The sequence below is a fragment of the Methylobacterium sp. WL8 genome, from assembly GCF_008040045.1.
Classification (GTDB): domain Bacteria; phylum Pseudomonadota; class Alphaproteobacteria; order Rhizobiales; family Beijerinckiaceae; genus Methylobacterium; species Methylobacterium cerastii.
This window is the reverse complement of sequence record NZ_VRVF01000028.1, coordinates 1-56021: the sequence shown is the minus strand read 5'-3', so window position 1 is coordinate 56021 and position 56021 is coordinate 1. Positions and strand designations below refer to the sequence as shown.

Here is a 56021-nt window from a genome sequence, read left to right as displayed (position 1 = left end):
GGTCGCGGGCGGCCGCCAGCAGGGCGGCCTGCCGCCCGGCATGGAGCTTTCGCGTGCGGCGCAGGTGGCGGCCGAGATGGCCCTCGTCGATGAAGCGGGCGAGCGCCCCCTGGCCGAGGCCGGAGGGCGCCGGGCCGGTCTCCGCCAGCGCCCGCTGGACCGGTCCGGCGAGCCCCTGCGGCAGCACGAGGTAGCTCAGCTGCAGCGCCGGCAGCAGCACCTTGGAGAAGCTGCCGGCGTAGATCACCCGTCCGGTCCGGTCGAGGGCGCGCAGCGGCGGCAGCGGCCGGCCGGCATAGCGGTACTCGCCGCCGTAATCGTCCTCGACGATCCAGGCGTTCGCCGCCTCGGCCCAGGCGAGCAGCGCCAGCCGGTTCTCCAGGCTCATGGCGTGGCCCAGCGGATAGTGATGCGCCGGCGTCACCACGGCGAGGCGCGCGCCCAGTGCGGCCCCGGCCCGGTCGATCGCGAGGCCGCCGGGTCCGACCGGCACGGGCACAGGGCGCAGGCCCGCTTCCGCCAGCGCCAGGGCGATGCCGGGAAACCCCGGATCTTCGACCAGCGCCGTCTCGCCCGGATCGAGCAGCAGTTGCGCCAGCAGCCGCAAGCTCTGGCGGATGCCGGCGGTGACGATCACCGCGTCGGCCGTGCAGGCGACGCCGCGGGTGGCGGCGAGGTAGGCGGCGGTGGCGGCGCGCAGCCGCGGATCGCCGAGGGGATAAGGCGGCGGGGCGCCGTCGCGCCACTCGGTCTGGAGCAGGCGCCCGAAGGTCGCGTAGGGGAACGCGTCGGCGGCCGGGCGCCCGAGGGCGAAGGCGTTCGGCGCCACCGGCGCCGAGAACCAAACCCGCGCCGACGACGCCATCAGGGCCGTCCCGCGTCGCGACAGGGCCGGCGGAGGCGGAGAGGGCGCCGAAGCTGTAGGCGCGGCGTCGGGGGCTTTCGCGACGGCCAGCGTGTCGTCGGGCAGGGTGGCGGCCACGCGGGTGCCGGAGCCGCGATGTGCCGTGAGATAGCCCTCGGCGACCAGTTGCTCCAAGGCGGTCAACACCGTGCCGCGGGCGCAGCCGAGGTCCTCGGCCAACGCCCGCGAGCCGGGGAGGCGGGCGCCGCGGGCGATGCGACGCTCCAGGATCGCGCGGCGCAGCGCGTCGCCGATCCGCACGTGCAGGGGCGTCGCCGCCCCGTGGGCGAGATCGAGGACGAGGGGCAGGCCGCCCTCTCCGCGTGGGTGGGTCTCGACGGGCCTGGCACCGTGGGCTTCGGGCACGAAGTGGTCCAGTCGTTTGCGTGAAACCGGATCTTTTGCCTGGACCGGCGATCGGTCAAGCCCAGGCCTCCACTGGTCGGGAGCGCCGCGATGTACCAGCCGCCGCATTTCAGGGAGGACGACCTCGGGGCGCAGCACGCCCTGATCCGCGCCCACCCCCTCGGGCTCCTCGTCACCGCCGGGCCGGGGGGCCTGATGGCGAACCCGATCCCGTTCCTGATCGACGGGCAGGCCTCCGAGCGGGGGACGCTGCGCGCGCACCTGGCGCGGGCCAACCCGCACTGGCGCGAGCTGGCGCAGGTCGCGGAATGCCTCGTGGTGTTCCAGGGTCCGCAGGGCTACGTCACACCGTCCTGGTACGCGACCAAGCGCGAGACCGGGAAGGTGGTGCCGACCTGGAACTACGCCACGGTCCACGCTCGGGGGCGACCGCGGGTGATCGAGGATGCGGCCTGGCTCCGGCGCCAGATCGCCGACCTCACGGACCTGCGCGAGGCGGGACGGCCCGAACCCTGGGCGGTCGACGACGCACCGCGGGCCTTCACCGACGCGCAGCTCAAGGGCATCGTCGGGATCGAGATTCCCGTGGCGCAGATCGTGGGCAAGTGGAAGGTCAGCCAGAACCGGCCGGCGGCCGACCGCGATGGCGTGGTCGCGGGATTTCGCGCCGCGGGCGACGGGGACGGCATGGCTGAAGAGATGGCGGCCCTGGTGCAGGCACGGAGCGGACGATGAGCGCGCGCGAGAACGACTTCGGCCAGCCGATCGGGCCGGCCCTGCCGGATTGGCGCCCGCGCCCGCTTCCGCCGCGCACGGCGATGCAGGGACGCACCTGCCGTGTCGAGCCGCTGGATGCGGAGCGCCATGCGGCCGACCTGTTTTCCGCCTTCTCGGCGGCCCCCGACCGGCGGAGCTGGACCTATCTCGGCGGCACCCTGCCGGAGACGGAAGGCGCCTACCGGGCCGAGCTGGCGGCGATGGCGGCCGGCGCCGACCCGCTGTTCCAAGCGATCGTCGACGGGCAGACCGGCCGGGCGGTCGGCCTCGCATCGTACCTGCGCATCGATCCGGCCAACGGCGTCATCGAGGTCGGGCACCTGCACTTCTCGCCCGCCCTGGCGCGGCGGCCGGCCGCGACCGAGGCGATGGCCCTGATGATGGCCCGCGCCTTCGACGAGCTCGGCTACCGCCGCTACGAGTGGAAGTGCGACGCCCTCAACGCGCCCTCGCGCGCGGCGGCCCTGCGCTACGGCTTCACCTTCGAGGGCGTCTTCCGCAACGCCGTCGTGGTGAAGGGGCGCTCCCGCGACACCGCCTGGTTCTCGGTCACCGAGGCCGAATGGCCGCGGGTGAGGGCGGCGTTCCGGGCCTGGCTCGCCCCGGAGAACTTCTTCGAAGACGGGCGGCAGCGGCGAGCCCTCGCCGACCTGCGACCGGGCTGACCCGGCCTCCGCTTGCTCAAAGCGGAGGCCGGGTCAGGCAAGCCCGCGCGGCGCCTGAGCGAAGCCCAAATCCGCCATCCCGAAGGGATCGACCGGATTTGGTATGACCCGGCTCAGCCGGCGGCGCGGGCCGCCCTGACGAAGGCGGCGATGCGGTCCGGGTCCTTCACGCCCGGCGCCGACTCGACGCCCGAGGAGACGTCGACCGCGGTCGCCCCGGTGCGGGCGAGCGCCGCGGCGACGCTCAACGGGTCGAGGCCGCCCGACAGCATCCAGCCGGAGGGGAGGTCCGCGCCGTCGAGCAGGGTCCAGTCGAAGGGGCGGCCGTTGCCGCCGGGAAGCACGGCGCCGGAGGGCGGCTTGGCGTCGAGGAGCAGGCGGTCGGCGGCGGCGAAGGCCGAAATCCGGTCGAGGTCGGCCCGGCTCGCGACGCCCAGCGCCTTCATCACCGGGCGGCCGGCGCGCCGGCGGATCGCGGCGACGCGCTCCGGCGTCTCGACGCCGTGCAGCTGGATCAGGTCGGGATCGATCGCCTCCAGCGCGGCGTCGAGCGCGGCGTCGTCGGGGTCGACCAGCAGGACGACCCGCTCGGCCCGGCCGCGCGCCTGAGCGGACAGGGTGCGGGCCGCGTCGAGGTCGACATGGCGCGGACTTTTGGGAAACCGCACGAGGCCGATCCAGTCGGCGCCGGCCTCCAGGGCGGCGGCCATGGTCTCGGGCGTGCTCAGGCCGCAAATCTTGACGCGAATCGACATGGCTGGCGCTTCGAGACCCGGTCGCGTCAGCGCGGGGCCGGCAGCGCGGTCCGTCCCGGCAGCGTCAGGCCGGTGCCGGGCTCCGGCGGGGCGTAGGCCTTGAGCCGCTCGGTCTCGCCTTCGAGGCGGCGGATCTCGCGGCCGCGGTGGCGGACCTGGCGGCGGGCCTTGCCCTGCCCGAGCCAGGTGAAGATGCCGCCGACGACGATGCCGAGCGCCACCGCCCCGAACAGGATGGCGTAGAGCGGCAGCATCACGCTGAACACCGGATCGGGCGAGAACGGGTCCAGGGAGAGCCGCACGGGATCACGGTTGGCGACCGCGACCAAGATCACCAGGATCGCGATGGGCAGCAGCACCAAACTCTTGAGGAAGCGGACCATCGATCTCTCCGAACCGTTCTTACTGTGCCGCGGATGGTCCGGGAGGACATCCGCGATCCGCCCCACCGGCGGCGACGCGCCGTCGCGCTTGGCCCGCTTCGCGGAAGACGAACCGGCCGATCCGCCGCGATGTCTCGCGAAGGACCCTACTCGGCCGCGGACTGGCTCTCGCCGATCCCGGCCGCGTTGAGGCGCAGGCGCATCTCCTTGCCGGTCTTGAACACGGGGATGGCCTTTTCCGACACGGCAACGGCCGCACCCGTGCGCGGGTTGCGCCCGCGGCGCGCATCCCGGCGCTTCACCGAGAACGCACCGAAGCCGCGCAGCTCGACCCGGTCGCCCCGTGCCAGCGCGTCGGCGATCGTGTCGAGGATCGCGTTGACCAGCGTCTCGACGTCCCGCTGGTAGAGGTGCGGGTTCTGCTCGGCGATCTTGATGACGAGCTCCGACTTGATCATGGCGTCTGGTCTTCTCGAAGTTCCGGGGTGCGAATCCTGGTGGATCGCACCGAATCAGGGCGCGGCGGACGGGCTCGGGCGCCACAGCACGAGCATGCCGCCCTGGGTGACGGCCCCCGCCTCGGCGCCGGCCTCGGCCAGCCGCGCGGACAGGCCCTCGAACCCGAGGAGGTCGGCCCCGAATCCAAGCGCCGAGAACAGGCCGAAGCCCTGGTTGGAGGCGGGCTTCCAGTCGGTCACCGGCAGGTCCTTGGGCACCTTGCGCGCGGTCTCGAGCCACGCGATCGCCTGCCGCTCGCTACCGAGCTCGTCCACGAGCTTCAGCGGCACGCTCTGGCGGCCGCTGAACACCCGGCCGTCGGAGACCGTGGCGACCTGGGCACCGTCCATCCCGCGCCGCTCGGCCACGAGGTTCTTGAACCAGGCATAGGTGTCGCCGACCACCGCCGCGAGGGCGGCCCGCGCCTCGGGCGAGGTCGGGGTGAAGCCCGACGGCTCGGCCTTGAGCGGCGAGGACTTCACCGACTCGACCTTCACGCCGACCTTGTCGAGCAGCCCCGACACGTCCGGATACTGGAACAGCACGCCGATCGAGCCGACGAGCGACGTCTCGCGCGCGACGATGTGGTCGGCGGCGATCGCGGTGATGTAGGCGCCCGAAGCCGCGGTGCCGTCGACGAAGGCGACGATCGGCTTCTTCTCGGCGAGCGCCCGCAGGTTGCGGAACAGCTCCTCGGAGCCGGTGGTGGTGCCCCCGGGCGAGTTGATCGAGACCACCACGCCCTCGACGGCGGCGGATTCGCCGACCCGCTTCATCAGCTTGGCGGTGGCCTCGCTGCCGGAGATGAAGCCCGAGATCGAGATCCGGGCGATCTGCGGCTTCACCGCGCCGAACAGGCCGCCCTCGGTGCCGGCGCGGACCCGCAGGCCGACCGCGCCGACGGCGACGACGAGGCCGCCGATGCCGACCACGCGCCACACGGACAGCTTGCGGCGCAACCGCCGCCGGTCGATCAGGAGTTCGGCGTCGGCTGCCATGCGCTGGTCTGCTCCCTGGCGGTCCCGGCCTCGCGGCCGGCCGGTTCTCAGCCCACCCGCAGACCGATGTCCGGGGCAGGGCGCACGAGGCCCGCGTGCCGCGGCACGATCCGCACCGCACGCGTCGGTACAGACCAAGTCCTTGGCAGGCTTGAACTCGTGGGCGCCGGGCCGTTGCCCGCGAGCGGTGTTCTAGCCCTGCCGGACACGGACCGGCAAGGGGCGCGGGGAACCAAAACCGCATCGCCTTAAGGTTGCGCTGCACCCGTCATGGCCGACCGAATCCGTGCAGGCCCTGAAAACGGTCACGCTGCCGAGGGCACGAGACCGCCAAAAAGAAAGGCCCGCGCCGGACGGGTGTCCGGCGCGGGCCTCGGATCGAATGGGCCCGCCGGCCGCCCGGGCGGAACCCGGGCGGCCGGCGAGGACCGGACTACTTCTCTTCGACGTCGTCGCTGGTGCGGGCCTTCTTGAAGGCCGCGCCGAGGATGTCGCCGAGCGAGGCACCCGAATCGGCCGAGCCGAACTGGGCCATCGCCTCCTTCTCCTCGGCGACTTCCAGCGCCTTGATCGATAGCTGGACGCGGCGCGCCTTGCGGTCGAACTGGATGACGCGGGCGTCGAACTTCTCGCCGGCGGCGAAGCGCTCGGGGCGCTGGTCGCCGCGGTCGCGGGCGAGCTCGGCGCGACGGATGAAGCTCTGCATGTCGGTGTCGACGATCTTCACCTCGATGCCCGAATCTTTCACCTCGACGACCTCGCAGGTGACGATCTGGCCCTTTTTGACGTCGCCGGCCTCGGCGAAGGGGTCCCCGCCGATCTGCTTGATGCCGAGCGAGATGCGCTCCTTCTCGACGTCGACGTCGAGAACCTGCGCCTTGACCATGTCGCCCTTCTTGAACTCCTCGATCACCTGCTCGCCGGGACGGTTCCAGTCGAGGTCCGACAGGTGGACCATGCCGTCGACGTCGCCTTCCAGGCCGATGAACAGGCCGAACTCGGTCTTGTTCTTGACCTCGCCCTCGACCTCGGAGCCGACGGGGTGCTTCTCGTTGAAGGCCTCCCACGGGTTCTGCAGGGTCTGCTTGAGGCCGAGCGAGATGCGGCGCTTGACGGGGTCGACCTCGAGGATCTGCACTTCCACTTCCTGCGAGGTGGAGACGATCTTGCCGGGGTGGACGTTCTTCTTGGTCCAGCTCATCTCGGAGACGTGGATCAGGCCCTCGATCCCCGGCTCCAGCTCCACGAAGGCGCCGTAGTCGGTGATGTTGGTGACGCGGCCCTTGAGCTTGGCGTCGACCGGGTAGCGCTGGGCGATGCCCTCCCACGGATCGGCGAGCAGCTGCTTGATGCCGAGCGAGATGCGGTGGGTCTCGTGGTTGATCTTGATGATCTTGACCTTGACCGTCTGGCCGATGGTCACGACCTCGGACGGGTGGTTCACGCGGCGCCACGCCATGTCGGTGACGTGGAGCAGGCCGTCGATGCCGCCCAGATCCACGAAGGCGCCGTACTCGGTGATGTTCTTGACGACGCCGTCGATGACCTGACCCTCTTCGAGGTTGGCCACGAGCTCGGAGCGCTGCTCGGCGCGGCTCTCCTCCAGCACCGTGCGGCGCGAGACGACGATGTTGCCGCGGCGGCGATCCATCTTGAGGATCTGGAACGGCTGCGGGGTGCCGAGCAGGGGCGTCACGTCGCGCACCGGGCGGATGTCGACCTGGGAGCGCGGCAGGAACGCCACGGCGCCGTCGAGGTCGACGGTGTAGCCACCCTTGACCTGGTTGAAGATCGTGCCGGAGACGCGCTCGTTGGCCTCGAAGGCCTTCTCGAGCTTGACCCACGACTCCTCGCGGCGCGCCTTGTCGCGCGAGATGACGGCTTCGCCGAGCGCGTTCTCGATGCGGTCGACGTAGACCTCGACCTCGTCGCCGACGGCGAGCTCGCCCTCGCGGCCGGGGCCGTTGAATTCCTTGAGGGCGACGCGACCCTCGGTCTTGGCGCCGATGTCGATGACCGCGACGTCCTTCTCGATCGCGACGACGCGACCCTTGACGACGGAGCCTTCGGTGATCTCGTGTTGGAGGAACGATTCCTCGAGCAGCGCCGCGAAGTCGTCGCGGTAGGTGTCGCGCTGCAGAGCGGTACCAGCAGTCATTCTGTCTCCTGAACGGGCTCCCTCGGGGATGCCCTCACGTCGGCGGCTCGTGTTGCGAACGCCCCCGTTGCCGCTGCCGCTCCGGATCGAGGAGCGACCGATCCGAAAATGGGATCGGCTTGCCGACGCGTTCGTACGGTGTCCGAGGGCGGTCGTCCCGGGGCGGCGCCGCGCAACACTGAAACACGCGCGTGCGGTCGGCCTGGAAGGACGCCGGCTCTCTACAGCAACGGGCCCGGAAGTTCAACAGAAACGGGTGTCGACGCAGAACGGGCCCGCTTCCTTCGAAGCAGGCCCGCAGCGTCGGTCCGAAGACTTGGGAGACCGCGAAGACATCAGTCCTCGTCGTCGTCCGCCGGGCGGACGCCCTTGAGCTTGGCGAACACCGAATCGGCGTTGATCCGCTCCTCGCGACCGCCGTGGCGGTGCTCGTCGGCCTCGGGCGCCTCCTCGCGGGTGGAGACCTCGGTCGGCAGCAGCGAGGCGCCCGAATCGGCGGCCAGCGCCGCGGGACGGTCCTTGGCGGCGCGCTGGACCTCGAAGTCGAGGTCGATCTGGGTGCAGAGCCCCAGCGTCACCGGGTCCATCGGCTGCAGCGAGCCGGAGTTCCAGTGCGAGCGCTCGCGGATCTGCTGGATCGTCGACTTGGTGGTGCCGACGAGCCGGATCACCTGCGCGTCCTTCAGCTCGGGGTGGTTGCGCAGCAGCCAGAGGATCGCGTTCGGTCGGTCCTGGCGGCGCGACAGCGGGGTGTAGCGCGGACCCTTGGTGGTGCGCTTGACCTCGGGCAGCTTCACCTTCGAGACCGCGACCTTGAGCTTGTAGGCCGGCGACTTCTGCGCCTTCTCGATCTCGTCGCGGGTGAGCTGGCCGGCGGTGATCGGGTCGAAGCCCTTGATCCCGGCGGCGACCTCGCCGTCGGCGATGCCCTTCACCTCGAGCGGGTGCAGCTTGCAGAAATCGGCGATCTGCTCGAAGGCGAGCGAGGTGTTCTCGACCAGCCAGACGGCGGTCGCCTTGGGCATCAGCGGACCCTGGGTCATGTTTCGCACGGGCTCCAAAACCGACGCGGGGACGGACGGAGCCGGGCATCGGTCCGCAGGCTCCGGACCGCTCGATCCGAAAGTCCCGTCTCACGCGTTCAAAAGGGGAATGACCTCGTATACGCGGGGGCGCCGGAGGGCGCAATCGACTCGACGGCCTGCGGTGGGCCGATCATCGAACACGCGGCGTCGGAGAATCGACCCTCGGCGCTTCATCCGGCACAGCCATTCGTCCTGTCCGGGGCGCGCGAAGGGTTCCGAGGCTTTCGATCGCCGCGGCCCGAGAAACACAAGTCGATGCTCTTTCGAATTGTAATAAATTAGATTCCACAACTCAGGACTTCTACCGAAAGACTTGACCGCACGCCGTTTCCGTGACGTACCGCCTGCGATGTTTGTCTCCCTCCGCACCGTCCTGTTTCGCCTGCACTGGGCGCTCGGCCTCACCGCCGGGCTCGTCCTCGCCCTGGTCGGCGTCACCGGTGCGATGATGAGCTACGAGGAGGCGATCCTCGACCTCGCCAACGCCGACCGCGCGCAGGTCGCGGTCCAGGATCGGCCGGTTCTCGGGCCGGAGGCGCTGGTGGCGCGGCTTTCCGCGGAGCGGCCGGGCCTGAGGGTCGGCGCGCTGACGTTCTTCGGCGACCCCGCGCTGGCCCCGCGGGCGCGCTTCGCCGACGACGCCAAAGCCGGCGACGTCAAGCCCGGCGGGCGGGCGCCGTCGGTCTACCTCGACCCCTACGACGGCACCCTGCGCGGCGAGGTCCGGGGCGAGGCGACCTTCGCCACGATTCGCGGCCTGCACCGGTGGCTGCTGCTGCCCGGAGAGGGCAGGGGCTGGGGCCGCACCATCACCGGCGCCGCGGCTTTGGCGCTCCTCGTGTTCCTCGCCACCGGCCTGGTTCTGCGCTGGCCCAAGGTCCACGCCTGGCGGATCTGGCTGAAGCCGAGCCTGCGCCGGCCCGGGCGGCCGCGCTACTGGTCGCTGCACGCCGTCGCCGGCACCTGGCTGCTGCCGGTCTACGCGGTGATCGCGCTGACGGGGCTGTGGTGGTCCTACGACGCGTACAAGTCGGCCGCGACGTGGCTCCTCACGGGGGAGGTCGCCGTCAAGGGCGCGAACAAGCCGGCGGAGGCGCGCGCGGACCGGGTGGGCGGGCGCAAGAGCGCGGAGCGGACGGACAAGAGCGCGGAGCGGACGGACAAGAGCGCGGAGCGGACGGACAAGGGCGCGGAGCGGACGGACAAGGGCGCGGACGCCCCGCCGGCCCTCGACAAGGCCTGGGCTGCGTTCCGGGCGCAGGAGGGGGCGTCGGCGGCGCTGGCCACCGTGACGCCGCCGGGGCCGGACGCGGCGCGGATCCGCATCCGTTGGATCGCCGAGGCCGACGCCCCGAAGGCGCGCAACGAATCGATCTTCGACGCCGCGACCGGCGCCCGCCTCTCGCTGTCGCGCTTCTCAGACAAGCCGCTCGGCCGACAGATCGCCGATTCCATGCTGGAGGTGCATCGCGGGCGCTTCTTCGGCGCGGCCTTCGCCCTCGTCTTCTGCCTCGCCGCCCTGGCGATGCCGCTGCTCGCGGTCACCGGACTGGTGCTGTACGTCCTGCGGCGCCGCGCCGGCGCCGCACGGGGATCGGCCTTGAGGCGGGCCGGCGGAGGGAGTAGGCCTGACGGCACCGGAGCCATGCCCGGCAACGCGCCGACTTAGCCTTCGCGATCATGCCTTCGGGGGCTGCCCTGGTTTCCGTGAGACCGCCGACCCAGTTGCCGCCCGAGCCGGACGCCGCCGGCCCCCGTCCCCGCGTCAGCGCGCGCGGACGGCTGCGGACCTACTTCCTCACCGGCATCATCGTCGCGGGGCCGCTGGCGATCACCGCCTACATCACGTGGTGGATCATCACGCTGATCGACGGGTTCGTGAAGCCGCTGGTGCCGGCGAGCTACCTGCCCGACCATTACCTGCCGTTCTCGATCCCAGGGCTCGGCATGCTCATCGCCTTCGTCGCGGTGACCCTGCTCGGGTTCCTCACGGCGAACCTCGTGGGGCGCAGCGTGATCGAGTTCGGCGAGGTGCTGCTGGCGCGCACCCCCGTGATCTCGGGGCTGTACAAGGGCCTGCGGCAGATCTTCGAGACGCTGTTCTCCGCCAACGGAACCTCGTTCCGCACGGTCGGCCTCGTCGAGTTCCCGGTGAAGGGAACGTGGTCGGTGGTGTTCCTGTCGGCGCCGGCCGCACCCGACGTCCAGGCGGCGCTGCCCGGCGGCAAGGGAGAGCCAACGGGAAATGGAGGGGGCGAAGCGCGCAACGACTACGTCGGCGTGTTCCTGCCCTGCGCGCCGAACCCGACCACGGGGTTCTTCTTCTACCTGCCGCGCGCCGACATCATCGAGGTCGGGATGAGCGTGGACGACGCGGCCAAGCTGGTGATGTCGGCCGGCGTCATCCAGCCCGACGACCCGCAGGCCCGGCTCCAGGCCATGGCCGCGTCCCTGCGGACGGCACAGGGCGCACCGTCGGCAGGCGCCGCGCCGGTGCGGGAGGAAGCCTGACGGATCAGGACGCGCTGGCGACGACGGTCTTTACCGGGGCGACGGCTTGACCGCCGTTCATCCAGCCCGTCGAGGTCTCGGCGGCGAGGAGCAGCGCCAGGGCGAGGGCGAGGCCGTTGGCGGCGATCCAGAAGGGGCGGGCGGCCCGACGCACGGCGAGCGCCACGTCGGAGGCCTGTGCGGAGGCCGCGTCGGAGATCGGCAGGAGCCAGGGCTCGTGAGCGAGGGACTGCCATCCCTCGGAAGAACCCGGCAGGCGTTGGAACGGTCCGGTCAGCATCGCTGTCCTCCATCTTTCCCGTGACGGCCTGAACGAATCAGCCTTTCGTTCAGGTTCAGTTAAGATTGAAACATGGCCACTGCAAGGCACGCTCGACTACGTGGGGCTCTCAACGGCGGTCGGACCGTTCGCGTTCCGTACCGGATCGACGATTCCTCCAGGACCCGAAACCCTCGCGTCGCGGCCCGTGCGCCGAGACGCCGACAGTCTTTCCCGCCAGGGTGCGAAGCGCCCCCCGCGGAGCGGGCCGTTCAGGACCTTGGTCCTGTACGGCGTCGAGCGAAGCGAAAGCCCACGCCCAAGCCCGCGGACGCGGGCGTCGGCGATTGAGGCCGTCGGAAAAATAGGGCCGGCGCTGTCAAGCGATGGCCCTGCCTGTCCCACGTAGGCCATTGCGCCAAGCGTCCGATCCCTTATCTCGCCGTGAACGATCTCACGCGAGGACGAGACGATGCCGAAGGCGATACGCGTTCAGGATTACGGCGGCCCCGAAGTGATGGCCTACGAGGACGTGCCGACGCCTCAGCCCGGCCCCGGCCAGATCCGCATCCGCGCCGGCGCGATCGGCGTCAACTTCATCGACATCTACTTCCGCTCCGGCGCCTACAAGGCGGCGCAGCTGCCGTTCACGCCGGGCAAGGAGGTCGCCGGGACGGTGACCGCGGTCGGCGAGGGCGTGACCGGGTTCTCGGTCGGCGACCGGGTCGCCACCGGATCGGGGGAGGGCACCTATGCCGAGGAGCCGCTGATCGCGGCCTCGGCCGCCGTGCACGTGCCGGACGGGATCGACGACTCGACCGCCGCCGGCATGATGCTGAAGGGGCTCACCGCCGAGTACCTGCTGCACCGGACCTACGCGGTGAAGCCCGGCGACACGATCCTGTGGCACGCGGCCGCCGGCGGCGTCGGCCTGATCGCCTGCCAGTGGGCGAAGCACCTCGGCGCCACCGTGATCGGCACCGCCGGCTCGGCCGAGAAGGCGGACCTCGCCCGCGCCCACGGCTGCGACCACGTCATCCTCTACCGCGAGGAGGACGTGGCGGCCCGCGTCCGCGAGATCACCGGCGGCAAGGGCGTTCCGGTGGTCTACGACGGCGTCGGCCAGGACACCCTGGCGGGCTCGCTCGATTCGCTGGCGCCGCTCGGCCTGCTCGCGAGCTTCGGCTCGGCCTCCGGTCCGATCAAGGCCCTCGACCTCGGGCTGCTCGCGGCCAAGGGCTCGCTCTACGTCACGCGTCCGACGCTGTTCACCTACGCGAGCCGGCCGGAGATCCTGGCGGAGATGGCCAAGAACCTGTTCTCGGTGGTGCAGAGCGGCGCGGTGAAGATCCCGGTCAACCGCACCTACAAGCTCGCGGAAGCCCAGCAGGTCCACCGGGATCTGGCCGGCCGCGAGACCACGGGCTCGACGGTGATGGTGCCGTGATCCGAGGATCGGCAACGATCCGGGGATCATCGGATCGGAGGATCGCGGTCTCGATCGTTCGTCCCTCGCGCTCCGAAGGCCGCCCGTGAGGGTCGGCGCGGCCGACGCCCTGCTCGTCGTCGACGTGCAGGGCGACTTCCTGCCCGGCGGCGCGCTGGCGGTGCCCGACGGCGACGCCGTCGTGGCGCCGATCCGGGCGCTGGCCGCGCGCTTCGCGACCCTGGTGCTGACGCAGGACTGGCACCCGCCCGGGCACGCCTCGTTCGCGAGCGCGCATCCGGGCCGGGCGCCGTTCGAGACGGTGCGGCTCGCCTACGGCGAGCAGGTGCTGTGGCCGGACCATTGCGTGCAGGGACGCGCCGGCGCGTCGCTCGCCCCCGGCCTCGACCTGCCCGGCGCCGCCCTCGTCCTGCGAAAGGGCCTGAACCCGGGCGTCGACAGCTATTCGGCCTTCGTCGAGGCCGACGGGACGCGGACGGGGCTCGCCGGCTACCTGCGCGAGCGCGGCGTCGGGCGCGTGGTGCTGTGCGGGCTCGCCACCGACTATTGCGTCGCCTGGAGCGCGCTCGACGCGCGCGCGGCGGGGTTCGAGGCCGTGGTGGTCGCGGACGCGACGCGGGCGATCGACCGGGACGGCTCGCTCGCCGCCGCCTGGGCGCGGATGGAGGCGGCCGGAATCGGGCGGAGCCTGAGCGCCGACGTCACCGGCGCGTAGTCGGCGCGGCCGCCGGAGCAGTCGCAACGCCAAGTGGCAAAGGATCAGTTCGCGGTGCGGTCGCGCATCCGGTAGGTGCCGCCGGGGTCGCGCTCGAACATCTCGGGGATGCCGGCGTGGCGCAGGCTCTCCCCCGAGGTGTCGGGCACCAGGTTCTGCTCGGACACGTAGGCGACGTACTCGGTCTCGGCGTTCTCGGCGAGCAGGTGGTAGAACGGCTGGTCCTTGCGCGGACGCGCCTCCTCGGGAATCGCCAGCCACCAATCCTCGGTGTTGTCGAACACCGGGTCGACATCGAAGACGATGCCGCGGAACGGGTAGATCCGGTGGCGCACCACGGCGCCGATCCCGAATTTCGCGATGCGCAGTCTCGTTTCGGTCGGTCGCGCGTCGGTCATGGCCTGATCCATCATGACGGACCAGATAGGCGCGGATGACGGGCTTGTCACCGGGTTCCGGCGCGCGAGCGAAGCGTCCGCGTCCGGCTCCTAGCCGGCGGGCAAAGCGATCCCGAGGTCGGCGGCGATCCCGCGCGCGGTGGCCTCCCGCCGCGCGGTGATCTCGGCGACGGCGGAGCGCGCCCGCTCCAGGATCGCGGCCGGGGCGGTCCGCGGCGTGCCGCTGTCGAAGGGCGGCTCGGGGGCGTATTCCATGCCGAGCTGGATCGCCTGGGCGACCTCGATGCCGCGCAATTCGGCCGCAAGCCGCAGCGCGCCGTCGATCCCGGCGGTGACGCCGGCCGCGAACACCCAGGTCCCGTCGACCACGACGCGCCGGTCGACGGGCTGCGCGCCGAAATACGGCAGCAGCGCGAAGGCGCTCCAGTGCGTCGTCGCCCGGCGCCCCCTGAGCAGCCCGGCGCCGCCGAGGAGGAGCGCGCCGGTGCACACCGAGAAGACGTGCCCGGCCCCCTCCGCCTGCCTGCGGATCCAGCCGAGCACGGCCTCGTCGCGCATCAGGGCCTCCTGGCCGAAGCCGCCGGGCACGTGCAGCACGTCGAGCTGGGGCGCGTCGGCCAAGGCCGCGTCGGGGGTGAGCCGCAGGCCGCGGATGTCGCGCACGCTCTCGGCGGTCGGCGCGTAGATCCGGTAGGTCGCGTTCGGGATGCGGGACAGCACCTCGAAGGGGCCGGTGAGGTCGATCTGGTCCAGCCCCTCGAACAGGAGGGAACCGATCTGCAGGTGGGTCTCGGGCGGGATCATGGCGGGTCTCCGTGGTGGACAGGCGAGCCTTAATCCCGCACGATCTGGCCAGGATGCCAGATGACCCTCGTTTCCAGCCAAACTCTTCCGGCAAGTCTGCGCCGACGGGGGCGCCCCGCATCGTCGAGGTGCTGGCCTTCCCGTCGGTGCAGCTCCTCGACGTGGCCGGGCCGCTGCAGGTCTTCGCGACCGCCAACGAGCAGGCGCGGGGCGCGAGGCCCTACGCGCCGCGGGTGGTCGGCTGGGGCGATTGCGCGCCGACCTCGTCGGCGGGCCTGCGGCTCGCGGTCGACCCGCCGCCCGACCGCGACGCCCCCCTCGACACGCTGATCGTGGCCGGCGGCCCCGGCGTCGTGGCGGCCTGCGCCGACGCGGACCTCGTCGACTGGATGCGGGCGCGGGCGGCGCGGGCGCGCCGGGTCGCCTCGGTCTGCACCGGCGCCTTCCTGCTCGGGGCCGCGGGGCTCCTCGACGGGCGCCGGGCGGCAACGCACTGGGCCCATTGCGCGCGGCTCGCGAAACGCTATCCGCTGGCACGCGTCGAGCCGGACCCGATCTTCGTGCAGGACGGCCCGGTCTGGTCCTCGGCGGGGATCACCGCGGGCATCGACCTGGCGCTGGCGCTGGTGGAACAGGACCTCGGCCGCCCCCTGGCGCTCGGGGTCGCGCGCCATCTCGTGATGTTCCTCAAGCGGCCGGGCGGGCAGGCGCAGTTCAGCGCGGCGCTCGCGCTCCAGGCCGGCGACGACCGCTTCGACGCCCTCCATGCCTGGATCCGGGAGAACCTGGCCGGCGACCTCTCGCTGCCGGCGCTCGCGGCGGCGGCGGGCATGAGCGAGCGCAGCCTCGGGCGCCACTACCGTGCGGCGACCGGGCTGACGCCGGCCAAGGGGGTCGAGCGGCTGCGGGTGGAGGCGGCGCAGCGGGCGTTGTCCGAGACGCGGCGCCCGGTGAAGCGCATCGCGCAGGCCTGCGGCTTCGGTTCGGAGGAAACGATGCGCCGCAGCTTCCTGCGGCTCGTCGCTACGCTGCCGCAGGATTACCGCACCCGGTTCGGATCGTGACGGCGCCCACCAGGCCTCATGGGTGAACCGATGAGGTCCGGCGGAGAGCCGCCGCGCCGCCGAAGCGGTGGCCGGGCTCGGGCGGCGCCCGGGATCAGCCGAGCTTGTAGACCGCGGCCAGCTCCGGGTCCTTGGCCGCCACGAGCTTGGCCAGGTCGACGATGACCTTGGCCTGCTTCCAGGTGGCGTCGTCCTGCATCTTGCCGTCGAGCATCACCGCGCCGGTGCCGTCGGGCATCGCCGCGACGATGCGGGCGGCGAAGGCCACCTCGTCCGGATCAGGGGCGAAGACGCGCTTGGCGATGGCGACCTGGTTCGGGTGCAGCGTCCAGGCGCCGGCGCAGCCCATGAGGAAGGCGTTGCGGAACTGGACCTCGCAGGCCGGGCCGTCGGAGAAGTCGCCGAACGGGCCGTAGAAGGCCTTGATGCCGTTGGCCATGCAGGCGTCGACCATTTTCGCGATGGTGTAGTGCCAGAGATCCTGCTGCGCGCTGGCGCGGGCGACGCCCTCAGCCGTCGGGTCGGCGATCACCCGGTATTCCGGATGGCCGCCGCCGACGCGGGTGGTCTTCATGCCGCGGGACGCCGCCAGGTCGGCGGGGCCGAGGCTCATTCCGTGCATGCGGGGCGACGCGCAGGCGATGGCGTCGACGTTTGCGACGCCTTCGGCCGTCTCGAGGATCGCGTGGATCAGGATCGGCTTCGTCACGCCGTGGCGCGCCTCGAGCTGGGCGAGGAGCTGGTCGACGTAGTGGATGTCCCACGGGCCCTCGACCTTGGGGATCATCACCACGTCGAGCTTCGAGCCGACTTCGGCCACGAGCTCGAACAGGTCGTCGAGAAACCACGGCGAGTTCAACGCATTGATGCGGCTCCACAGCCCGGTGCCGGTCGCCGCGAAGTCGGTCGCCTGCGCCATCTGGACGAAGCCCTTCCGGGCCGCCTCCTTCTGGTCCATCGGCACCGCGTCCTCCAAGTTGCCGAGCACGACGTCGACGGTCGGCGCGAGCTCCGGCACGCGGGCGCGGACCTTGTCGTTGTGGGGCGGCACGAAGTGGATCATCCGCTCCAGCCGCACCGGCAGCTCGCGGAAGGGCTCGGGCGCGCCGGCGGCGAGCGGCTGGAAGAAGCGGCGCGGCAGTTTCATGTCAAAACCTCGTTGCGGGTCGGCGTGACCGAGCGGTTCGTCCGGTTAGTGCAAGCACAGGCCCGGCGTAAAGCGATCCGCGCGGTTCGGATCATGGTGCGCTGCCGCACGACGGGCACTCTGGGCGCGGCGGTTACGCCCCATATCGGGAACGCGACGGACGGCGCGGCGTTTTTCGAACCGAGGTGGGTCAATCGATATCGGGAATCGGGCTATGCCCACATCCAAGACGCGTCGGATCGCCCTCTGCGCGACAGTCCTCGCTCTCGGGATCGGTGCGCCCGATCTGTCCTTCGCCGGATCGGACACGGCCAAGCGGGCCGAGCGCACGGTCTTCACCCCGGGCGAAATCGCCACGGCGCGTCCCGCCGCCCTGAAGGGTCCCCTGCGCATCGCCGGCGACGACCCCCAGGCCTTCCAGGCGCTGATCGACCAGGCGTCCGCGGCCCCCGACCCATGGCTCGTCCTCTCCGGCGGCGGCGAGAACGGCGCATTCGCGGCGGGACTGCTCTCCGGCTGGAGCGCCAGCGGCCGCCGCCCGGCCTTCGGCGTCATCACCGGCGTCTCGACGGGAGCCCTGATCGCGCCCTTCGCCTTCATCGGCGACGCCGGCGACGCGGCCCTGCGCGAGGCCTACACCACGGTCTCGGCGGCGGACGTGTTCGAGTTCGGCGGCTCCAACGAGGCCCTGACCGACACCTGGCCGCTCAAGCGCCGGATCGAGAAGGCGGTGACGCCGCGACTGCTGAAGGCGATCGCGGCCGAGCACGCCAAGGGTCGCCGGCTGCTGGTCGCCACCACCGAGCTCGACACGGAGCGCCCGGTGCTGTGGGACATGGGCGCCATCGCCACGGTCGGCGACGACAAGGCGCTGAACCTGTTCCGCGCGATCGTGCTGGCCTCGTCCGCGGTGCCCGGCGTGTTCCCGCCGGTCTCGATCGATTCGGCCACCGCAAATAGCAAGATGATCCAGGAGATGCACGTGGACGGCGGCACCACGGCGCCGTTCTTCCTGGCGCCGAAGCCGGCGCTCATCGCCGCGCTGACGGGCTCGGGCGGGGTGAAGATCCCGGCCCGGACGGTCTACCTCGTGGTCAACAACAAGCTCGCGCCGTACTTCCAGATGGCGACGCACACCACGCTCTCGGTGCTCGGCCGGGCGATGTCGGCGGCGATCAAGGCGCAGACGCGCGACGCCCTCGCGCTCGCCGACGCCTTCGCCCGCCGCGAATCCCTCGACCTGAAGGTCGCCGAGATCGACGACCGCTTCACCGAGACCTCGCCGGCCCCGTTCGACCAGCGCTACATGAAGGCGTTGTTCGCGCATGCCGAAACGCTGGGCCGAGCCGGCACGGCCTTCGAAGGCTCGGAAGCGATGGCCGGCGCTCCGTCGAACCTGCCGACGGGTGCGCTCGGCGCCGTGCATGCGAAGGCCCCGCATCCCGCCGAGATGCCGCGCCTGGACGCATCGCGTCCGGAGGCGTCCCAGGCCCTGGCGACGCGCTGAGCGGCGCGAGAGCATTTTCGGTGATCCCTGGATCACCGAAAATGCTCTCTCTTGTTGTGCTGTCGCAGTTTCTTCACGCGAGCCGGCATCCACCTCGCTGGAAAATGCTCTAGCCCGCCTCCCGCCGAGCGGGAGGCGGTCACGCCGCCTTCTTCTTCCCCCCGCGCTCGGCGATCCCTGCGAGCGCCCGCACCACCTGCGTCGCCGTCTTGAGCCGGGCCGGGATCGAGTCCAGCTCGCGGATGAACACCACGCTCATGTCCGGGCGCACCTTGGCGAACGAGGCCTGCTCGGCGACGTAGGCGACGAGCCCCTGCGGGTTCGCGAACGACTTGTCGCGGAAGTGGACGACGACGCCCTTGGGGCCGGCCTCGACCTTGGCGATGTTGGCGGCCAGGCACAGGATCTTGATCGTGACGATCTTGAGCAGCTGCTCCACCTCCGGCGGCAGCGGCCCGAAGCGGTCGATGAGCTCGGCGCCGAACCCCTCCATCTCGGCGTCGTTCTCCAGGGTCGAGAGCCGGCGGTAGAGCGCGAGCCGCACGCCGAGGTCCTCGACGTAGGTCTCGGGGATCGTGACGGGGGCGCCGAGTGCGATGGTCGGCGACCACGCCTCCTCCACCGGCTCCTCGTAGCCGGCCTTGAGCGCGGTGACCGCGTCCTCCAGCATCTGCTGGTAGAGCTCGTAGCCGACCTCCTTGATGTGGCCGGACTGCGCGTCGCCGAGCAGGTTGCCGGCGCCGCGGATGTCGAGGTCGTGGGAGGCCAGCTGGAAGCCGGCGCCGAGCGTGTCGAGGGTCTGCAGCACGTTGAGGCGCTGCTCGGCCTGGGCGCTCAGCGTGCGGTTGGCCGGCGTCGTGAACAGGGCGTAGGCGCGGGCCTTGGAGCGGCCGACGCGGCCGCGCAGCTGATACAGCTGGGCCAGGCCGAACATGTCGGCCCGGTGCACGATCAGCGTGTTGGCGGTGGGGATGTCGAGGCCCGATTCGACGATCGTGGTCGAGAGCAGCACGTCGTACTTGCCCTCGTAGAACGCGGTCATCACGTCCTCGAGCTGGCCCGCCGCCATCTGCCCGTGCGCCACCGCGACCGTGGTCTCGGGCATCTCGGTGTCGAGGAAGCGCTTCACCTCGGCGAGGTCCTCGATCCGCGGCACCACGTAGAACGACTGCCCGCCGCGGTAGCGCTCGCGCAGCAGCGCCTCGCGGATGGTCAACGGATCGAACGGCGTCACGAAGGTGCGCACCGCCAGGCGATCGACCGGGGGCGTGGCGATGATCGAGAGGTCGCGCACGCCCGTCATCGCCAGCTGCAGGGTCCGCGGGATCGGGGTGGCCGAGAGCGTCAGCACGTGCACGTCGGCCTGCAGCGCCTTCAGGCGCTCCTTGTGGCTGACGCCGAAGTGCTGCTCCTCGTCGACGATGATCAGGCCGAGGTCCTTGAAGGCGATGGTCTTGGCGAGCACCGCATGGGTGCCGACGACGATGTCGACGGTGCCCGCCGCGATCCCCGCACGGTTCTGCTTCATCTCGGCGGCGCCGACGAAGCGCGAGAGCTGCGCCACCTGGATCGGCAGGCCCTTGAAGCGCTCGGCGAAGGTGCGGAAATGCTGGCGGGCGAGCAGGGTGGTCGGCACCACCACCGCCACCTGCCGCCCCGAGATCGAGGCGGCGAAGGCGGCGCGCAACGCCACCTCGGTCTTGCCGAAGCCGACGTCGCCGCAGACGAGCCGGTCCATCGGGCGGCCCTCGTTCAGGTCCGAGAGCACCGCCTCGATGGCGTTGGCCTGGTCCTCGGTCTCCTCGAAGGCGAAGCGGGCGGCGAACTCGCCGTAGAGCCCCTCGGGCGGCACCAGCCGCGGCGCCTGCCGCACGAAGCGCTGGGCTGCGACCTTGATGAGTTCGCCGGCCATCTCGAGGATGCGCTTCTTCATCCGCGCCTTGCGAGCCTGCCAGCCGGCGCCGCCGAGGCGGTCCAGCGCCACCTCCGAATCCTCGGAGCCGTAGCGGGTCAGAAGCTCGATGTTCTCCACCGGCAGCAGCAGCAGGCCGGTGGCGTATTGCAGCTCCAGGCAATCGTGCGGGGCGCCCGCCGCCGTCACCGTCTTCAGGCCGACGAACCGGCCGATGCCATGGTCGGCATGCACCACGAGGTCGCCGGGCTGGAGCGCCTGCACCTCCAGGATGACGTCCTGCGGCCGCTTGGACTTGCGCTTCTGGCGCACGAGCCGGTCGCCGAGGATGTCGCCCTCCGAGACCACGGCGAGCTGGCCCGTCGTGAAGCCGGATTCGAGGCCCCAGACCGCGACCGCCACGTCGGTGCCGCGCTTCAACGCGTAGACGTCCGAAATGCGCGAGATCGCCATCGGTTTCTTCAGGCCGTGGTCGGCGAGCACGCCGCAGAGGCGGTCGCGCGAGCCCTCGGACCAGGATCCCAGGATCACGTGGTGACCGGATCCCTGCAGGTCCTTCACGTGCGCCACCGCCGCGTCGAAGACGCTCGTCGCCTCGCTGGCGCGCTCGGCCGCGAAGGTGCGGCCGGGCTCGGCGCCGCAATCGATGGCCGGGCCGTCGGCCCCGCCATCAGGCACCGCGAACGGCGTCAGCCGGGCGACCGAGCAGGCCGCGATCCGGTCGCGCAGCTCGTTCTGGGTGAGGTAGAGGGCGCGCGGCGGCAGCGGCTTGTAGGGCGCGACGCCCGATTGCGGGGTCTTGCGCGCCTGCTCGCGAGCCTGGAAGTAGTCCTGGATCAAGGCCAGCCGCTCGGAGGCCGCGTCCTCGATCTGCGGCTCGAAGACCATCGGCACCCCGGCGACGTAGTCGAACAGGGTGTCGAGGCCGTCGTAGAACAGGGGCATCCAATGCTCGAGGCCGGCGTAGCGCCGGCCCTCGCTCACGGTCTCGTAGAGGCGGTCGTCGCGGGTCGCGGCGCCGAAGTTGGCGATGTAGCCCTGGCGGAAGCGCCGGATGGTCTCGGTGGTGAGCTGGACCTCGCTCATCGGCACAAGGTCGAGGGAGCGGAGCTGCCCGACGGTGCGCTGCGTCTCCGGATCGAAGGCGCGGATCGATTCCAGGGTGTCGCCGAAGAAGTCGAGGCGGATCGGGTTCGGGAGTCCCGGCGGCGACAGGTCGAGGATGCCGCCACGCACGGCGTATTCGCCCGTGTCCCGCACCGTCCCCGTGCGCAGGAAGCCGTTGGCCTCGACCCAGGCCACGACCTTGTCCATCGAGACGACGTTGCCGATCGCCACCGAGAAGGTCTCCACGGCGATGCGCTTCATCGGCGGCACGCGCTGGATCAGGGCGTTGACCGTGGTGCAGACGATGCGGGGCGCGGCCTCGGAGGAGCGCGTGCGCGTCAGCCGCGAGAAGGCGGTCATGCGCTGCGCCGCCGTGGCGCCGTTGGGCGAGACCCGGTCGTAGGGCTGGCAATCCCAGGCCGGCACGCTCATCGCCTCGATCTCGGGGGCGACGAACTTCAGCGCGTTGACGAAGGCCGCCGAGCGCCCGGAATCGCGGGCGACGTGGACCAGCACCGCCGGCCCCTCGAAGCCGGCGCTCAAGGCCCGGGCGAGGTCGGCCACCACCAGGGCGTCGAACCCGTCCGGGACGCCGGCGAGCGTCGGGCTCTCGCCACGGGCGAACGCGTCGCGAATCCGCGCCAGCGGCCCGGACTTCGGAAGCGCGAAGCGCGCCGTCTGGACCTTCGGCGCGGGGGCCGGAGGTGCGGGCGTCTTGGATCCAGGCTTGGCCATCGTGTGTCTGTTCGTCGTCGGATCGGGCGGGCAGGCGATGCCCGGATGGCGGGAGGTGGAGCCCGCGAGACGGGGTGTATAGACCGGAAGGCGGGGTGTCAGGTGGCAGCCGCCGGGCGATGCGGCCCGGGATGGTCCGGTTGGGCCGAGGTGCTCGGTGAGCACCCGGCGACAACCCGCTCGATGGACTGCGTTTTTTCGATTCAGCTCACCGGGCGCGGTCGTTGTGGGCCAGCACGGTGAGTTGCAGAGGGTCCGGTTCGGCACGCGCATGCCGGTGTCGACCAAGTGCGCGGCCAAAGACGAGCGCAGCAGGTTCTCGCGCCGGCAGCCCTTGATGCGCGATCTGAACCGCCCGCCCCAACCTTCAGTACCAGAAAGATTTTTCGTTCAACGCGAAGCCCGCATCTGCTCCGGGGCGCCGAGCCGCGGCAGGACGCCCTCGCGCATCACGGCGCGGCGCAGCGGGCCGATCGCGCTCATCGCGAGCAGGCCGACGCCGCGCAACGCGTCGACGGGCATGAGGTCGGCGAGCAGGCTGCGGTTGAGGGTGTCGACCGCCGTCGATCGCAACGCCGCGTCGAGGCGCCGGGCGCGGGCGAAGCCGGCCAACGCCGCGCGCGAGCCCGGATCGCGGTGCTCGCGGACCGCGCCGAGCACCGCGTCGCGGAGGGCGGCGGCATCCCGCAACCCAAGGTTCAGCCCCTGCGCGCCGATCGGCGGGAAGACGTGGGCGGCCTCGCCGACCAGGGCGAGGCGGTGGGCCGTCGGGGTCGCCACGGAGAGGCCGCGCATCGGCACGAGGCCGCGGGGCCCGTCGACCCGCATCGTCCCGAGCATGCCCTGCGCCTGGGCGGTGACCGCCTCGGCGAGGGCTGCGTCGTCGAGGGCGGAGAGGCGGCGCGCGACGCCCTCGGCCGCGACCCACACGAGGCTGGAGCGGTTCTTCGGCAACGGCACCAGGGTGAAGGGGCCGCCGCGGGTGTGGAACTCGGTCGAGACATTGCCGTGCGGGCGGTCGTGCGCGAGGATCGTCGTGATCGCGGATTGCGGGTACGACCAGTCCCGCACCCGGATGCCGCTGGCCGTCCGCAGGGGCGACCGGCCTCCGTCCGCGGCCACCACGAGCCGGGCCGAGACCCTACCGCCATCAACAAGGCGAACCTCGGAAAATTCTTCGCCCGCAACGGCTTCCGCCGCGTCGCTCTCGAACAGCGTGAGGTGTTCGGTCGCCCGCGCCTGCCGGCGCAGGGCTTCGACCAGGAGGCGGCTCTCGACGTTCCAGCCGAACGCGTCGAGGCCGATCTCGCCGGCATGGAAGCGCGCCGGCGGCGGGCGGAAGAGGCTCCTGGTGTCGTCGATGATCTGAAGCGTCGCCAGCGGGCCGGCCTGCGGGGCGATGCCGCCCCAGGCGCCCAACGCGTCGAGGAAGCGCACGGAGCCGTCGAGCAGGGCGACGGTGCGCCCGTCCGCCACGGGTGCATGGCGCCCGACCAGCGCCGTCGGGATGCCGTCGCGGGCGAGCGCCAGGGCGGCGCTGAGCCCGGCGGCCCCGGCCCCGACGACCGCGACGGCGAAAACTCGGTCCTCTCGGGGCGGCTGGGGCACGGGCGAACAATCCTCAGGGCGGGCCGGCGATCCGGCAGGGAGGATCTAGGGCGATTCCGCTGTCCTGTCGCCGGTGCTGCGGCAACCCGCGCCGGCTCGACGCGTCGGCGAAACGATCGTCAGCCGGCCCCGAGCAGCCGGATCGCGGCGTCGCGCTCGAACAGGTAGAGCAGCACCCGCAGGGCTTGGCCGCGCTCCGTCCGCAGGGCCGGGTCGCGCTCGACGATCAGCCGCGCGTCGTCGCGGGCGACCTCCAGCAGGGCGCCGTCGCTCTCCAGGCGGGCCAGCCGAAAGGCCGCGACGCCGGATTGGCGGGTACCCAGCACCTCCCCCTCGCCACGGAGCCGCAAGTCGGCCTCGGCGATGCGAAACCCGTCCTCGCTCTCACGCATCATCTCGAGGCGGGCCTTCGAGACCTGGCCGAGCGGCCCGCGATAGAGCAGCAGGCAGGACGAGGCCTTCGAGCCTCGCCCGACCCGGCCGCGCAGCTGGTGCAGCTGGGCCAGCCCGAAGCGCTCGGCATGCTCGATCACCATGATCGTCGCCTCCGGCACGTCGACGCCGACCTCGACCACGGTGGTGGAGACCAGGATGCGGGTCTCGCCCGCGGCGAAGCGGGCCATCGCCGCATCCTTGTCGGCGCCGGGCATCTGGCCGTGGATCAGCCCGACCTCGGCGCCGAAATGCTGCTTCAGGTCCTCGAAGCGCTCCTCGGCCGCCGCGAGGTCGACGAACTCGGATTCGGCCACCAGCGGGCAGATCCAGTAGACGCGCTCGCCGCCCTGCAGCGCCCGGTGGAGGCCGGCCACGACCTCGTCGATGCGCTCGGTCGGGACGGTGAGCGTGCGGATCGGCTGGCGGCCGGCCGGCTTCTCGTCGAGGATCGAGACGTCCATGTCGCCGAAGCAGGTCAGGGCCAGCGTCCGCGGGATCGGGGTCGCGGTCATGACGAGGATGTCCACCGCCGCGCCCTTGGCCCCGAGCGCGAGGCGCTGGTGGACGCCGAACCGGTGCTGCTCGTCCACCACCGCCAGCCCGAGATCGGAGAACACCACGCTGTCCTGGAACAGCGCGTGGGTGCCGACCAGAATGTCGATCTCGCCGGCGGCGAGGTCGGTGAGCGTCGCCCGGCGCTCGGCGGCGCGGTCGCGGCCGGTCATCAGGCGCAGGCGGAGGGCGCCCGCCAGCGGCTTCAAGCGCTCGAAGTGCTGGCGCGCCAGGATCTCGGTCGGTGCCATCAAGGCCGCCTGCCGGCCGGCCTCGCAGGCCGAGGCCATGGCGAGCAGCGCCACCGCGGTCTTGCCCGAGCCGACGTCGCCCTGAAGCAGACGCAGCATCCGCTTGTCGGAGGCCAGATCCCCGCGGATCTCGGCGACGGCCCGCGTCTGCGCGCCGGTGAGAGCGAAGGGTAGGCCGGCCTCGATCCGGGCGGAGAGGCGGCCGTCGCCGGCGTTGACCCGCCCGGGCTTGCGGCGGCTGCGCGCGCGCATCAGCGCGAGGGCGAGCTGCGAGGCCAAAAGCTCGTCGTAGGCCAGCCGTTTTCGCGACGGCGTCGCGGGCGGGGGGATGGCGACGCCGTTGGCGCCCAGCGTCGGAGCTTTCGGCGCTTCCTCGGGCCGGTGCTCGGCGCGCAGCGCGTCGGCGAAGGGCGGCAACCAGTTTTGCTGCAGCCAGGCGGGGTCCTGCCATTCGGGCAGCACCGGCAGCCGCTCCAGGGCGGCGACCGCGAGCTTGCCGATCGCCCGCGAGGTCAGCCCTTCCGTGGCGCCGTAGACCGGCTCGACGGAGGGCAGGGCGGCCAGGCCCTCCGCGTCGACGATGCGCGACGGATGCACCATCTGGCGGCTGCCGTCCCAGAGGTCGATGCGGCCGGTGACGTAGCGGTGGCTGCCCAGGGGCAGCATCTTCTCGACGCGCGCTGCCGGCATCCCGAAGAACACCAGGGTGATGTCGCCGGTCTCGTCCTCGACCAGCACCCGGTGGGGGCGCTTGCCCGGCCCGGTCCCGGCCGGCCGGTGGAGGGAGACGGTGACGCCGACGGTGACCGGCTCGCCGACCGGAGCCTCGCCGACCGAGCCGACGAGCTTCTGCGCGATGCCGCCCTGGGGCAGGTGGAACAGCAGGTCGACGATGCGGGCCGGCCGCTCGGGCGTGCCGAGCAGCCGCTCGATCATCGGCGCCATCTTCGCGCCGACGCCCGGCAGCCCGCGCACGGGCGCGAACAGCGGGTCGAGGATGCTGGGGCGCAGGAGCGCCGGGGGTGTCTCGTCGCGCATCGACACTTCGCTCGTCCCGCCCATCCTGCCGCTCGTGCGGGCCATCCTGCCCGGCGGGTCGTCAATATCCCGTGCCGTCCGCCCCGTCGCGCGGCCGCTCGACGCTGGCGCGCGACGGGAACGCCCGGCATCCCGTGATCATCGGATCGCAGGATCCTCGGCACGACGACGCGCGATCGGCTGGCAGGCCGGCCGCGACGGCTTAGATACGTCGAAGGTGGCGCTTCGCGCGGCCGGGGGCGGGAGCTGAGGCGATGATCGAGTTCTTTGACCGGGAGGGGCGCCCCGCCGCGTTCTGCGACGACGGCCGGGCGATCTACCACTGGGACGGCCGCCCGGCGGCGATCATCGACGACGACAAGGTCTTCGCCTATTCAGGCCGCTTCGTCGGCTGGTTCTCCGACGGGTGGATCAGCGACGCGCACGGGCACCGGGTGCTGTTCGAGTTCGATGCGGTCGGCGGCCCGGCCAAGCCGGAGCGCGGCCCCAGAGTCGCCAAAGGCCAGCGCGGACAGAAGCCGCCGCCGGGCCCGCGCGATCGCGCCCCCGCCCCGCCCGGGCCGTCCGCGTCGTGGTCCGAGACTGCCTTCGCAGGATTGGTCTGACCATCATCGTCCCGTGATCCACGGATCACGGGTTGTCTCCTTCGACCCGAGGCTAGAACCATGTCCGGCACCACCCGCACCAGCGCGGATCTCGATCCCCGCCGCCGCCGCACGCTGTTTCGCGCCTGGCACCGGGGCATCCGCGAGATGGACCTGATCATGGGACGCTTCGCCGACGCCGAGATCGGCGTCATGAGCGACGCGGACCTCGACCTGTTCGAGGCGCTGATCGAGGTGCCCGACCGCGACCTGTTCCGCTGGCTCGTCGGCGAGGAGCCGGCGCCCGCGAACTACGACACGACGCTGTTCCGTCGGCTCAAGGCCTTCCACAAGCACGACGCGCCGATCCACTCGTGACGGATCGGCGCCGCGGTTGAGCGCTCTGACTAGAGGTCGGGCTCGTTGACGACGTAGGGGCCGATGCGGCTCATCAGGTCGACGGGAGCGCCGGCGCGGCGCGCGTTCTCGCCGTCGATCACCAAGACAGGGATGCCCTGGTCGCGCACTTGAGCCCGGAGCCGGGCGGCGAGGCGGGCGTAGCCCGAGTCGCGGCGTGACGAGGTCTGGAGCAGGATCGCGGCGGGACGGGCGATCACCGCCAGCACGTCCGCCGCCGCCTCGAGGGAGACGGTGACGCTGGCATAGCCGAGCTCGGCCAGCTCTCCGGCCAGCGAGTGATCGACAGCACGGACGCCGTCGTCGACGACGAGCACTTGTTGCAGCGCACCCATAGACCGAGAGCTACCCCATCGCTGACGAGTTGGGAAGAGAGCTGAGCTTTAAACCCACCGCAGACGGTTTGGTTCGCCGGCACCGTTTGCAGATGCGAAAATAAACCCGTCCGATGAGCGTGCGATGAACCGCGCGGCCGGGAACGCCGCGCGCGCCGGGGATGCGGGTGCGGACGAGCGTCCAACGCCTTCGAGACTTTGGGTTTTCGGTGCGATCCCGGGCGGCCCGTCAGGCGGCGCGATCAGGAGATCGGACGGGCGGGGACGCGCCGCAGCCCGGCCGAATGGTGCGGCGCGGGGTCGGGGGCGCGGCCGCTCAGGCCTCCATCACCGCCATCCCGGTTCCGGCAAAGCGATCGGCCCGGAAGCGCGAGGCGCGAAAGCTTCCGGCCTCGGTCGCGTCCACCTCGCCGCGCTGCACCCGAGTCGTCGCGCAGGCCTGGCCGCGGAAGGCGAGGCGGCCGTCGGGGTCGCGGCGCAGGTCGAACAGGGCAGGGGGCAGGGCGAGGCGGGCGGGCTCCGCGAGCACCGAGGCGAGATCCGACGCGGGACCGCTCGACCCGGAGCGCCTGACCGACAGCACCGCGTCCTCGTCGAAGGCCAGCACGTCGAGGACCGGCGATCCCGCGGCCCGATCCGCCGCGTGCGGAGGCACCGACCCTGGGGCGCGACGGGCCAGGACCACGGAGCGCGTCGCCGTGGGCAGGGCGTCGAGGGCCTGTTCCAGGAAGGCCGGGGCGACGAGATGGGTCGGGCGCGGCTGCGCCAGGTTCTCGATCAGGGCCGGCCCGTCGAAGACCGGCATCGTCTCGAGGTCGACGCCCGCGGCGAGCGCCGCACCGAGCCCGGTGACGAGCCCGCGCAGGTCGGAGGGCGGCAGCAGGGTGAGGATTCGGTCGCCGGGTTCGATCCGGGCCGACACGAGATGCGCGGCGATCGCCGCGAGCAGCGCGTCTCCGGTGCGGTGGACCGGCCGGGCCGGATCGCCGGCCGCGAAGCTGACGAGGCCGCCGCCGGTCTCGGGCAAGGGCGCGGTCCCGCCGGCACGGTCGAGGGCCAGCGCATCGAGGTTGATCACGCCGTCGGGGACGGCCGGCCCGAAGGCCGCGAGGTAGCGCAGGCCGAAATAGCCGGCCGCGATCCGGCACAGGGCCTCCGCCGGGCGGTTCGCGCCGACCTGGGTCTGGGTCAGCACCGCGGAGAGGCCGGCCGCCTGGATGCCGGCGGCGGCCTGCGCCTCGGTCCAGGACGGAGGGAGGGGGCAGGGGACGTGGCCGGCCGCCTCGACGGCGAGGTGGGCGACGAGGCCTTCGGTGCTCCCGGGGAACCACAAACCGATCCGGCTTCCCGGCGCCAGCCGCCAGGTCCGCAGCGCCCGGGCGAGGCGCCCGATGATCTCGGCGGCCGTCCCGTAGGTCCACGCCATCGGCGGCCTGCCGCTCCAGCTGCGCTTGGGCGCGGCGTCGGCGAAGGCGAGGCGGCCGGGATCGAGGCGGGCGGTTCCGGCCAGCAGCGCGCACAGGCCCGCCCGCGGCAGGATCACCTCCGGGGCGATCTCCGAAGCGCCCTCCGGGACGACCTGGGACCGCACCGCACCGCGGGTGGCCGGTCCCCATCCGGCGGTCGACGGCTCGATGGAGGGCTGCGCCGCGCTCACGGGGTTCTCGAACTCCATCCGAAGGTCGGCGTGCATCCCGCATGACGACTGGCCATCGATGCCGGTTTAGGGTTAACCCGCGCCTAAGGCCGGCCCGCGGATTCGCGGTTCGTGGGCGCGCCGGTCGCGGGTACCGCGCCGGGCGACGTCGCGGGCGTCCTGGCAGGTGTCATGCCTTCGCCGCATTCGGCGGGGAATGCAGGCCGCCCGATCGCCCGGGACCAGCGCGGCGCCCCCTGTCGGGACCGGTCGCCCCGCTATCCCGCACCGCGTCACGTTTTTCCCGTCACGACGTCCTCCTCCAATCGACGAACTTCAAAGGGTCTGAGCCGATGTCCTTCGCCAAAAGCCCGGCGCACCTGATGCGCGCCGCCGCGTTCCTTGCGCTCGCCGGCCTTGCCGGGCCCGCCCTCGCCCAGCCGAAGAAGGCGCCGCCCGCCCCCGCGCCGACGGCGCCGGCACCGGGCCAGAGCACGCCGGCGGCCAACACCGCGGCGCAGACCGGCCCGCAGACCGTGACCGTGAAGTCCGAGCCGAGCCAGGCCGACTGGACCAAGGTCTGCGGCAAGGACGGCGGCTCGGGCACCGACATCTGCTACACCACCCGCGACTTCGTCTCCGACCAGGGCCAGCCGGTCCTCGCGGTCGCCGTGTACGAGATGAAGAACCCGGCCACGAAGCAGGAGGTGCGCGTGGTGCGCTACCTGCTGCCGCTCGGCCTGCTGCTGCAGCCCGGCATCCGCTTCACCGTCGACGGCCAGCAGGGTACCGCCGGCAAGTTCGCCGTCTGCTTCCCCAACGGCTGCTTCGCCGAGGCCGGCGGCGTCGACGCCGGCGTCGTCGCCGCGATGAAGAAGGGCACCACGCTCAACGTCTCGGTGCAGAACCAGACCCAGCGCGAGGTGACCTTCGCCGTGCCGCTCGCCGGCTTCGGCAAGGCCTTCGACGGCCCGGCCATGGACCCGAAGGTGCTCGAGGAGCAGCAGAAGAAGCTGCAGTCGGAGCTCGAGAAGCGCAGCGAGGACATGCGCAAGAAGCTCGAGCAGCCCGGCGCGGCCGGCGCCGCGCCGGCCCCCAAGCCCTGATCCGCGACCGCCGATCCCGCCCTCGGGATCGGCGCACCGACAAGGCCCGGCGCTCCGAAGCGCCGGGCTTTTTTCATGCGTCGGGCGTCCTCGCCGACCGGCCCGTGATCCCAGGATCACGGGATCGTTGCATCACCGGATCGTTGCATCACCGGATCCTGGGATCACGCGATCCTGGTCTCTCAGAGGCTAGGGTCAGCGCCGCGCGCCGCCGAACGGCCAGTCGATCGCGCCGCCGGCATACAGTCCCACCCAGATCAGCACCGGTTGGAACGCCAGGCGGGGCCCGTGATACCACCAGGAATCCGGCAGCGGCGGCACGACGATCCCTTCGATCGCCTGCTTGACGTTGGCCGGCCAGACGCAGAGCGCGTAGAGCGCGAGCCCGATCCCGGCAGCCCGGCGCCAAGTTGGGCTCGTCAGCGCCAGGGCGCCGGCGATCTCGCAGAGGCCGGTGCCGAGGATGACGAGGCGCGGCTCCGGCACCCAGGCCGGCATGATCGGTATCAAGGTGTCGGGGGAGGCGAGGTGCACCGCGCCGACGAGGCCGTAGAGGCCGACGAGGCCGCGCCGCAGCCAGACCCGCCCGGGACCGTCGGGCGCTTGCGCCGTCCGAGCCCCCGTCATGTCGCCCCGATCGAGACGTCGTTCGGGGACACGCCGCACTCCGCAGCGACGCGGTCGCGCAGGGCCGCCATCAGCCGCATCAGTAGGGAATGGTCGCGGGCGTAGCCGGTGTCGCCGCCGCCAGAATCGCGGATCGCCGTCACCGGCGCGATCAGCCGCAGCGAGTTGGTCACGAACACCGCGTCGGCGCGGCGCAGCTCGGAGAGCGTGATGGAGCGCTCCTCGCAGGCGAGCCCGCAGGCCGGTGCGAGCTGCGCGATCACCACGGCGCGGACGATGCCGGCCAGCACTCCATCAGTAAGCGGCGGCGTGACCAGGCGCTCGCCGAACAGCGCGAAGACGTTGCCGGTGCCGGCGCAGGCGAGCGCCTGCCGAGTGTTGCTGAACAGGGCCTCGTCGAAGCCGGAGGCGCGGGCGTCCCGCGCGGCGAGGATCGCGTCGCCGTAGCCCAGCGCCTTCAGCTGCGCGAGGGGCGACGTCTCGTTCCGGGCGATGGCCGTGGGCCAGAGCCGCAGCGGCGCGAACGCGATGCCGGGGTCGCTGGCCGCCGCGGTCGCAAACAGCGTCGGGTGCGGGTCGGCGGGCGGGGCGAGGCCGCGGGGGCCGGTGCCGCGGGTCACGGTGGTGCGGATCGCCAGGCGCCCGCCGGTCGCGGCGAGGGCCCGCATCGCCGTCTCGATCGCCTCGGGGCAGACCGGAAAGCCCAGCGCCGCGACCGAGGCGACGAGACGGGCGACGTGCGCTTGCGCGAAGGCGACGCGGCCAGCGAGCGCCAGGGCCGTGTCGAAGACGCCGTCGGCCAGGGTGAGGCCGCGATCGGTGAGGTCGAAGGGCAGGGTGGTGCCGTCGCTCAGGCGCCCGTCATGCCACAGCATCATGGCCCTCCCCCGAGGGGCCCTGCGCCCGCCAGTCGCGGGCGAGCCCGAGGAAGTTCGAGAAGATCGCGTGGCCGTTCTCGGTGAGCACCGATTCCGGGTGGAACTGGATGCCGTAGGTCGGGTGGCGGCGATGCGACAGGGCCATCACCTCGCCCTCGGCCGAGCGCGCGTCGACGGTGAGGTTGGCCGCCATGGCCGGCCGCGGCGCCACCACGAGGGAGTGGTAGCGCCCGACCTGCATCCCGGCCGGAAGCCCGGCGAACAAGCGCTCGCCCATATGCGTCACCGGCGTCGCCTGCCCGTGCAGCGGCTTCTGCGCCCGCTCGACGCTGCCGCCGAAGGCCGCGCCGATCGCCTGGTGCCCGAGGCAGACCCCGAGGATCGGCATCTGCCCTGACAGCTCGCGGATCGCCGGCAGCGAGATTCCGGCCTCGGCCGGCGTGCACGGCCCGGGCGAGATCACCAGGGCGTCGGGGGCCAGCGCGCGGATGCCGTCCACGTCGAGGGCGTCGTTGCGCACCACGCGCACGGTCTCGCCGAGCTCCTCGAAGTAGCGCACGACGTTGAAGACGAACGAATCGTAGTTGTCGACGACGAGGATCATGGACGTTCTCGGTGGCCCGCGGCCGTGATCGGCCGAGGGCGTCCGCCGCACCCGCGGCGACGCGCGGTCGCGCTTGTCGACCTTCGGTCGGGAGCCTTGGGGTGGCCGGCGGCCGGCGAGCGGCCCGCCATCCGGCCGGCCCGGGATCGGCCGGGCGCGCTCATGCCTCGAACGCCTGGAACACGCGCGCGGCCTTGGTCAGGGTCTCGTCGTACTCGGCCGCCGGGTCCGAGAGCAGCGTGACGCCGCCGCCGGCCTGGAGCACAGCCGTCGTCGCGTCCATGAACACGGTGCGGATCGCGATCGAAGTGTCGATCGACCCGTCGAACCCGATCCGGCCGATGGCCCCGCAATAGAGCTCGCGCGCATCGCCCTCGATCTCGGTGATGATGTCCATGGCCCTGAGCTTCGGCGCGCCGGTGATCGAGCCGCCGGGAAACGTCCTCTCGAGCAGGTCGAAGCCGTCGAGGCCGTCGCGCAGGGTGCCCGTGACGACAGAGACGAGATGGTGGATGCCGGCATAGGATTCCAGCCCGCACAGCACCGGCACCCGCACGCTGCCCGGCGCGCAGACCCGGGACAGGTCGTTGCGCAGCAGGTCCACGATCATGGTGTTCTCGGCGCGCTCCTTCGGATCGCCGAGCAGCCGCGCGGCGCGGGCTGCATCCTCGACCGGGTCGTCGCTGCGCGCGAGCGTGCCCTTGATCGGCCGGGTCTCGACCTGGCCGGCCTCGAGCTTGAGGAAGCGCTCGGGCGAACTCGACGCGACGGTCAGCCCGTCGAACTCGAGGTAGGCGCCGAAGGTCGCCGGGTTGGTCTCGCGCAAGGCGCGGTAGAATGCGAACCGGTCGAACCCTTCGGGCAGGGCGGCGGTGAAGCGCTGGGCGATGTTGGCCTGGTAGATGTCGCCGGCGCGGATGTAGTCGCGCACCCGCTCGACCGCCGCCTCGTAGCCCGCGCGCGTGAAGTTCGAGTGCCAGGTCGGCGGCGCAGCGAATGCGGGCGGGGCGGCGGGTTCCGGCGCCGCCCCTGCCAGGCAGTCGGCGAAGGCCGCGAGACGCACCCGCGCCCGCACCTCGCGCCGGGCCGGATCGGTCTCCGGGAACCCGGTGGCTGCCAGGCGACAGGTGCCGGCGCCGTGGTCGACGGTGAGCGCGACGTCGTGGAGGTCGAAGGCGGCGTCGTCCGTCAGCCCGGCCCGGCGGGCGGGCGCGACCACGCGCTCCAGCGCCTGCCCGAGATCGTAGGCGCAGTAGCCGATCGCGCCGCCGGAGAACGTCTCGCCGGATTCCGCTTCGAGCCGATAGGGCGCGAGGCAGGCGCGCAGGGCCGCCATCGGGCCGCCCGGCACCGGCCGCCCGTCGAGCGTGGCGCGGCCGTCGCGAAAACGGAAGCGGGCGAAGGGGTCGGCCGCCAGGATCGAGACCCGGCCGAGGGTGTCGTGCCGCATCGCGCTGTCGAGGAAGGCGAGGCCGGGCCAGCGCCGCAGCCGCATCGCCGCCGCGACGGGGTCGACGAACGGGATCTCCCGGGTCCAGATCTGTTGCGCCGCCATATCCTGCGCTGTCACGTCCGGTTCGAGGGCCATGGGTGTGGAGTGCCGGGTGCCGGCCCGTCGGTTCAAGTGCGAAGGCCTCGCACAGGCGGTTGCCCCTGGGAAGCCGCAGCCGATGCCGCAGGGTTTCGCGACCGATGCGCCGGACGCAATCCCTCCCGGTGGCGGCGCGGGGCTCGCGCGGCCTGCGCGATCCCGCTATAGCGATGACGCATCACGACAATCCGGGTCCGACGACACGCCGGCCCCGAAGACCAGCCGGCCCCGAAGACCCGGGATCCTCGAAGCGTTCGACCTGGCGGCGTCCACGCCGCACGAAGGCAGCATGACCGCATCCGCACTTCCGTCCGATCCGAAGGCCGCGCCGAAAACCCTTGGCGCGCCAAAAATCTCTTTCGTCTCGCTCGGCTGCCCGAAGGCGCTGGTCGATTCCGAGCGGATCCTGACGCACCTGCGGGCCGAGGGCTACGAGCTCGCCCGCCGCCATGACGGGGCGGACGTGGTCATCGTCAACACTTGCGGCTTCCTCGATTCGGCGAAAGCCGAGTCGCTCGCCGCGATCGGCGAGGCGATGGCCGAGAACGGCCGGGTCATCGTCACCGGCTGCATGGGTGCGCAACCGGAGGAAATTCGCGAAAAATATCCGAACCTGCTCGCGGTGACGGGGCCGCAGGCCTACGAATCGGTGGTGGCCGCCGTCCACGAGGCGGTGCCGCCGGCCCACGACCCGTTCCTCGACCTGGTGCCGCCGCAGGGCGTCAAGCTGACCCCCCGGCACTACGCCTACCTGAAGATTTCGGAGGGCTGCAACAACCGCTGCACCTTCTGCATCATCCCGTTTCTGCGCGGCGACCTCGTCAGCCGGCCGGCCGGCGACGTGCTGCGCGAGGCGGAGAAGCTGGTGAAGGCCGGCGTGAAGGAGCTGCTCGTCGTCTCGCAGGACACCAGCGCCTACGGCGTCGACATCCGCTACGCCGAGAGCCCGTGGCGCGACCGCGCGGTGCGGGCGAAGTTCTACGACCTCGCCAAAGAACTCGGCGAGCTCGGCGCCTGGGTGCGGCTGCACTACGTCTACCCCTACCCGCATGTCGACGAGGTGATCCCGCTGATGGCGGAGGGCAAGGTCCTTCCCTATCTCGACATGCCGCTGCAGCACGCCTCGCCGACCGTGCTCAAGCGCATGCGCCGCCCGGGCAACCAGGAGCGCCAGCTCGAACGCATCCGGCGCTGGCGCGAGACCTGCCCGGACCTGGCGATCCGCTCGACCTTCATCGTCGGCTTCCCCGGCGAGACCGAGGCCGAGTTCTCGGAGCTGCTCGACTGGATCAAGGAAGCCAAGCTCGAGCGCGTCGGCTGCTTCACCTACGAGCCGGTGACGGGCGCGCCGGCCAACGCGCTGGGCGAGGCGGTGCCGCCTGAATTGCAGTTGGAGCGCAAGCGCCGCTTCATGGAAGCACAGCAGATTGTCTCGCTGCGGCTGCAGAAGGCACGGATCGGCAAGCGCCTGCCCGTGATCATCGACACGGTGGGCGCCGACGGCATCAAGGGCCGCTCGAAATACGACGCGCCCGAGATCGACGGCAGCGTCCACGTCACCAGCCGCCGGCCGGTGCGCCAGGGCGACGTCGTCACCGTGAAGATCGAGGCGGCCGACGCCTACGACCTGCGCGGCAGCGTCGTCTAAGATCGGTTTTCGAAAGGGATCATCCCTTTCGTGGGTCCAGGGCGATGTCCTGGGGGTGGTTCGTCGGGCTCCGCCCGACACCCGCCAAAGGGATAATCCCTTTGGTATCCCGCATCCAGGATCAGGCCTTGCGCTCGGCCTGCTTCACCGCGATCCAGGCCGCCTCCATCGCCGCGAGGTCGGCGTCCGACAGGGTTCCACCCTCGGCCTCGATCCGGGCGGCCATGGCGGTGAAGCGGCGCACGAACTTGTCGTTGCCGGCCCGCAGCGCCGCCTCCGGGTCGATTCCGGCGTGCCGGGCGAGGTTGGCCACCGAGAACAGCAGGTCGCCGACCTCCTCGGCCACCGCCTGCGCGTCGCCGCCGGCCAGCGCCTCGGCGACCTCGTCGGCCTCCTCGTGGACCTTGGCGACCACGTCCGCCGCTTCCGCCCAATCGAAGCCGTAGCCGGCCGCCCGCCGCGAGATCTTCTCCGCCCGCGTCAGGGCCGGCAGCGTCCGGGCGACGCCGTCGAGGGGACCCTCGGGGGCAGGAGACGGCTTGCCTGCGCCCTTGGTCGCGCCCTTGGCCGCATCCTTGGCCGCGCGCTCGGCCGCCTTGATCGCCTGCCACTGCGCCTCGACAGCGCTTGCGGCCCGGCGCGGGCTGCCGACGGGGAGCAGGGCGCCGCCTGGCTCGAACACGTGCGGGTGGCGGCGCACCAGCTTCGCCACGATCGACCGAGCCACGTCGTCGAGATCGAAGGCGCCGGCCTCCTCGGCCATCCTGGCGTGGAACACCACCTGCAGCAGCAGGTCGCCGAGTTCTTCGCGCAGGTCGCCCAAGTCGTTTCGGGCGATCGCGTCGACGACCTCGTAGGCCTCCTCCAGGGCGTAGGGCGCGATGCTCGCCGAGGTCTGGGCGACGTCCCAGGCGCAGCCGCGCTCGGGATCGCGCAGCTCGGCCATCACCCGCCTCAAGGCGTCGAGTGGCGCTTCGACCATGCGTCAGGGCTCCCGAGGGGACGGCCCGTCCGACCCCGACGGGGCAGGGGTAGACCGCCCTGGTCGCGAAATCACCTCCGCTTATCGGCCTGCTGCGATGACCCTTCGCTGCGCCGATCCACCTACCCGTTTTGTCCGGCTCAGCCGCTCCTATGGGGACAAAGGCGTCATATTCCCTATCTTCCAAGTGGACATTCTGAGAGTGACGGATCGTTCGTCGAAGCGGACGACGCGAAAACCCCCTAGGAAGACTATCAGGAAGGATTCTCAGAGAGTCTGTTCTGAAGGTTATAAGGGGTAGCGAAAAACGCTACCCCGACAGGAGGTTGACCCGGGTTCTCGCATCCGACTCTGCGTGGTTCCGCATTCGACTCTGCGTGGGATCGCATCCGACTCTGCGCGGAATTCCCGCGGCGCCGCATCGGAGTCTGCGCGGATCCGCATGCGATTCGGCGTGATCCGGCCGGTTTTCCGGTGAGGAACGGGGACAAGTCGCAAGCTCCGGCCCGTATCGAACTCTGCGTGGTCGGCGGCCCGTCGCGGAGGCGCATCGAACTCTGCGTACGAGGCCTCGAGACACCCCCGCGCACCGGATGCCGTGCGGAAAGCCGGAGAGAGGACGGCTGAGGGGGGGAAGCGTGGATTGCCGGGATAACCGCCCTGCCCCCGAAGGACTCCGGCCCGGCGGGAGACTCCGGGCCGGTGAATCGTGCCATCACGGCCCACGCCTCGCAGGACCCTGCCGGGCGCTCGGGCTGCCGCTTGCGGCGGCGCCGGGAGGGATGGTCCGCCTACGGTGCGGTCGCGGAGTTTTCGGACGACACGCATGGGGATCGAGGACAGACTGGCCGGCATCCGCGACGCCGACCTCCGCGCGGAGGTCGAGGCGGCGCGTGGCGGCTTCCTGTTCGCCCAGATCGTCGAGCACATCCTCCACCGGCAGCAGGTCCGCGACGCGGAGGCCTCGGCCCAGGGCGCGGTCGCCGGGCGGCGAGCCGGGATGGGGCGGGACCAGCGCCGGCGCGACGCGGTGCGCGAGGTGATCGAGAACCAGCCGACCGTGCCGGAGAACCTCCAGCACATCCATTCGGTGCTGGCCTTGTGCGGCCTGCCCTATCGCGATCCCGGCCCGGTGCGGGAGTTCTCCCGCGATTATGGGCGCAACTCGCTCAACCTCGTCGCCGGCCGGCTGAAGAGCCCGGTCACCGGCGAGATGGAGCCGCAGGGCCTGCCCTACGGCCCGAAGGCGCGGCTCGTGCTGCTCCACCTTTGCACCGAGGCCGTGCGCCAGCGCAGCCCGACCATCGAGGTCGCCGATTCCCTGTCCGGCTTCATGCGCGAGATGGGGTTCGCCGTCACCGGCGGCGAGCGCGGCACGATCCGGCAGTTCAAGGAACAGCTCAACCGGCTCGCCGCCTGCTCGATGCAGATCGGCCTGTGGGACGGGCACGACCAGGCCAGCACCCTCAACGTGCCGCCGTTCCGCAGCCTCGACCTGTGGCGCCCGAGCGCGCGGGAGGGGGCGAGGGACGGGGAGGGCGCGGCCTGGTCCCGCACCGTGCAGTTCCACCAGGACTTCTACGACAACCTGATCCGGCACGCCCTGCCCGTCGACATCCGGGCGGCGCGGGCCTTCTCCGGCTCCGCGCGCAAGCTGGACCTGCTGTTCTGGGTCGGCTACCGCCTGCGCGCCCTGCAGCGACCCCTGCGGCTCACCTGGACGAACCTGCACGGGCAGTTCGGCGCCGAGAACGCCTGCATCCGCAGCTTCCGTCAGGCATTCAAGACCGACGTCGCGCATCTGTGCGAGGTGTTTCCCAAGCTGCCGGTCGCCCTCGACGACGGCGGCATGACCCTGCAGCCGGCCGATCCCGGCATGCTCCTCGTTCCGCCCCGCAAGGGAATACGGAAGATGCAGGCAGGGAAAGAGGGAGCCGTTTAGGGAATACCCGTGTATTCCAGCGATACGAGCTGCTCCGTCGTTGGGAACGAGCGTTCCATTCCCTGAAGCGTCACGAGCTGCCACCGCCTCTGCATCTTCCTTCCCTCTGGGAACGATGATATTCCATTTCTTCCATTGGAAGGAAAGCGCAGGGCGTGATGGAATTGTCGGAAGCGGAGATCGAGGCGCGCCTGTCGGACCTGCGCCGTCGGCGCGAGGCCCTCGATCGCGAGATCGCCGACCACGTCCTGTATCTCGAGCTCGGCCGGCGCCTGCGCGGCGCTGGCCCGGCCCCGGCCCAGTCCGAGGAGCGAGCCTCGGAGCTGCACGAACCGCCCGAGGCGGTCTTGCCGCGCGCGCCGGCCGCCATCCGAACCATGCCGGCCGCGCCCGAGCCGCCGCAGCGGGTGCCCGTCGCCTTCGAGGTCGATCCGGCAGGCGCGCGCCGCTACGGCCGCGCCCTGATCGAGGCCGCCTGCGGCATCCTCGTGCGGGCCGGTCGGCCGATGCATGCGGGCGAAATCCTGGAGGCGCTCGTCGCCGAGGGGTTCGCGGTCCCCGGCCAGGACCCGGTCGCGGCGCTGAACACCCGGTTGTGGAAGCGCTCGGGGCCGCACGGCTCGCTGCGGCGCCTGGGCGACGCGGTCTACGCGCCGGCGCTCGGGGCGGAGTAGGCGGGGCAGGGTAAGAATGAGGTGCGGGCGAAGCCGCGCCCGCTCCGGCCCTACGCGACGGTGTCGCGACCGGAGGCGGCGCGCTGCGCCCGGGCGGAGCGGAGATCCCGCCCGACCTCCAGCACGAACATCCGCAGGGAGACGATGCTGAACACCACGATGGCGCCGACCAGCATGGCGGAGACGAGGGTCTTGGCGGTCGCGACGTCCACGGCGAAAAATCCTGGTGGGGGAGAGGTTTGCGTTCCCGTCAGATGTGGGCCTCGCCTTCGCGGGGCACCACCGGGGCGCGGGCGGTGGCAGTCATGCGTTCGAATCAATCCTCGTGCGCTACGGCACGCGAGACCTGCATGAAACGCAATGAGGATGGAGAATTCGTGAACGTTTGCCGGTTCGCCCCCAGGTTCGCGCCGACGCCGGCCGCCATCGAGGTGTCGGCGCGCGAAATTCCGGGTCGAACCGGTCGGGTGCGGCGCCGCACGGCTGGTCCATCGCGGCAAATCCCGCGATAAGCCGCCCGGCGAGGGCAGGGCCTCGGCGGGAGGACGGCATGGTCGCCACGCGAGGCATTTCGCGGCACGGCGCGCGCGCAGGGCAGGTGGTGCGCAAGCGGTCGAGCCGGCACCGGGCGCGGCTCGCGGCGGCCCTCGTCGCGAGCCTCGCCGCCCTCCTGGCGCCGGCGCCATCGTCCGCCACCGAGGACGCCCCAGCCGGCGGGCCTCCGACGGTGGCGGGCTACTTCTACGTCGGCGGCCGCTACGAGCGCGTCGCCGACAAGACCGTGATGGTCGGCCAGATGTTCGTGCAGTCGCGGCGGCCCGCCACCGTCACGCAGCCCTGGCCGGTGGTGATGGTCCACGGCATCTCGCAGACCGGGGTCAACTTCCTCGGCACGCCGGACGGCCGGCCCGGCTGGGCCCAGCGCTTCGTCGAGAAGGGGTTTGCGGTCTACATCGTCGACCAGGTCGGCCGCGGCCGCTCCGGCACCAACCCGGAGGTCTACGGCCCCTACGCCCGGTTCTCCACCCGCGCCCTGGAGGAGACCTACACCGCCCAGGAGCTCTACGACCTGTTCCCGCAGGCCAAGCTCCACACCCAGTGGCCGGGCGGCCCCGGGGTGCAGGGGAACGCCGCCTTCGACCAGTTCTTCGCGAGCCAGGTGCCCTACCTCGCCGGCGCGCAGCAGACCGAGGAGCTGGTCGACCCGGCGCTGATCGCCCTGCTGGACAAGATCGGGCCCGCGGTGCTCGTCACCCACGGCCAGGCCGGGCTGTTCGGCTGGGCGGTCTCGGACGCGCGGCCCGACCTCGTGAAGGCGCACGTCGCGGTCGAGCCGAACGGGCCGCCCTTCTTCGACGTGCGCCTGCGCGGCGGCAAGGACTTCTACGAGAAGTCGGGCGACGGGCGCGCCCGCGCCTACGGCATCACCCGCGTGCCGCTGACCTTCGACCCGCCGGTGAAGTCGCCCGAGGATCTCGTGGTGATGCAGGCCAAGGCGCCCGCGGCCGAGGGGCGGATCCGCTGCTGGCTTCAGGGCGAGCCGGTGCGCAGCCTCCCGAACCTCGCCCGCGTGCCCGCGGTGATCGTCACCGCCGAGGCTTCGTTCCGCACGGCCGTCGACGACTGCACCACCGCCTTCCTCGCCCAGGCCGGCGCCCGGCCCGACAGCCTCAAGCTCGCCGAGGCGGGCCTGCGCGGCAACGGCCACATGATGATGCTGGAGAAGAACAGCGACGCGGTCGCCGACGCGCTGATCGGCTGGATCGCCGCGCGCCCGCGCTGAGGCCGGTCGAGACCGATCGAACCGAGCGAAGCCCGCGGTGCCGGAACCAACCGTGGCGTGCAGGCCACAGGCGGGCGCATCCGTCCGCCGAGGCCTTGTGCGCGCCAGGCCCTGGCCGTAACGAAGATCCAGAAAAGCCAATTAGAACATCAGTTTAGCATAATTCCAAACAACGCCGCGAAGCCTGTTTCGCAGCGATTGACCCCTGCTGTCCGCATCCTGGCAAGGCCCCTCAGTCCCATGTGTCGTTCCGCCCTCCGCCCAACTCCGGACCTGCGCAGTCTCGTGCTGGCCGGCGCCTCGCTGTTCGCGCTGGCGCCCCTCGTCCCGTCGGCCCCCGCGCAGGCGCAGGAGGCGACCGCGCCGCGCCGCGGCGTCGGCAACCCGCCCGCCGAGGCGAGCGTGCAGCTCGAGACGCTGACGGTGGAAGGCCGCGCCGGCCCGGCGTCGCCCGTGGCTTCCGGCGTCGGCGCGCGTGCGATCGAGAGCCCGACCGGGCCGGTGGACGGCTACGTCGCGACCCGCTCGGCCACCGCCACCAAGACCAACACGCCCCTGATCGAGACGCCGCAATCGATCAGCGTCGTCGGTCGCGAGCAGATCGATGCGCAGAAGGCCCAGACCCTGACCCAGGCGACGCAGTACGTCGCCGGCGTCTATTCCGGCACCTTCGGCGCCGATTCCCGCGTGGATTACTTCACCATCCGCGGCTTCGTCGCGAGCGATTACGGCATCTACCGTGACGGGCTGCAGCTCCTGAACTACGGCTTCGGGACCTTCAAGGCCGAGACCTTCGGCCTGGAGCGGATCGAGATCCTGCGCGGGCCGGCCGCGGTGCTGTTCGGCGCGGGCTCGCCCGGCGGCATCATCAACCAGATCACGAAGCGGCCGCCGCTGGATCCGTTCGGCTACGTCGAGGTCGGCGGCGGCTCGTTCGATCAGAAATACGCCGCCTTCGACGTCGGCGGCCCGGCCGACGAGTCCGGCCACTGGTTCTATCGGCTCACCGGCTTCGGCCGCTCCGGCGGCACCCAGGTCGACGGCGCTCCCGAGGACCGCGGCTACATCGCACCGGCCTTCACCTACAAGCCGGACGGGGCGACAAAGCTCACGGTGCTGACGAGCTACCAGTACGACAACACGGCCGTCACCGCGAACTTCCTGCCCTACTCCGGCACCGTGCGTCGGAACCTGTCGGGCCTGTACATCCCGCGCTCGCTCAATCTGGGTGACGCCGGCTTCAACACCTTCCGACGGCAGCAGGCTTTTGCCGGCTACGAGTTCGAGCACGCCTTCGACGAGACGTGGACCATCCGCCAGAACCTGCGCTACTCGTTCAGCGAAAGCTTCCAGAACTCGGATATCGGCCAGCTCGGCTACAGCAACGCCGCAGAGACCCGGCTTGCGCGCTACCAGTTCCTGACGTCGAGCAAGATCGGGCTGTTCCAGGTCGACAACCAGGCCGAGGCGCGCTTCTTCGACGGAATCTTCAAGCACGACCTGCTGATCGGCCTCGATTACAAGAATTTCCAGTTGCACGACAACCAGGGCACCAACTTCGCGGCAGGTTACGCCGTCCCCGACATCAGCATCATCAACCCGACCTACGGACCGGCGACAGGCCGCCCCTCGCCCTACCTCGTCAACGCGGATTCCTTCACGCAGCTCGGCCTGTACTTCCAGGACCAGATCAAGCTCACGGATCGCCTGACCCTCGTCCTCGGCGGCCGACAGGACTTCGCCGACAACCGGGTGGTCGACAAGCTCACTGCCGGGGCCGGCAGCAACGGCCGCAGCGATAGCGCCTTCACCTATCGCACGGCGTTGATCTACAACTACGATTTCGGGTTGGCGCCCTACGTCAGCTACTCGACCTCGTTCCAGCCGCTGCTCGGCACCGACATCAACAATCAGGCCTTCAAGCCGGAGACCGGCGACCAGATCGAAGGCGGCGTCAAGTTCGAGCCGCCGGGTGCGGGCTATTTCCTGACGCTGGCCGGCTTCGACATCCATCGCCAGAACGTGCAGACGCCTGTTCCGAACACCTTCTTCTCATCCCAGATCGGACAGGTCCGTTCCACGGGCTTCGAGGCGCAGTTCACCGCGACCCTCGCGGAAGGATTGAACGCGGTCGCCGCCTACACCGTCTACGGCTTGACCACGGAGAAGAGCGCCGACCCGACCACCCTCGGCAAGGTGCCGGTGAACATTCCCGAGAACTTCGCCTCGTTGTTCCTGGATTACACCATTCCCGCCGGCGAATGGCGCGGCTTCGGCTTCGGCGGCGGCGTGCGCTACGTCGGTCGATCCTACGCCGACACGGCCAACACCTTGCGGGTGCCGGAATACGTCCTGTTCGATGCGCAGGTGCACTACAACTGGGACCGGTGGCGGCTGGCCGTCAACGCGACCAACATCGCGGATCGCCGTTTCGTCTCCTCCTGCCAGTCGTCCTTCTCGTGCTTCTACGGCGACGCCCGCCGCGTGGTGGCGAGCCTCGCCTACAAGTGGTGATCCCCGCGCGGGCGGCGCGTGCCGCCCGCGTCGCCGGCTACGATTCCTGCTCCGACCCCGCGCGCGCCCGCTCTCGCAGCAGGTACTTCTGCACCTTGCCGGTGGAGGTCTTGGGCAGCTCGCCGAACACGATGGTCCGGGGCATCTTGTAGGCGGCGAGCCGGCCGCGGCACCAGCGGATCAGGTCGTCGGCGTCGGCCGACGCGCCCTCCTTCAGCTCGACGAAGGCGCACGGCGTCTCGCCCCACTTGTCGTCGGGCTTGGCGACGACGGCGGCGGCGGCGACCGCCGGGTGCTTGAACAGCGCGTCCTCGACCTCGATCGAGGAGATGTTCTCGCCGCCCGAGATGATGATGTCCTTCGAGCGGTCCTTGAGCTGCACGTAGCCGTCCGCGTGCTTCACGCCGAGGTCGCCGGTGTGGAACCAGCCGCCCCGGAACGCCGCCTCGGTGGAGGCCGGGTTCTTGAGGTAGCCACGCATCACCACGTTGCCGCGCATCATCACCTCGCCCATCGTTTTGCCGTCGGCGGGCACGGATTCGAGGGTCTCGGGGTCGCGCACGTCGAGGCCCTCGAGCACGGGATAGCGCACGCCCTGGCGCGCCTTCTTCGCGGCTTGGGCGTCGGCCGGGAGGTCGTCCCATTCGGCGTGCCAGGCGTTGACGACCGCCGGGCCGTAGCTCTCGGTCAACCCGTAGAGGTGGGTGACGGCGAAGCCCGCCTCGCGCATGCCCGCCAGCACCGCCTCCGGTGGGGGTGCGGCGGCGGTGAAGAACGCGACCCGGTGGGGCAGGGGCCGGCGCTCGGCGTCGGACGCGTTGATCAGGAGCTGCATCACGATCGGGGCGCCGCACAGGTGGGTGACGCCGTGCTCGGCCATCAGCGCGTACATCGCCCCGGCCCGGACCTGGCGCAGGCAGACGTGGGTGCCGGCCACGATCGACAGCGTCCACGGGAAGCACCAGCCGTTGCAGTGGAACATCGGCAGCGTCCAGAGATAGACGGGGTGCTGCCCCAAGGCCCCCGTGACGACGTTGCCGAGCGAGAGCAGGGCCGCGCCGCGATGGTGGTAGACCACGCCCTTCGGGTCGCCGGTGGTGCCGGAGGTGTAGTTCAGGCTGATCGCGTCCCACTCGTCGTCGGGCATCGCCCAGTCGTGCTCGGGATCGCCCTTCGCGAGGAACGCCTCGTAGTCGCAGGTGCCGAGGGCCTCGCCGGCGCCGGCATATTCCGGGTCGTCGTCATCGATCACCAGCAGGCTGCGCCCGGCCTGCGCCAGAGCCTCGCGCGCGATGCCCGAGAACTCGCGGTCGACGACGAGGACCTTGGCCTCGCCGTGCGCGAGGCAGAAGGCCAGCGCCGCCGCGTCGAGGCGGGTGTTGAGGGTGTTGAGCACGGCGCCGGCCATCGGCACGCCGTAGTGGCACTCGATCATCGCCGGGGTGTTGGCGAGCAGCACCGCGACGGTGTCCCCGCGACCGATCCCGTGGGCGGCGAGCGCCGAAGCCAGGCGGCGGCATCGGGCGTAGAGCTCGGCGTAGGAGCGTCGCAGCGACCCGTGGATCACCGCGACCTGATCGGGGAAGACCCGCGCCGCCCGGTCGAGGTAGCCAAGCGGCGTCAGGGGCTGGTGGTTGGCCGGGTTCCGGTCGAGGTCGCGGTCGTAGATCGTGTCGCGGCGCATGGCGGCCTCCGGGCCAAGGTGTCGCCGGGACAGTACCGCGCGCGGCTGCGGGGTCCAACGGCCCTCGGCCCACCGAAACCCGCTCCGATCAGTGGTGGCGTTCGGTCCGCCCCGGCCCGAGGGTGTGCGGCTCGTGCAGGAACTTGGCGAGCTCGAAGCCGATCTCGATCATCAGGCCGTCGACCAGCTTGGTCAGGTTCGCCTGCCCGAGGCCGTCGGCCAGCGCGCGCAGCGCGATGACGTGCTCGGCCATGCGGTTCACCAGGCGCTCCGCCTGGCGCAGGTCGGCCGACCTGTTCTCGGTGGTGTCGATGACGATGCCGCGCCCCTGCGCCGTCCCGTCGGCCGCGTTCCGCTCGACGCGGCCGCGGATCAGCAGCTTGCGCGTCCCGATCTCCGATTCGAGCGTGCGGAACTCGGCCTCGATCGGGCCGCCGACCTCGCCGGCCGCGTGAAGGCAGCTCTCGATCCTGGCGCGGTCTTCGGGATGGGTCCTGTCGAGGAAGGCGCCGAGCGACACGCCGGCGGCCGCGACCTCGGGATCGAGGCCGAGCAGGCCGGCGAAGTCGCCCGACAGCGCGAGGCGCCCCGCCCAGTGGTCGTGCACCCAGGCGCCGACGACGCCGGAGGCATCGAGGACCGCCCGGAGTTCGTCGTTCGGATGAGGGGGCGGGGCCTGTGTCATGCAACTCCTGAAGACCGATCCTCTAGAACGTAAACCTGAGGTATATTTACCACCACCGCGTCGAGGCCGGAAACCAATCTAATTCATCACCTGAGTTAAGAAAAGTGCCAAGACGTCCAGGACCGAAAAAACGAACTTGAGGTTGGCTTTGGATCCGCGTTCCGCGTCCGCCCTGCGCCGCGTCGTCGACGGATCCTTAGCTGGCGCTCGGCCGTGCGGCTCGGCCCGCGCCTGCGTTAACGGCCTCTTAACCATAACCGACGCGATATCGGGATCACGGCATCCCTGGGTCACAGGATCATCGCCTCGGCGCGGGTCTCTTGACGCTAGGTTGCTCCGAGCGCGTGCGCCGCAACTTCGCTTCGGCTCGCGAACGGAACGTCCGCAGGCCGATCTCGACCCAGGCAAGTCCTAGGCAAAGCAAGCCTCGGGCGAAGCGGGTCTTGCACGAAGCAAGCCTTGGATGAAGCAAGCCTTAGACGAAACAAGCCCTGGACACGGCAAGCCTGAACCGAGGACCACCCGATGAAAGCGATCACCTTCGTCACCCAGAAGGGGGGCAGCGGCAAGAGCACGCTCTGCATCTCGCTCGCGGTCGCCGCGCAGGAGGCCGGGCGCTCGGTCTGCATCCTGGAGATGGACCGCCAGGCCACGATCTCCGATTGGCTCGACCACCGCACCGCGGAAGGCCCCGAGGTCGCGCAGATCGACGCCACGCAGATCGACGCGGTGATGAACCAGCTTCGCGAATCGTCCTACGACTACGTCTTCATCGACACGCCCGGCGTCGATTCCACCGGCACCCTCTCGGCGATCCGCGCCGCCGACCTTTGCATCATCCCGTGCCGGCCGACGCCCGCGGACCTGCGCGCCTTCAAGCCGACCCTGGCCGCCGTGTACCGGCTCGAGAAGAAGTTCGCCTTCGTCCTCAACCAGACGCCGCCGCGCTCCTACCGCATCCGCGACGCGGCCGACGGCCTCGCGGTGCTGGGCATCCTGCCCGACGTCAACATCGTGGCGCGCACCGACCACCAGGACGCGATCGGCGTCGGCCAGGGCGTCACCGAGTTCAACCCGAAGGGGCAGGCGGCGGGCGAGGTGCGCCGGCTCTGGTCCTGGATCGAGAAGCGCACCCAGGCGGGCAAGGTGGGATCGGGGCAGGCGGTCTCGGGCAAGCTTGTTTCGGGCAAGGCGGTGAAGCATGTCGAAGCCGCCTAAGCTGAACCTCGCCTCGATCGTCGCGGCCTCGGCGCCCGCCACGCGCGGGGCGCCGCAGACCGCCGAGATCGTCCAGCTCGACCGCGGCGCAGCCCCGCAGAAGCGCGGCCCCGCCACCCTGAAGGAGCGCGCACGACAGATGTCGGTCTACCTCGAGCCGCCGGTCTACGACCAGCTGCGCGACCTCGCCTACGCCGAGCGCACGAAGATGCACGCGATCATGCTGGAAGCCCTCGACCTGCTGTTCAAGCAGCGCGGCGCCCGCTCGATCGAGCAGCTCTCGGAGCATCTCCCGCGCTGAGATCCGAGGCCTGCCCGGAAACCCCGCGGCCGAGGCGGCACGTCCGACCGGTCCCGTCGATGGGCCAGAACCCGCTTTCTGAATGTCAGTGCAACGCTTTGCTGCCGCATCCTCATGCGTCGACGGAGCGCGAAACCCTGTGAATCCCGTGAGCCGGACGCCCCGGCGCCCGGCCCGTTCAGGCTTCCTTTACGGCGTTCGGACAAGTGTCGGTTCGTTCGGTGGCCGTCCCCTTGTGCAGGGGGCGAACCGGATGCTCCGGCGCGACCGCTTCCCCGCGGGCCGGTGTCTCGGCACGTGGCGTACAGGCGGATCCGGTGGGCATGGCGCGTTCGACGCTTCTTCGAATCCCGGATTCGTGCCGCGGCCCGCTCCCCTTGCGGCGCCTGCTCGCGGTCTCGGCGATCGCGCTGGCCACCGCCAACTGCAGCACGAACCCGCAGAAGTTCGCCGGCCCCGCCGGCAACGGGCTCGACCCGAAATACGGCGTGAAGACCAGCCCGCGCCTCTACAACGAGGGCGACGTGATCCCGAAGGGCGGCGGACGCCGCTTCTCGGGCAAGCCCTACGTCGTCGCCGGCCGCACCTACGTGCCGAAGGAGGATGCCCGCGGCTACGTCCGCGAGGGGCTGGCCTCCTGGTACGGCGCCGCCTTCCACGGGCGCATGACCGCCAACGGCGAGGTGTTCGACCGGCACTCGATCGCCGCCGCCCACCCGACCCTGCCGCTGCCGAGCTACGTCCGCGTCACCAACACGGCCAACGGCTACTCGATGGTGGTGCGCGTCAACGACCGCGGCCCCTATCACGCCGACCGCGTCATGGACGTCTCGGAGGAGGTCGCCCGGGCGCTCGAATTCCACAACAAGGGCACGGCGCACGTGCGCGTCGCCTATCTCGGCAAGGCCTCGGTCGCCGGTTCCGACGACCGCAAGCTCCTGGCGACCCTGCGAACCGACGGCGTGCCGGCGGGCGGGCGCGCCCCGGTGATGGTGGCCGACCTCGGCCCCTCGGAGGAGCCGGAGCGGTTCTCGCGGACGGCGCCGGCGCCGCTGGCGTTCAAGCCGGCCCCCGAGCGCGAGGAGCGCGACGAGGCGCCCGCGCCGCGGCCGGTGCGCGCGCCGATTGTGCTGGCGCGCGCGGCGGTGGCCGTGCCGGCCGCGCTGCAGCCGATGGCCGTGCGCGGGCAGCCGTTCCGGCCGGAGCCGGTGCGGGTGGCCGGGCTCAACCCGTCCGCCGAGCGTGCGATCCCGGCTCAAGCCCCGGGCGCGAAGGTCCTCGGCCGCCCCGTGCCGGTCCGCCTCGCCGCGAACGCCCCCGCCGCGCCGCGGATGGCGCAGGCCGCGTCACCGCGGGCCCCGGCGGTCCGGGCGGGCGCGGTGCCGCCGGCGATGCCGCCCTCGGCCAAGCTCGCGCTGGCGCGTCTCACCAACGTCCCCGCCACCGCCACTACCCCTGGGGGCAAGGGGACGGCGCAGACGGCCGCGAAGGGCCGTCCCGACCTCGCGGCGAAGCCGGCGGCCAAGTTTGCCGACAAGTCACCTGACAAGCGCGGCGCGCGGCTCGCCGGGATCTACTGACGGGAGATCGGGCCCGAAAGCGCCCGGCCGGTCCCCGCGAAAGGGGCTCCCCGGGGCCTCGGAACGCCTCACGCAAGGCCATCTGAGATCGGGGGAATGCGCACCGTAGGGTGTGCGAGGCGGTGCGCTGCGTCATTTCGCATTCGATCCCGCGCGGAAACCGTAATATGGTCACGCTTGTTATGCGAGGCGGGATGTTCGGAAACGTGGCGGCCCGGCCGCACGGGAGTTGGTGATGCGCAGGACCTGGGTCTTCCTTCTGGCGGCGGCCTGCGCGCTGGCGGCGCCGGCCCGCGCCCAGGTCTTCCAGACCGCGGCGCCGCACGCGATCCTGGTCGACGCCGATTCCGGCTCGGTGCTGTTCGAGAAGGCGGCCGACGAGCCGTTCGCCCCGGCCAGCATGGCCAAGCTGATGACCACCGACATCGTGTTCGACGCCCTGAAATCGGGCCGCCTGAGCACGGACACCGAGTTCACGGTCACCGAGGACGCGTGGCGCCGGGGCGGGGCGGGGGGCGGCGGCTCGTCGATGTTCGCTCAGGTCAACAGCCGCATCAAGATGCAGGACCTGCTGCGCGGCCTCGTGGTCCAGTCGGGCAACGATGCGGCGATCACCATCGCCGAGAACATGGCCGGCTCCGAGGAGGCGTTCGCCGGCATCATGAACCAGCGCGCGAAGGAGATCGGGCTGACGCGCTCGACCTTCCGCAACGCCACCGGCTACTCGGCGCCCGACCAGCGGGTCACCGCGCGCGACATGGCCAAGCTGGCCGCGCACATCATCGACACCTACCCGGACCTGTACAAGATCTTCTCCGAGCGCGAGTTCACCTGGAACAAGATCAAGCAGCAGAACCGCAACCCGCTGCTCGCCCTCGACATCGGAGCCGACGGGCTCAAGACCGGCTACCTCGAGGAATCCGGCTACGCGCTCACCGGGTCGGCGGTGCAGAACGGCCAGCGCCTGATCATGGTGATCTCCGGCCTCAAGACGGCGCGGGACCGCGCGGCCGAGGCGCGCAAGCTGATGGAGTGGGGGTTCCGCGCCTTCGAGCCGCGGCAGGTCTTCACCCCCGGCGAGACCGTGGCCGAGGCCTCGGTGTTCGGGGGCGCGTCGGGGTCGGTCCCGCTGGTCGCCAAGAAGCCGGTGCGGGTGCTGCTGCCGCGCGGGTCGTCCGACCGCGTCACCGCGCGCGCGGTCTACCAGGGACCTCTCGTCGCCCCCGTGACGGAGGGCCACGAGGTCGGCCGCCTCAGGATCATGCGCGGCGACGCGGTCGCCCTCGACCAGCCGCTCTACGCGGGCGCCTCGGTGGAGGCCGGCACGCTCCAGCAGCGCGCGATGGACGCCGCGCTCGAATTCAGCACCGGCATCGTCCGCCGCGCCTTCGACAAGGCGGGCAAAGGCGACAGGACCGGCGATAAGACCAGTGACAAGTCCGCCAACCCGTCGTGACGACGGAGAGGCGCGGCGGCTCCGTTCAGCCATGACCGCTCCGACACCGCCGGGCGTCTTCATCACCTTCGAGGGCGGGGAGGGGGCCGGCAAGTCGACCCAGGTGGCCCGCCTCGCCCGGGCGCTCGCCCCGCATCGCACGGTCACGACCACCCGCGAGCCGGGCGGCTCGGTCCGCGCCGAGGAGATCCGCACCGCGCTGCTCGCCGGAATCGCCAAGCCCTACGGACCGTTCGCCGAGGCGCTGCTGTTCTCGGCCGCCCGCATCGACCACCTCGACCGGCTGGTCCGCCCGGCCCTGGCCTCCGGCGAGGTGGTCCTGTGCGACCGCTTCATGGACTCGACCCGCGCCTACCAGGGGGCCGCGGGCGGCCTCGACGCCATCGCCGTGGCGGCGCTCGAGCGCGTCGTCGTCGGGCCGACGCGGCCCGACCTCACCCTGGTCTTCGACCTCGACCCTGAGATCGGTCTGGCCCGCGCGCGGGCGCGCGCGGCTGGTCAGAGGGCGTCGCAAGAGGCATCACAAGAGGCGTCGCAGGCAGGGCAGGGCGCCCCGGACCGCTTCGAGGCCGAGGATCTTGCCTTCCACCGCCGCCTGCGCGACGCCTTCCGGGCGATCGCGGAGGCCGAACCCATGCGCTGCGTCCTCGTCGACGCGGCGCAGGACCCCGATGCGGTCGCGCAGGCGGTCCGGCGGGCGGTCGCCGCACGCCTGCCCGATCTCCTCGACGACACCGAAGGCCGTACCGATGCCGCCTGAGCGCGCGCCCGACGACGTCGAGCCCGGCGACCTCGCCGGCATCGTCCGCCCGCGCGAGACCACGCGCCTCGTCGGCCATGCCGAGGCGGAGGCCGCCTTCGCCGAGGGCATCGCCTCGGGTCGCCTGCACCATGCCTGGCTGATCGGCGGCCCCGCCGGCATCGGCAAGGCGACCCTGGCCTACCGCGTCGCCCGCCGGCTGCTCGCCGACCCCGAGGGCGTCTCGCGTGCGCCCGGCCTCGACGTCGCCGCGAACGATCCGGTGGTCGGTAAGATCGCGGCGCTCTCGCATCCGAACCTCGTGGCCCTGCGCCGCCATCGGGTGCCGACCGCCAAGACGCTGCCGACCAAGATCCCGGTCGACGCGGTGCGCAAGGCCCTGGAGCTGTTCGGCTCCACCGCGGGCAATGCCGGCTACCGCATCTGCATCGTCGACAGCGCCGAGGACCTGAACGCCAACGGCGCCAACGCGCTCCTGAAGATGCTGGAGGAGCCGCCAGTCCGCGCGCTGTTCCTCATCGTCAGCCACGCGCCGGGCCGACTGCTGCCGACGATCCGCTCGCGCTGCCGCGCCCTCGCGCTCCGGCCGCTGGACGCGGCCTCCGTCTCGGCGGTGGTGTCCGGTTTCCCCGCCCCGTTCCCGGCCCCGTTAGCCGAGGCGCTCGCCCGCGCCGCCGACCTGTCCGAGGGCTCGGTGGCCCGGGCGGTGGCGATGCTCGACCCGGCGATGCAGGGGCTGGTCGCCGAGATGGAGACCCTGCTGTCGCGCGCCGGGCATCCGGATTGGGGCCGCGTCCTCAAGCTCGCCGACAAGCTCGCCGGGCGCGAGGCCGAGCCCCTGTTCGCAGCCGGGCTGGAGACCGTCGAGCGCTTCGTCTCGGCCGAGCTCCATCGCCGCCGGGCGGAGCCGCCGGCCCGCCTTGCGGCCCTGGTCGAGGTGTGTGAGAAGTTCGGCCGTACGGCGCGCGAGGCCGCGACCTACAATCTCGATCGCCGGCCCGTGGTCCTGTCGCTGTTCGCGGACCTCGCAGGCGCCGTGCGGACCGGCTAGAGCATCGTCCCGACGGATCGGCGCCGATCCTTCAGAGCCGTGTATCCGGGAATGTCCGACGTGACCGCCAAAACCTTCAGCATCACCACGGCGATCTCGTATCCCAACGGCGCGCCGCATATCGGCCACGCCTACGAGGTGGTCGCCACCGACGCGATCGCCCGCTTCAAGCGCCTCGACGGCTACGACGTGCTGTTCACCACCGGCACCGACGAGCACGGCCTCAAGATCCAGCAGACGGCGTCGCGCGCGGGCACCACGCCGCGGGCCTTCGTCGACGGCATGGCGGCCCGCTTCCAGGCGGTGGCCGACCGCCTCGACTGCGCCTACGACCGCTTCATCCGCACCACGGAACCTGCCCACACCGCCGCCGCCCAGGCGCTCTGGCGGCGGATGGAGGCCAACGGCGACATCTACCTCGACACCTATGCCGGCTGGTACTCGGTCCGCGACGAGGCCTATTACGGCGAGGACGAGACCCGCCTGCTCGAGGACGGCACCCGCCGCTCGCTCGCCACCGACACCCCCGTGGTGTGGATGGAGGAGGAGAACTTCCTGTTCCGTCTCTCGGCCTATGCGGACAGGCTCCTGGCGCTCTACGAGACGCAGCCCGACTTCATCGGCCCCGAATCGCGGATGAACGAGGTCGCGAGCTTCGTCCGCTCCGGCCTCAAGGACCTGTCCGTCAGCCGCACCACCTTCGACTGGGGCGTGCCGGTGCCCGACCGGCCGGGCCACGTCATGTACGTCTGGGTCGACGCGCTGACGAACTACCTCACCGTCACCGGCTTCCCCGACGAGGCCGACGAACGGCGCAGGTTCTGGCCGGCGGACCTGCACGTCATCGGCAAGGACATCGTCCGCTTCCACGCGGTGTACTGGCCGGCCTTCCTGATGTCGGCCGGGCTGCCGCTGCCCAAGCGCGTCTTCGGCCACGGCTTCCTGCTCTCGAAGGGCGAGAAGATGTCGAAGTCGCTCGGCAACGTCCTCGACCCGATCGACCTCGCCGACACCTACGGCGTCGACGCCGTGCGCTACTTCGTGCTGCGCGACGTGCCGTTCGGCGGCGACGGCAGCTACAGCCACGAGGCGATCATCACCCGCATCAACGCGGACCTCGCCAACGACCTCGGCAACCTCGCCCAGCGCTCGCTCTCGATGATCGCCAAGAACCTGTCCGGCGTGGTCCCGGAGCCCGGCGCCTTCACGGAGGCCGACCGGACCCTGCTCGCCGCCGCCGACGCCCTGCCGGCGCGGGCGCGGGCGCTGATGGACGACCTCGCGCTGCATGCCATCCTCGCCGAGATCTGGGCGGTGGTGGCCGACGCCAACCGCTACTTCGCGTCCGAGGAGCCGTGGAAGCTGAAGAAGACCGATCCGGAGCGGATGGGCACGGTGCTCTACGTCACCGCGGAGGTGCTGCGCGCGGTCGGCATCCTGGTGCAGCCCTTCGTGCCGCGCTCGGCCGCGAGCCTGCTCGACGTGCTGGCGGTGCCGGCCGGCCGGCGCGACTTCGCCCACGTGGGGGAGGGCGCCCGCCTGGCCCCCGGAACGCCGCTGCCGGCGCCGAGCCCGATCTTCCCGCGGTTCGAGAAGCCCGAGGCCCCGGCCGCCTGAGCCGGCCGTCTCCGCCGCATCGAATCCGCCGAACGAACCCCTCGCCCAGGCTCCCGGACCGCATGCTCGTCGACAGCCACTGCCATCTCGACTTCCCCGATTTCGCCGCCGACCTCCCCGGCGTGATCGCCCGGGCGAAGGCCGCCGGCGTCGGCGGGATGCTCACGATCGCGACGCGGGTCGCCAAGGCCGACACCTACCGCGCCATCGCCGAGGCCCACCCGGAGGTCTGGTACACGGTCGGCACCCATCCGCACGGGGCCGCCGAGGAGCCGGACGTCGCGCCGGACGTCATCGCCCGGCTCGCCGACCACCCGCGCTGCGTCGGCATCGGCGAGGCGGGGCTCGACTACCATTACGCGGACGCGGCGCCCGCAATGGTCCAGGAGCAGGTGCTGCGCGCCCACATCGAGGCCGCCCGCGTTACCGGGCTACCGCTGGTGATCCACGCCCGCGACGCCGACGAGCACATGGAGCGGGTGCTCGCCGACGAGATGGGCCGCGGCCGGTTCTCGGCGGTGCTGCACTGCTTCTCGTCCGGCGCGCGGCTGGCCGAGGCCGGGGTCGAGCTCGGCCTCTTCGTCTCGTTCTCGGGGATCGTCACCTTCCGCCGCTCCACCGCGTTGCGCGACATCGCCAGGCAGGTGCCGCACGATCGCATCCTGGTGGAGACCGACGCGCCGTTCCTCGCCCCCGAGCCGCATCGCGGGCGGACCAACGAGCCGGCCTACACCGCCGACACCGCGCGATCGCTTGCCGCAACCCTCGGCCTCGACGCGGAGGCCTTCGCGCGCCTCACCAGCGCGAATTTCCATCGCCTGTTCGCCAAGACGCAGCCGAAGGCAGGCGCGCCCGCGTGACAACCGGCGCCGTCCTCGGATACCACCCGAGCCGGAGGTCCGGATGGCGACGCTGACTTTGCGCATCCTCGGTTGCGGCTCGTCCGGCGGCGTGCCCCGCGTCGGCTACGGCTGGGGCGCCTGCGACCCGCGCGACCCGAAGAACCGCCGCCGCCGCTGCTCGATCCTCGTCGCGCGCCGGGAGGCCGACGCCGCCACGACGCTCCTCATCGACACCTCGCCGGACCTGCGCGAGCAGCTGCTCGACGCGGGCGTGACGCGGCTCGATGCGGTGCTGTTCACCCATGCGCATGCCGACCACACCCACGGCATCGACGACCTGCGCCCCCTGGTGATCCAGATGCGCGCGCGCATCCCGGTCCACGCCGACGCGCTGACGAGCGACCTGCTCCGGGCACGCTTCGGCTACTGCTTCACGAAGCCGCCGGGCAGCGCCTACCCGCCGATCCTCGACCTTCGCGACCTGCCGCACCACGAGACCGTCGCGGTGCAGGGGCAGGGCGGGGCGATCGAGGCGGAGGCGTTGCCGGTGGAGCACGGCAACGAGGCGGCCCTCGGCTTCCGTCTCGGGCCGGCCGCCTACATCCCGGATCTCAGCCTGCTGCCGGACGCGTCGCGCGCGCGCCTCCACGACCTCGACCTGCTGATCATCGATGCCCTGCGCGAGACCCCGCACCCGACCCACTATTCGGTCTCGGAGGCGCTGGCGCTGATCGACGACGTGCGCCCGCGCCGCGCGATCCTCACCAACCTGCACACCGACCTCGACCACGCGACCCTGGCGGCCAAGCTCCCGCCCGGCGTGGTGCCCGCCTACGACGGGCTGACCGTGACCCTCGACCTGCCCGCTTAGAACGGCTCGACGCCGAAGGCGGGGAGGTGAAGGCGCTCCGGACCCGTGGAACGCGATCACCCTGGCCACCACGACGGTAGAAGCGGCGGGGTCACGTCGATCGATCCGGCAAACGAAACCGAGCGCTTTTGCAGACGCCGCTCGACCAGGAAGACCTGACGATCGAGAGACACCATCCGGCGGCACAGGCCGGATCCAGGGCCCCGTCACATGCCTGTCGCGGATTTTTCGGATTCTTTGCGCCCCCCTGTTGACGGGCGTCTGCGTGGTCCGTATACCCCGCTCATCGGCAACGGGGCGGCGGCGACGCGGACCTTTCGGAGCCGGTATCACCTCCGATGGATTGGCTGGGCAGGCCGGTGAAAACCGGACGCTCTGCTGTTTTTGTCGGTTGTGAGTGTCGGGTCCGGATTTCAGCGCTGCTGAAAACGGGGTTGACAGGGGATTTAGGTGGGCTTAGACGCCTCCCACCGCTGAGGCGGACCACCGAGTGGTTGGTTCGGTATCACGGTTCTCCAAGACGGGCAAGGTGGTTTGGGGTTGATAGCCCTGGATT

Annotated in this window: 49 protein-coding genes (1 of these 49 running past the window's edge); 25 read left to right on the top strand and 24 right to left on the bottom strand. The window is 71.5% G+C overall.

From position 1 onward, the window contains the following. Positions 1 to 1270, bottom strand: the 5' portion of a protein-coding gene (locus FV234_RS12285) for a PLP-dependent aminotransferase family protein (RefSeq protein ID WP_238272304.1). 275 nt of this gene lie to the left of the window's left edge; 1270 of the gene's 1545 nt are visible here — the first part of the coding sequence; its start codon is at positions 1268 to 1270; the stop codon falls past the left edge of the window. A 90-nt stretch (positions 1271 to 1360) separates the two neighbouring features. Here FV234_RS12285 and FV234_RS12280 point away from each other — a divergent pair, with 90 nt between their 5' ends. Both FV234_RS12280 and FV234_RS12275 read left to right on the top strand, forming a co-directional pair. Further along, positions 1361 to 2005 (top strand): FMN-binding negative transcriptional regulator, encoded by a 645-nt coding sequence (locus FV234_RS12280; RefSeq protein WP_147829526.1) that lies wholly within the window; start codon positions 1361 to 1363, stop codon positions 2003 to 2005. Beyond that, complete coding sequence (locus FV234_RS12275) at positions 2002 to 2712, top strand: GNAT family protein (RefSeq protein ID WP_147829524.1); 711 nt, start codon at positions 2002 to 2004, stop codon at positions 2710 to 2712. The genes FV234_RS12280 and FV234_RS12275 overlap by 4 nt, the downstream gene beginning before the upstream one ends. Positions 2713 to 2825: 113 nt before the next feature. Here FV234_RS12275 and FV234_RS12270 read toward each other — a convergent pair whose 3' ends face one another. From FV234_RS12270 to FV234_RS12245, 6 genes are all read right to left on the bottom strand, one after another. Next, positions 2826 to 3467, bottom strand: coding sequence for a phosphoribosylanthranilate isomerase (locus FV234_RS12270; RefSeq protein WP_147829522.1), 642 nt, complete (start codon positions 3465 to 3467; stop codon positions 2826 to 2828). A 26-nt stretch (positions 3468 to 3493) separates the two neighbouring features. Further along, complete coding sequence (locus FV234_RS12265; RefSeq protein ID WP_147753554.1) at positions 3494 to 3850, bottom strand: LapA family protein; 357 nt, start codon at positions 3848 to 3850, stop codon at positions 3494 to 3496. A 146-nt stretch (positions 3851 to 3996) separates the two neighbouring features. Continuing rightward, a complete protein-coding gene (gene ihfB, locus FV234_RS12260) occupies positions 3997 to 4308 on the bottom strand; it encodes an integration host factor subunit beta (protein WP_147753553.1) in 312 nt (103 codons plus the stop codon). Between the two features lie 54 nt (positions 4309 to 4362). Further along, positions 4363 to 5346 (bottom strand): signal peptide peptidase SppA, encoded by a 984-nt coding sequence (gene sppA / locus FV234_RS12255; RefSeq protein ID WP_147763098.1) that lies wholly within the window; start codon positions 5344 to 5346, stop codon positions 4363 to 4365. A gap of 433 nt (positions 5347 to 5779) precedes the next feature. After that, positions 5780 to 7504 carry a 30S ribosomal protein S1 gene (gene rpsA / locus FV234_RS12250; RefSeq protein WP_147753551.1) on the bottom strand — a complete coding sequence of 575 codons (1725 nt, stop codon included), beginning with the start codon at positions 7502 to 7504 and terminating at the stop codon, positions 5780 to 5782. 335 nt (positions 7505 to 7839) lie between these two features. After that, complete coding sequence (locus FV234_RS12245; protein WP_147753550.1) at positions 7840 to 8547, bottom strand: cell cycle transcriptional regulator TrcR; 708 nt, start codon at positions 8545 to 8547, stop codon at positions 7840 to 7842. Between the two features lie 391 nt (positions 8548 to 8938). Here FV234_RS12245 and FV234_RS12240 point away from each other — a divergent pair, with 391 nt between their 5' ends. Together FV234_RS12240 and FV234_RS12235 are read left to right on the top strand one after the other, a co-directional pair. Beyond that, a complete protein-coding gene (locus FV234_RS12240; RefSeq protein ID WP_147829520.1) occupies positions 8939 to 10258 on the top strand; it encodes a PepSY-associated TM helix domain-containing protein in 1320 nt (439 codons plus the stop codon). A gap of 29 nt (positions 10259 to 10287) precedes the next feature. Continuing rightward, the gene (locus FV234_RS12235) at positions 10288 to 11100 is read left to right on the top strand and encodes a DUF502 domain-containing protein (protein WP_238272314.1); all 813 of its coding nucleotides are present in this window, start codon (positions 10288 to 10290) and stop codon (positions 11098 to 11100) included. 4 nt (positions 11101 to 11104) lie between these two features. Here FV234_RS12235 and FV234_RS12230 read toward each other — a convergent pair whose 3' ends face one another. After that, positions 11105 to 11380, bottom strand: a complete 276-nt coding sequence (locus FV234_RS12230; protein WP_147753547.1) for a hypothetical protein — start codon at positions 11378 to 11380, stop codon at positions 11105 to 11107. A 451-nt stretch (positions 11381 to 11831) separates the two neighbouring features. Between FV234_RS12230 and FV234_RS12225 the strand changes: the two genes are divergently transcribed. Continuing rightward, positions 11832 to 12806, top strand: coding sequence for a quinone oxidoreductase (locus FV234_RS12225; protein ID WP_147763094.1), 975 nt, complete (start codon positions 11832 to 11834; stop codon positions 12804 to 12806). Between the two features lie 85 nt (positions 12807 to 12891). Further along, positions 12892 to 13521: a nicotinamidase gene (locus tag FV234_RS12220; RefSeq protein ID WP_147829518.1), complete on the top strand. Its 630-nt coding sequence runs from the start codon at positions 12892 to 12894 to the stop codon at positions 13519 to 13521. A 44-nt stretch (positions 13522 to 13565) separates the two neighbouring features. Here FV234_RS12220 and hspQ read toward each other — a convergent pair whose 3' ends face one another. Both hspQ and FV234_RS12210 read right to left on the bottom strand, forming a co-directional pair. After that, the gene (hspQ, locus tag FV234_RS12215) at positions 13566 to 13919 is read right to left on the bottom strand and encodes a heat shock protein HspQ (protein WP_147753544.1); all 354 of its coding nucleotides are present in this window, start codon (positions 13917 to 13919) and stop codon (positions 13566 to 13568) included. A 90-nt stretch (positions 13920 to 14009) separates the two neighbouring features. Continuing rightward, complete coding sequence (locus FV234_RS12210; protein ID WP_147753543.1) at positions 14010 to 14723, bottom strand: DJ-1/PfpI family protein; 714 nt, start codon at positions 14721 to 14723, stop codon at positions 14010 to 14012. Between the two features lie 53 nt (positions 14724 to 14776). On the opposite strand from FV234_RS12210, the gene FV234_RS12205 reads away from it, so the two are divergent. Further along, positions 14777 to 15787 carry a helix-turn-helix domain-containing protein gene (locus tag FV234_RS12205; RefSeq protein ID WP_147829516.1) on the top strand — a complete coding sequence of 337 codons (1011 nt, stop codon included), beginning with the start codon at positions 14777 to 14779 and terminating at the stop codon, positions 15785 to 15787. 94 nt (positions 15788 to 15881) lie between these two features. Here the strand turns inward: FV234_RS12205 and FV234_RS12200 are convergent, their stop codons facing one another. Beyond that, positions 15882 to 16934 carry a CoA ester lyase gene (locus FV234_RS12200; protein WP_147753390.1) on the bottom strand — a complete coding sequence of 351 codons (1053 nt, stop codon included), beginning with the start codon at positions 16932 to 16934 and terminating at the stop codon, positions 15882 to 15884. 214 nt (positions 16935 to 17148) lie between these two features. On the opposite strand from FV234_RS12200, the gene FV234_RS12195 reads away from it, so the two are divergent. After that, positions 17149 to 18441 carry a patatin-like phospholipase family protein gene (locus FV234_RS12195; protein WP_147829514.1) on the top strand — a complete coding sequence of 431 codons (1293 nt, stop codon included), beginning with the start codon at positions 17149 to 17151 and terminating at the stop codon, positions 18439 to 18441. 139 nt (positions 18442 to 18580) lie between these two features. On the opposite strand, the gene mfd is transcribed toward FV234_RS12195, so the two are convergent. From mfd to recG, 3 genes are all read right to left on the bottom strand, one after another. Further along, positions 18581 to 22195, bottom strand: coding sequence for a transcription-repair coupling factor (gene mfd, locus FV234_RS12190; RefSeq protein WP_147829512.1), 3615 nt, complete (start codon positions 22193 to 22195; stop codon positions 18581 to 18583). A 390-nt stretch (positions 22196 to 22585) separates the two neighbouring features. Next, a complete protein-coding gene (locus tag FV234_RS12185; RefSeq protein ID WP_147829510.1) occupies positions 22586 to 23803 on the bottom strand; it encodes a UbiH/UbiF family hydroxylase in 1218 nt (405 codons plus the stop codon). A 119-nt stretch (positions 23804 to 23922) separates the two neighbouring features. Then, on the bottom strand, positions 23923 to 26079 hold the full coding sequence (gene recG / locus FV234_RS12180) for an ATP-dependent DNA helicase RecG (protein WP_147829508.1): 2157 nt from the start codon (positions 26077 to 26079) through the stop codon (positions 23923 to 23925). Positions 26080 to 26333: 254 nt separating this feature from the next. On the opposite strand from recG, the gene FV234_RS12175 reads away from it, so the two are divergent. Both FV234_RS12175 and FV234_RS12170 read left to right on the top strand, forming a co-directional pair. Then, the gene (locus tag FV234_RS12175) at positions 26334 to 26684 is read left to right on the top strand and encodes a 4-fold beta flower protein (protein WP_147763088.1); all 351 of its coding nucleotides are present in this window, start codon (positions 26334 to 26336) and stop codon (positions 26682 to 26684) included. Positions 26685 to 26744: 60 nt separating this feature from the next. Then, positions 26745 to 27041: a succinate dehydrogenase assembly factor 2 gene (locus tag FV234_RS12170; protein WP_147753396.1), complete on the top strand. Its 297-nt coding sequence runs from the start codon at positions 26745 to 26747 to the stop codon at positions 27039 to 27041. Positions 27042 to 27070: 29 nt separating this feature from the next. Here FV234_RS12170 and FV234_RS12165 read toward each other — a convergent pair whose 3' ends face one another. After that, on the bottom strand, positions 27071 to 27415 hold the full coding sequence (locus FV234_RS12165) for a hypothetical protein (protein WP_147753397.1): 345 nt from the start codon (positions 27413 to 27415) through the stop codon (positions 27071 to 27073). A gap of 316 nt (positions 27416 to 27731) precedes the next feature. Then, a complete protein-coding gene (locus tag FV234_RS12160) occupies positions 27732 to 29108 on the bottom strand; it encodes an AMP-binding protein (RefSeq protein ID WP_246686185.1) in 1377 nt (458 codons plus the stop codon). A 296-nt stretch (positions 29109 to 29404) separates the two neighbouring features. On the opposite strand from FV234_RS12160, the gene FV234_RS12155 reads away from it, so the two are divergent. Then, entirely contained in the window at positions 29405 to 30157 is a 753-nt protein-coding gene (locus FV234_RS12155; protein ID WP_147829505.1) for an invasion associated locus B family protein, read from the top strand. Positions 30158 to 30352: 195 nt separating this feature from the next. Here FV234_RS12155 and FV234_RS12150 read toward each other — a convergent pair whose 3' ends face one another. From FV234_RS12150 to pabB, 4 genes are all read right to left on the bottom strand, one after another. Next, positions 30353 to 30784, bottom strand: coding sequence for a DoxX family protein (locus tag FV234_RS12150; protein WP_147829503.1), 432 nt, complete (start codon positions 30782 to 30784; stop codon positions 30353 to 30355). Then, positions 30781 to 31659, bottom strand: coding sequence for an aminotransferase class IV (locus tag FV234_RS12145; RefSeq protein WP_147829533.1), 879 nt, complete (start codon positions 31657 to 31659; stop codon positions 30781 to 30783). The genes FV234_RS12150 and FV234_RS12145 overlap by 4 nt, the downstream gene beginning before the upstream one ends. Next, positions 31646 to 32266 (bottom strand): aminodeoxychorismate/anthranilate synthase component II, encoded by a 621-nt coding sequence (locus FV234_RS12140; RefSeq protein ID WP_147829501.1) that lies wholly within the window; start codon positions 32264 to 32266, stop codon positions 31646 to 31648. The genes FV234_RS12145 and FV234_RS12140 overlap by 14 nt, the downstream gene beginning before the upstream one ends. A 160-nt stretch (positions 32267 to 32426) precedes the next feature. Then, positions 32427 to 33854: an aminodeoxychorismate synthase component I gene (gene pabB, locus FV234_RS12135; RefSeq protein ID WP_187273663.1), complete on the bottom strand. Its 1428-nt coding sequence runs from the start codon at positions 33852 to 33854 to the stop codon at positions 32427 to 32429. Positions 33855 to 34146: 292 nt separating this feature from the next. Here pabB and rimO point away from each other — a divergent pair, with 292 nt between their 5' ends. Then, positions 34147 to 35505 carry a 30S ribosomal protein S12 methylthiotransferase RimO gene (gene rimO, locus FV234_RS12130; RefSeq protein ID WP_147829499.1) on the top strand — a complete coding sequence of 453 codons (1359 nt, stop codon included), beginning with the start codon at positions 34147 to 34149 and terminating at the stop codon, positions 35503 to 35505. Positions 35506 to 35626: 121 nt separating this feature from the next. Here rimO and mazG read toward each other — a convergent pair whose 3' ends face one another. Continuing rightward, positions 35627 to 36487 carry a nucleoside triphosphate pyrophosphohydrolase gene (mazG, locus tag FV234_RS12125; RefSeq protein WP_147829497.1) on the bottom strand — a complete coding sequence of 287 codons (861 nt, stop codon included), beginning with the start codon at positions 36485 to 36487 and terminating at the stop codon, positions 35627 to 35629. 826 nt (positions 36488 to 37313) lie between these two features. Here mazG and FV234_RS12120 point away from each other — a divergent pair. Beyond that, entirely contained in the window at positions 37314 to 38429 is a 1116-nt protein-coding gene (locus FV234_RS12120; RefSeq protein WP_147763082.1) for a replication protein RepA, read from the top strand. A 158-nt stretch (positions 38430 to 38587) separates the two neighbouring features. Next, entirely contained in the window at positions 38588 to 39103 is a 516-nt protein-coding gene (locus FV234_RS12115; protein ID WP_147829530.1) for a hypothetical protein, read from the top strand. A gap of 50 nt (positions 39104 to 39153) precedes the next feature. Here FV234_RS12115 and FV234_RS26200 read toward each other — a convergent pair whose 3' ends face one another. Beyond that, complete coding sequence (locus FV234_RS26200) at positions 39154 to 39315, bottom strand: hypothetical protein (RefSeq protein WP_187273662.1); 162 nt, start codon at positions 39313 to 39315, stop codon at positions 39154 to 39156. A gap of 338 nt (positions 39316 to 39653) precedes the next feature. Here FV234_RS26200 and FV234_RS12110 point away from each other — a divergent pair, with 338 nt between their 5' ends. After that, a complete protein-coding gene (locus FV234_RS12110) occupies positions 39654 to 40886 on the top strand; it encodes an alpha/beta hydrolase (RefSeq protein WP_147829495.1) in 1233 nt (410 codons plus the stop codon). 240 nt (positions 40887 to 41126) lie between these two features. After that, entirely contained in the window at positions 41127 to 43400 is a 2274-nt protein-coding gene (locus FV234_RS12105) for a TonB-dependent siderophore receptor (protein WP_147753337.1), read from the top strand. Between the two features lie 37 nt (positions 43401 to 43437). Here FV234_RS12105 and FV234_RS12100 read toward each other — a convergent pair whose 3' ends face one another. Together FV234_RS12100 and FV234_RS12095 are read right to left on the bottom strand one after the other, a co-directional pair. Further along, positions 43438 to 45084, bottom strand: coding sequence for an acyl-CoA synthetase (locus tag FV234_RS12100; RefSeq protein WP_147829493.1), 1647 nt, complete (start codon positions 45082 to 45084; stop codon positions 43438 to 43440). Between the two features lie 88 nt (positions 45085 to 45172). Beyond that, positions 45173 to 45769 (bottom strand): PAS domain-containing protein, encoded by a 597-nt coding sequence (locus FV234_RS12095; protein ID WP_147829491.1) that lies wholly within the window; start codon positions 45767 to 45769, stop codon positions 45173 to 45175. Positions 45770 to 46294: 525 nt separating this feature from the next. Here FV234_RS12095 and FV234_RS12090 point away from each other — a divergent pair. The 9 genes from FV234_RS12090 (at position 46295) to FV234_RS12050 (ending at position 55465) form a co-directional block, all read left to right on the top strand. Continuing rightward, on the top strand, positions 46295 to 46987 hold the full coding sequence (locus FV234_RS12090) for a ParA family protein (RefSeq protein ID WP_147753340.1): 693 nt from the start codon (positions 46295 to 46297) through the stop codon (positions 46985 to 46987). Next, complete coding sequence (locus FV234_RS12085) at positions 46971 to 47288, top strand: ribbon-helix-helix domain-containing protein (RefSeq protein WP_147753341.1); 318 nt, start codon at positions 46971 to 46973, stop codon at positions 47286 to 47288. Before FV234_RS12090 ends, FV234_RS12085 begins: the two co-directional genes overlap by 17 nt. Positions 47289 to 47611: 323 nt before the next feature. Continuing rightward, a complete protein-coding gene (locus tag FV234_RS12080; protein WP_147829489.1) occupies positions 47612 to 48868 on the top strand; it encodes a septal ring lytic transglycosylase RlpA family protein in 1257 nt (418 codons plus the stop codon). Between the two features lie 235 nt (positions 48869 to 49103). After that, positions 49104 to 50324 carry a D-alanyl-D-alanine carboxypeptidase family protein gene (locus tag FV234_RS12075; protein ID WP_147829487.1) on the top strand — a complete coding sequence of 407 codons (1221 nt, stop codon included), beginning with the start codon at positions 49104 to 49106 and terminating at the stop codon, positions 50322 to 50324. A 31-nt stretch (positions 50325 to 50355) separates the two neighbouring features. Continuing rightward, positions 50356 to 51084, top strand: a complete 729-nt coding sequence (gene tmk, locus FV234_RS12070) for a dTMP kinase (protein WP_147829485.1) — start codon at positions 50356 to 50358, stop codon at positions 51082 to 51084. Then, complete coding sequence (locus tag FV234_RS12065) at positions 51074 to 52135, top strand: DNA polymerase III subunit delta' (protein ID WP_147829483.1); 1062 nt, start codon at positions 51074 to 51076, stop codon at positions 52133 to 52135. The genes tmk and FV234_RS12065 overlap by 11 nt, the downstream gene beginning before the upstream one ends. Positions 52136 to 52186: 51 nt before the next feature. Then, on the top strand, positions 52187 to 53752 hold the full coding sequence (gene metG, locus FV234_RS12060; RefSeq protein ID WP_147829481.1) for a methionine--tRNA ligase: 1566 nt from the start codon (positions 52187 to 52189) through the stop codon (positions 53750 to 53752). A gap of 62 nt (positions 53753 to 53814) precedes the next feature. Beyond that, on the top strand, positions 53815 to 54612 hold the full coding sequence (locus FV234_RS12055) for a TatD family hydrolase (protein WP_147754283.1): 798 nt from the start codon (positions 53815 to 53817) through the stop codon (positions 54610 to 54612). Between the two features lie 43 nt (positions 54613 to 54655). Next, positions 54656 to 55465: an MBL fold metallo-hydrolase gene (locus FV234_RS12050; protein WP_147829479.1), complete on the top strand. Its 810-nt coding sequence runs from the start codon at positions 54656 to 54658 to the stop codon at positions 55463 to 55465. Positions 55466 to 56021 lie beyond the last annotated feature (556 nt).

What these genes read in the sequence shown, in the direction of transcription:
- FV234_RS12165 (WP_147753397.1), bottom strand. Translation starts at nt 27,415, where the DNA reads ATGGGTGCGCTGCAACAAGTGCTCGTCGTCGACGACGGCGTCCGTGCT.
- FV234_RS12095 (WP_147829491.1), bottom strand. Translation starts at nt 45,769, where the DNA reads ATGACACAGGCCCCGCCCCCTCATCCGAACGACGAACTCCGGGCGGTC.
- FV234_RS12085 (WP_147753341.1), top strand. Translation starts at nt 46,971, where the DNA reads ATGTCGAAGCCGCCTAAGCTGAACCTCGCCTCGATCGTCGCGGCCTCG.
- FV234_RS12200 (WP_147753390.1), bottom strand. Translation starts at nt 16,934, where the DNA reads ATGAAACTGCCGCGCCGCTTCTTCCAGCCGCTCGCCGCCGGCGCGCCC.
- tmk (WP_147829485.1), top strand. Translation starts at nt 50,356, where the DNA reads ATGACCGCTCCGACACCGCCGGGCGTCTTCATCACCTTCGAGGGCGGG.
- FV234_RS12110 (WP_147829495.1), top strand. Translation starts at nt 39,654, where the DNA reads ATGGTCGCCACGCGAGGCATTTCGCGGCACGGCGCGCGCGCAGGGCAG.
- FV234_RS12230 (WP_147753547.1), bottom strand. Translation starts at nt 11,380, where the DNA reads ATGCTGACCGGACCGTTCCAACGCCTGCCGGGTTCTTCCGAGGGATGG.
- FV234_RS12210 (WP_147753543.1), bottom strand. Translation starts at nt 14,723, where the DNA reads ATGATCCCGCCCGAGACCCACCTGCAGATCGGTTCCCTCCTGTTCGAG.
- FV234_RS12280 (WP_147829526.1), top strand. Translation starts at nt 1,361, where the DNA reads ATGTACCAGCCGCCGCATTTCAGGGAGGACGACCTCGGGGCGCAGCAC.
- FV234_RS12160 (WP_246686185.1), bottom strand. Translation starts at nt 29,108, where the DNA reads ATGCACGCCGACCTTCGGATGGAGTTCGAGAACCCCGTGAGCGCGGCG.
- rpsA (WP_147753551.1), bottom strand. Translation starts at nt 7,504, where the DNA reads ATGACTGCTGGTACCGCTCTGCAGCGCGACACCTACCGCGACGACTTC.
- FV234_RS12245 (WP_147753550.1), bottom strand. Translation starts at nt 8,547, where the DNA reads ATGACCCAGGGTCCGCTGATGCCCAAGGCGACCGCCGTCTGGCTGGTC.
- FV234_RS12100 (WP_147829493.1), bottom strand. Translation starts at nt 45,084, where the DNA reads ATGCGCCGCGACACGATCTACGACCGCGACCTCGACCGGAACCCGGCC.
- FV234_RS12105 (WP_147753337.1), top strand. Translation starts at nt 41,127, where the DNA reads ATGTGTCGTTCCGCCCTCCGCCCAACTCCGGACCTGCGCAGTCTCGTG.
- hspQ (WP_147753544.1), bottom strand. Translation starts at nt 13,919, where the DNA reads ATGACCGACGCGCGACCGACCGAAACGAGACTGCGCATCGCGAAATTC.
- FV234_RS12090 (WP_147753340.1), top strand. Translation starts at nt 46,295, where the DNA reads ATGAAAGCGATCACCTTCGTCACCCAGAAGGGGGGCAGCGGCAAGAGC.
- FV234_RS12075 (WP_147829487.1), top strand. Translation starts at nt 49,104, where the DNA reads ATGCGCAGGACCTGGGTCTTCCTTCTGGCGGCGGCCTGCGCGCTGGCG.
- FV234_RS12140 (WP_147829501.1), bottom strand. Translation starts at nt 32,266, where the DNA reads ATGATCCTCGTCGTCGACAACTACGATTCGTTCGTCTTCAACGTCGTG.
- FV234_RS12195 (WP_147829514.1), top strand. Translation starts at nt 17,149, where the DNA reads ATGCCCACATCCAAGACGCGTCGGATCGCCCTCTGCGCGACAGTCCTC.
- FV234_RS12065 (WP_147829483.1), top strand. Translation starts at nt 51,074, where the DNA reads ATGCCGCCTGAGCGCGCGCCCGACGACGTCGAGCCCGGCGACCTCGCC.
- recG (WP_147829508.1), bottom strand. Translation starts at nt 26,079, where the DNA reads ATGCGCGACGAGACACCCCCGGCGCTCCTGCGCCCCAGCATCCTCGAC.
- FV234_RS12175 (WP_147763088.1), top strand. Translation starts at nt 26,334, where the DNA reads ATGATCGAGTTCTTTGACCGGGAGGGGCGCCCCGCCGCGTTCTGCGAC.
- FV234_RS12150 (WP_147829503.1), bottom strand. Translation starts at nt 30,784, where the DNA reads ATGACGGGGGCTCGGACGGCGCAAGCGCCCGACGGTCCCGGGCGGGTC.
- FV234_RS12145 (WP_147829533.1), bottom strand. Translation starts at nt 31,659, where the DNA reads ATGCTGTGGCATGACGGGCGCCTGAGCGACGGCACCACCCTGCCCTTC.
- mfd (WP_147829512.1), bottom strand. Translation starts at nt 22,195, where the DNA reads ATGGCCAAGCCTGGATCCAAGACGCCCGCACCTCCGGCCCCCGCGCCG.
- rimO (WP_147829499.1), top strand. Translation starts at nt 34,147, where the DNA reads ATGACCGCATCCGCACTTCCGTCCGATCCGAAGGCCGCGCCGAAAACC.
- mazG (WP_147829497.1), bottom strand. Translation starts at nt 36,487, where the DNA reads ATGGTCGAAGCGCCACTCGACGCCTTGAGGCGGGTGATGGCCGAGCTG.
- FV234_RS12240 (WP_147829520.1), top strand. Translation starts at nt 8,939, where the DNA reads ATGTTTGTCTCCCTCCGCACCGTCCTGTTTCGCCTGCACTGGGCGCTC.
- FV234_RS12275 (WP_147829524.1), top strand. Translation starts at nt 2,002, where the DNA reads ATGAGCGCGCGCGAGAACGACTTCGGCCAGCCGATCGGGCCGGCCCTG.
- FV234_RS12265 (WP_147753554.1), bottom strand. Translation starts at nt 3,850, where the DNA reads ATGGTCCGCTTCCTCAAGAGTTTGGTGCTGCTGCCCATCGCGATCCTG.
- ihfB (WP_147753553.1), bottom strand. Translation starts at nt 4,308, where the DNA reads ATGATCAAGTCGGAGCTCGTCATCAAGATCGCCGAGCAGAACCCGCAC.
- metG (WP_147829481.1), top strand. Translation starts at nt 52,187, where the DNA reads ATGTCCGACGTGACCGCCAAAACCTTCAGCATCACCACGGCGATCTCG.
- FV234_RS12080 (WP_147829489.1), top strand. Translation starts at nt 47,612, where the DNA reads ATGGCGCGTTCGACGCTTCTTCGAATCCCGGATTCGTGCCGCGGCCCG.
- FV234_RS12155 (WP_147829505.1), top strand. Translation starts at nt 29,405, where the DNA reads ATGTCCTTCGCCAAAAGCCCGGCGCACCTGATGCGCGCCGCCGCGTTC.
- FV234_RS12120 (WP_147763082.1), top strand. Translation starts at nt 37,314, where the DNA reads ATGGGGATCGAGGACAGACTGGCCGGCATCCGCGACGCCGACCTCCGC.
- pabB (WP_187273663.1), bottom strand. Translation starts at nt 33,854, where the DNA reads ATGGCCCTCGAACCGGACGTGACAGCGCAGGATATGGCGGCGCAACAG.
- FV234_RS12115 (WP_147829530.1), top strand. Translation starts at nt 38,588, where the DNA reads ATGGAATTGTCGGAAGCGGAGATCGAGGCGCGCCTGTCGGACCTGCGC.
- sppA (WP_147763098.1), bottom strand. Translation starts at nt 5,346, where the DNA reads ATGGCAGCCGACGCCGAACTCCTGATCGACCGGCGGCGGTTGCGCCGC.
- FV234_RS12170 (WP_147753396.1), top strand. Translation starts at nt 26,745, where the DNA reads ATGTCCGGCACCACCCGCACCAGCGCGGATCTCGATCCCCGCCGCCGC.
- FV234_RS12225 (WP_147763094.1), top strand. Translation starts at nt 11,832, where the DNA reads ATGCCGAAGGCGATACGCGTTCAGGATTACGGCGGCCCCGAAGTGATG.
- FV234_RS12270 (WP_147829522.1), bottom strand. Translation starts at nt 3,467, where the DNA reads ATGTCGATTCGCGTCAAGATTTGCGGCCTGAGCACGCCCGAGACCATG.
- FV234_RS12055 (WP_147754283.1), top strand. Translation starts at nt 53,815, where the DNA reads ATGCTCGTCGACAGCCACTGCCATCTCGACTTCCCCGATTTCGCCGCC.
- FV234_RS12205 (WP_147829516.1), top strand. Translation starts at nt 14,777, where the DNA reads ATGCCAGATGACCCTCGTTTCCAGCCAAACTCTTCCGGCAAGTCTGCG.
- FV234_RS12050 (WP_147829479.1), top strand. Translation starts at nt 54,656, where the DNA reads ATGGCGACGCTGACTTTGCGCATCCTCGGTTGCGGCTCGTCCGGCGGC.